The sequence below is a fragment of the Parafrankia colletiae genome, assembly GCF_001854655.1.
GTDB lineage: Bacteria > Actinomycetota > Actinomycetes > Frankiales > Frankiaceae > Parafrankia > Parafrankia colletiae.
In genome coordinates this window covers 1-57671 of sequence record NZ_MBLM01000147.1, presented here as the reverse complement: position 1 = coordinate 57671, position 57671 = coordinate 1, and the positions used below count along the sequence as shown (strand labels likewise).

Here is a 57671-nt window from a genome sequence, read left to right as displayed (position 1 = left end):
GCGACGTTCCGGCGGACCTGGCACTCCCAGACCCGGAGCACCTTCCAGCCCGCTTCGGCGAGTGCAGCGTCGTTGCGGTGATCCCGGTTGCGGTTCGCCTCCATCTTCTGCCGCCAGAGGTCGGCGTTCGGGCCCCGGTACTGCTTCATCCCGTGTGTGGGGCAGCCGTRCCAGAAGCAGCCATCCACAAAGACCGCGAGGTGCCAGCGGGGGAGCACGAAGTCGGGCGTGCAGCGCGGAACAACCTGCTGGTGAACACGGAATCGCAGGCCAAGCGCGTGTACCGCCCTGCGCAGCGCGATCTCGGGCTTGGTGTTCCGTGATCTGCGCCCCCGCAGGTGACTGCCTGCCCGGGTCACCGTCCACGTCGGCTTCATCGCGGGCTCCTGGCCGGTCGCTGCGACGGGTGCTTCCCTGCTCACGCCCCGGTTCTTCCCGTCGAGGACGAGGTCATGGGTGCCTCTGCTCCGGTGCCCGCACCGGTCGAGCGCTGACACGTGGTGGTGAGTGGGCATTCCGTGCATCTCGGGGCGTTCGGCCGGCACATGGAGCTGGCAAGCGCGACGAGTGCCAGATGCGCCTCGCGTGCGGTGCCGGGGCCGCCTATCAGACGGGCCACGGCGAGCCGACCGTCGGACATGCGGTTTCTGTGGTCGACATCGCTGCCGTCGTGYCGGGCCGCCAGGCGCAGCACGCCCCTGCCGACGAGGACCGGCTCCGGACTCGCGTCGATGTCCACCGACGGGACCGTCAGAACAGCGAGATCGAGGACGGATGCCGTGACATGGGGGATCTTTCCGGTGGGGTCCGGCGCGTCGAGCGCGTCCGGATTTTTCGTCAGCCAGTCCGCGGCGTCCAGCAGCTGCTCGGCGCGATGCTCACGGCCGATCCATCCGGAGGCCCGAAGAAAGTCGGCCTCGGCCTCGATGGTGGCGGCCGGATCCTGCCAGCGGGCGAAGAGTGGCCAGAGCAGGCGGATCCGGTCGGCGGCCACCCTGCCGAACAGGATCTCGCCCACCACCACCTGCCATCGCGTCGTGGCGGCCAGCCACGGCAGGGGCAGGCCAGCGGCTCCCTGACTGTCGAACCATGCCTTCAGGCGTCCTGCAAGCTCGATCGTCGTCGGCCGGGAAGCAACGGGCACGGTCATGCTCCTGACCAGCGCCTGCCCGAGGTGTTCGCCCAGTCGCGGCGGCACGGCGTTGCCGATCTGCCGGAAGGCGGCTGACGGTGGCCCAGCGAAGCGTACGTGGTCGGGGAAGGTCTGCAGGCGCGCCGCCTCACGGATGGTCAGGGTCCGACTCTGCCGCGGGTGGATGTACCAGTATCCGTCCTTCGCAATGTGCGCGGTGATGGTCCGTGAGAGGTCGTTCTCGCCGAGGCGCTTGTACTTGTCGTCGAAGATGTCGTCCCGGTACCGCTTCACGTTGTCGGGCAGGTCCGAGTAGAGGGTCCTCTCGTCCATCAGCTCGAAGGCCTGAAGGTCGTCCGGGCGGACAGGGCGGGTGATGTGGTCGTACACCCGACCGGCTTCGGCGGCCGGAACCCCCGTACGCATGTCCCGCTGGAAGGTCGTCTGGTGGACGGGGGAGTACTCCGACCAGCCGGCCGCCCCGCCTGCCGGCCGCCAGCCGCCGTCGACCTCGGGCAGGTCGCCGATCGCGTTCCAGACCGTGACCCGTCTGCCGGTGTCGTCGGGCCAGCGGAACCGCATCGGCGCCCGCATAGCCGCGATGACCAGCCGCTGTCGGGACTGCGGCACGCCGTAGCGGGAGGTTTCGACGAGCCGCGCCTCGACCGTGTAGCCGAGTTCCTCGAGTGTGTGGACGATGGTGCGGAAGATGAACATCTCCCGGTCCAGCGCCATGTCCGGCACGTTCTCCATGAGTACGCATCCCGGGCCGGCTTGGCGGACGATCGCGAGGAACGATTCCCACAGGTCGCGCCGCCGGTCGTGCGGTTCTGCAAGGCCGAGCCGCACCCTGTGCCGGATCTTCGAGCGGCCCGCGCGCGAGAATGGCTGGCAGGGCGGCCCGCCGACCACCACGTCCAGACGGAGCGAGCGGATCAGGCCTGCGATCTCGTCGACTTTGCTCTGGTCCGCCAGATCATCGTCGACGGTGAGCCCGGCGAAGTGATGCCGGTGTGTCTCGGTCGCCTCGGGGTCGTGGTCGACACCAAGCACGACCCGCAGCCCTGCCTGTTCCAGCCCGAGGCTCAGCCCGCCGGCACCGGAGAACAGGTCTGCCGCCAGCAGCCGCTGTGGGTCCTCGGTTCGCAGCCGCGCGACGAGCTCTTCCAGCTCCCGGACGTCGCCACAGCTGTCCACATGCGGTTCCAGCCGAACGAACGGCCCACGCACCAGTTTGACCCCGTATCCCCCGGCGGTCCCGCCCGCGTTACGGACCGGCCGCTCGCTGCCGGTCCTAGGCGGCATCGGAGGCCGGTACTGCCAGCTCGGCCACCAGGTCGGCAGGCGGGGCCCACCTGATCGTCTTCTGGGCCTCGAGCCAGCTGGCCTCCTTCTTGCACCACTCGGTGATGTTCCCGTTGCCGGGCGGACTGGTGATCGTCTCGCGCACCTGCGTCGCCAGCTCAGGCACGACGCGTTCGAGTGCCTCCGGCACGGCCTGCGCCCGCCAGATGCGGCCAAGATCGATCATTCCGCCGAAGCGATCCACGACCAGGGAGATCGTCACTGCAGTGATGTTGGCGAGGTATCCGCTGTAACCCTGCTGCTGGATGATCCTGCGGACCCGGTTGTACAGGATCGCCTTGGCGACCAGATCGCGGAACTCGATGTCGGTCGGGGTGTCGTTCGTGCTGGGCTCACCGTGCATGGACCATGCCTGGAAGCACTTCTGGCCACCCAGGCTGACCACGTGCGGCTGGCAGCGGTACGCGTACTCGTACTTCGCCGCGTCCGTCTTCGTGATCTTCTGGTTCTTCGGATTGTCCAGATCGAACTGTCGGCGCTTCGACTGCGTGGTGAACCGCGCCCGGTCGACGTCGTACTGTCCGCGGACCCGCTCGTAATACCAGCGGGTCTGCCGTTCCGCCAGTCCGGACACCGGCGCCCAGATCGCCCGCGAGTGCTTCTCCATCTCGACGTGGTAGGCGCTGTTGCCCTCGAAGTCGGCGGCGGTGACGGCGTTCTGGGAGTTGGCGTACATCGAGATCTTCGGGACGAGCTCGTCGAGGAGCTGGTCGCCGACGATCGTGAACTTGGTGGCCACGTGCACGTCGGACAGACTGTCGACGCCTGCCTTGAAGGCGACGTGCAGCGACGCCGTGGTCTGGCCACCGTTCACGATCTGGAGGTCCCGGATCCTGCTGATGATCCGGGTGCCATCTGCTCCCGAGCCGAACTCGACGGCCGTCGCCGTCGCGGAGATGCCGTTGTTGTACGCGAGGAACCTGCCCGGGTTGTTCCTGATGGTCTCGGCGATCCCCTTGTTGACCTTCGTGCGGGCCTGCAGGAAGGCACGCACGTTACGTTGCAGAAGACGGCTGTGGTGGCGGTCGTACAGCTCGGCGATCAGCTTCGCTGGCAGCACGGCCAGAACGCACTCGTACTCGTCCGGCTGCCGGGGCGCCTCCAGACAGCGGATCTCGTAGCCCATCTCCAGGAGGTCGATGACGATCTCCTCCTGGCGGCGGCCGGAGGTCATCAGACGGTGCAGCCGGGTGAGGTCCCAGAGCTGGGTCGTGACCGGCAGGTCGTCGACGCTGAGATCGGTGGCCCAGACCCCGGCCCTGCTGACGGCACCGTCGGTGAGCGCGATGACCTGGACCTGCTCGAAGTCCGCCCACGAGTCACGGATGCGCTCGGCCATGTCCCGTTGGGCCGACTTCTCGAGCCCGTCGGGCATGTCGGTCAGGCACGCGGCGGCAAAGTCGACGGCGGACCGGACCAGCTGTTCGATCCRACTCTTCCGCACGGTCTGCTCGCCGTGATGCACCGTCAGCAGCCGCAGCACCGAACCGTCCGTGCTGATGTCGAAGCCGGCYACCTCGAGGAGGCTTTTCTTCCACTGCTTGTGGAACGGGACGTACTCCGGGTTGTCGAGAGTTCCGTCCTCGGTCAGCGCCTCGCCGGCGACCTGGACGAAGGCGTTCTTCACCATGAGAGTGTCGGCCGACGCCTTCTCGTACACCCACTGCTGGAGCTCGACGACGAAGTCGGTGATCTCTGTGCTCATTGCCGTCCGATCTGGAGTCACGCGGGCGAGGCCTGGTGGCGCCGGAACACGTCGGCCGACAGCCCTCTGGTCATTTTCGCAAGCCTGGTCATGTCCCTCTGCAACGGAGCCGGGACGCGGACCTGCCGGCCACCGTCACCGCAGGTCCAGGCCTCGAGCTGGGACCGCTCGACCTCGACCTCGATGCGGGCGAGATCCGAGTCCTGGTCCGCGGCGAGGTCGGGCAGGCCCAGCCACCCGCCGAGCGACCAGAAACGGCCGTCCGACACGAGATACAGACCCTGCGACCGACGCCATGTGGAGGGCTCGCCGACCTCCTCGAAGTCCTCCTCCGCCAGCCGGGACGGATGCGGCAGGACATAGGGCCGGACGTGTGCCACCAGGTGGTCGACCCGCACCGTCTCCGTGCCGAGGTCCTGCGTAGCCAGATGGGCGAGCAGGAACGGGTCCCGCGAGGCCACGGGCACCGAGTCGGTTCTGCGGACGAGGGGCGGGCGCAGGGTGGCCCCGGACGGCTTCGGGACTGCTGGTCGAACGCGCCCGGAGAACGGAGACCCGTGTTTCTGTTTCCCCGGCCCTGGCCCGACGGCATTCTCCGAACGAACCTGCCGGAGCGACGTCCGCAGCTGGTCCAGCGCCTTCTTCTCGATCTGGCGGATGCGTTCCCTGGTCACGCCGAATACCTGGCCGACCTGCTCCAGGGTCCGCGGCTCGTCGTCCTCGAAACCGAAGCGCAGCCGCACGATCTCCGCACTTCTCGGATGAAGCTCCGCGAGACCACTGGCGACCGCCATGCGGAGCCACTCCCGGTCGAAGACCGCGTCCGGATCGGTGCCGGGAGGAGCGGGAAAGTCGATGAGCTCGCTCAGGACCGTGTCCCCGTGCTCGCCCACCGACTGGTCGAGCCCGATCACCCGCTGCTGGAGTGCGAGAAGGCACTGCTCGACCTCACGCTCGGACAGGCCTGCCGCAGCGGCGACGGTGGCGACCTCACCGGGGCGCTCCGCCGACATCTGCAGCTCGCGAAGCGTACGCCGGACCTTGTTCATCTTCTCGACGAAGTGCACGGGCAGGCGGATCAGTCGGCCCTCGTCGGCCACGGCCCGGGTCACCGCCTGGCGGATCCACCACGTGGCGTACGTGGAGAACTTGTGGCCCCTGGACGCGTCGAACTTCTGGACGGCACGCAGCAGCCCGATCATTCCGTGCTGGGAGAGATCCTCGAGGTCGAGGCCCTGCCCCTCGTACTTCTGCGAGATGGAGTGGACCAGCCTCTGGTTGTGCAGCACCAGCGCGTCGTGTGCGCGCGCCCGCACGTCCGTCGGTTCCAGCTGTCTCCGGAACGTCCTCTCCAGATCCTCGTGCAGGGAACGACCCTGGCGCATGAGCATCGCCAGGCCGATCTCCTCGGCCGCGGTCAGGATGTACCGGCTCGGGCGTCGGCGCAGTCTGTCGTCGTCCAGGACACGAAGCGCCGCCTCGACGGCGTCGGTCGGAAGCGCCACCGGGCCGTCGGCTGGCTGCACCGGGGCGAACTCCTCCGCGGACGGTTCATCCTCGAGCGGGTCGTCCGGATCGCTCTCGCCGTCGGTGTCGGTTATCGGGAGCTCGGCCTCGGCAGCGGCATCTGCCTTGCGCTTGCCTGTCGGTTCGCGTGGGAGAAGCTCGGCTCGCTGGTCGTCGAGGAGGAACAGCGGAAGATCGCGAACGAGCCGCGGGTCGCCTTCGCCCGAGTAGGCGAGAACGACCATCCGGCGCGCCCGGGTCACCAGGTACTCCAGCGTCGCCGTCAGCAGCGGGGCCGATGCCTCGAGGGTGACGTCCTGCAGTTCCGCGACGACGACGGTGTCGAACTCGACCCCTCGGGCGGCCGCCCAGGTCGTGATCTTCAGCCCGGGGCTGGCCAGGTCGATCGACTGGCCCGGCAACCTCGGGGTGCCGCCGTGCTGGAACTGCACGGGGCCCGTCCCGCTCCGGATGACCGCACGGTGGAGGGCCTCGACCTGCACACGCTGCTGAACCAGAACACCGATGCGCTCACGTGGGTGCTGGCGGCGGTACTCGTGCAGGTGCCCAGCCAGGCTGGCCAGATTCGGTGTGTGCCAGAGGGCCGGGAGGCCGCCGGCCCTGGTCGGCAGGGCGGACGCGGTGCAGCCGGCCAGGGTGCGGAAGTGGCCGGCCAGCCGTGCGATGGGCACGGTGTTCCTGCAGTTGACCGGCAGCTCGGCGGACGACGGATCCCCCATCGCTCTCCGGATCTGACGGACGGTGGTTTCGCCAAGCCCGGCGTCTGCCTCCACGAGGACCGTCGTCGACACGCCCAGAGCCCGCAGCAGGAGGTAGAACTCGCGGGGGAGCCGGGTGCCGTCAACGACAATGACATGCCGGCTGGCACGTGGTCCGGCAGCGATGTCGAACGCACGGTTGAGACAGGCTCGGAAGTCGAAGACATAGCGATCGTGAGTGGGCGGCGGCTCGCGGAAGAGCTCGTACCAGAACCTGCTGAGGAACGAGTGGAAGGTCCGGACCTCGATGCCACGTTCCGTGGGTGRCAGCAGGTGGCGCAGGTGGCCGACGAGCAGCGAGTTCTCGGCCACGATCGTCACCCGGTGCCGGGCGCAGGAGAGTGCCCTCGCCCCCCGGACGGCGGATGCCGCCATGCCCGAGCCCAGAGCCGCGGTGATCAGGTGACAGGCCGGCGAGAACTCTGAGTTCTCGCCGGGAGTGCGCGCCGTCGTCGTCACCGGAGTTCGGTGCCGTAGGCGTCCTCGATCGTGGTGAGCACGTCGCGGAAGAAGCCGAACTCCTCGTCGACGACCATACGACGGTCGAGCAGCCGGTTCGAGGCCACGCAACTGGTCTCCGGCGCCAGCGAGCACGCGTGGCAGGCTGCGAGGGACAGGCCGTGCAGTCCCTGGCCGGAGGACTCGCCGCACACCGGGTCGAACGAGCACCAGCGAGCGGCGGCCAGAGCTCCGGCGACCAGCGGGACGAGTCGTTCCGGCTCCCCGAGCCGGACGAGCCCGCCCATGGTGCCCTCGGAGTCGCCGGCCGCAGTGTAGATCATCACGCCAGCCATCCGCGGACCCGTCTCCGTGTCGGTCACGTACAGCCGCTCCCGCAGTGACGAGGTCGAGTAGCCGGCCTCGAAGGCCGTCTGGCGCAGCAGGAGGTGCGCGAACGTGTGCAGCAGCAGGTACCTGGGCGTCGGGTCAGCCAGCCAGCCGAGCTCGGGCCGGACCTTCTTCCGCAGCACAAGTCGCTGCGCACGGTCGGCCACCTCGGGGCGCTGCTCCCAGGCGGCCAGCGCCTCCTCGTTGAGGCGCAGGAAGAATCCTTCGCCCAGAACCTCGACTCCGGGCAGGAAGCCGGTGCGGGAGCGCAGGTTGGCTCGGATCTCCCTCGCCATCGTGTGCCGTTCGAAGCCGCGCAACACCCGAACCTCACGAAGACGTTCGACGGTGGTCACTCCGAGGAAGTGGAACTCGAGCTGCTTTGCCACGTCCGCGAGACGGCCCGTGATGCTGGTGGCGTCGATCGTCGTCGCCGTCGCCTGGAAGTAGTCGCGGGAGTCCGTGGTCGCCGGTGGTTCGGTGAGAGCCGTCCACTCCGCGGGCGTGATGTCGGCCTCCGTGCGGGCGACCGTGGTGACGTCCGCCTGCGCCTCCGCCGCACTCAGCTCCTGCCGGATCCGCTCCACGGGGATGTCGGTGTCCTCGTGCAGGAACTCGATGCGCTGCGCCCGGCGCGGGTGGTCGGGATGTTCCAGAAGCCAACGGAAGTCACTGTTCTCGCGCAGCAGGTGCGCGGGATCGCTCCGCGTGCTCCAGTCGGAATCCGGCGGAATGTCGATGGCCGAGATCGTGCGGGGGAAGTAGACGCTCGACGCGCCGCGCTGGACGGCACGCAGATGCTCCTCGCAACTCTCACTCTCGGAGGGGATCTGCCAGGGCTGGAGGCCAGAGCAGTGCTGCCCGACGCGCCTGAGCGCGTCCTTGGTCGGAAGATCCTCCAACGACCGGGCAGCGCTGCAGGTGAGGCAGCGTACCTGCGTCGAGCGCAGGCCTCCACCGATGCCGGCGCTTGTCTCGAAGGCCAGTCGGCTGCCCCGGCAGGGGGCACCCCCGGTACCGAACCTGCTGGAGTGCGCCCACCGCCACCAGTCGACATCGCTGAGATGGCCGTTTCCGCAGATGGCCACGAACCGCATGGGGACCAGCCGTCGCTTCGGGCAGTGCTCGCAGGCGGGAACGGTGTTCTTCTTCTCCCGCGAGGTGCTCCACTTCTCCATCCGGCGGCAGCTCGGGCAGAAGAGCCATCGGGGAAAGCGGTAGTAGGGGATCTTCCCGTCGGCCGGGGCGCCCCCGATCTCGTTGATGCCGAGGATCTCGGCCAGCCGGGGCATCGAGATGACGTCGTGCCACGGCCAACGGCCGGCGTCCTCGGCGACGAAGGACTCGCCGAGGACGTCGATGATCGCCCCGACGCCGAACGGACTGATGGTCTGGGAGCGACGGACCCTGCGAACTGTCACTTCTCCCCCCTGACAGTGAGATTCACCATGACATCGACGTTGCGCATGGAGTCGGGGGTCGGCCAGGCGTCGGCCTTCTGCTCGTGATGGCGCAGCAGGGCCGGCCCCGGGCTCCGGGAGCCTCTGGGGGCGTATGTCAGTCCGGGCTCGTCGTCCGCGGTGCGCAGGACTTTCGCCGTCCATTCGGCTGCCAGCCGCGAGAGGTCTTCCTGGACCTTCTCGTACTCGCTGGAATCCGCCTCCCGGGCCCGCCGGGCCAGCTGGTCGACGAGTCCCTTCATCACGGGATCGTCCTGGTCGAAGGCACCGGCGTCGATCTCGCCGCTCCAGCCGCGTGCGTGCCGCGCCAGAATGACCAGACCGGCGTGCAGTGCCCTGGTACGGGCCGGCAGTGAGAAGGGCGTCACGGAGGTCGGCTCGACGGACCGGTAGAGCGTCGTGTGGTCGGCCATGAAGGTCTCGTAGTGGGAGCGGTCTCGCGGCTTGGACGGCGAGTACAGCGTGACGACCAGTCCGGGGTGTGTGCGGCCGACCCGGCTGCTCGCCTGGATGTACTCGGCCGTCGTCTTGGGCTGCCCCACGATGACCATCAGACCGAGCCGGGGGACGTCCACACCGACGGACAGCATGTTCGTGCTCGCCGCGAGCGAGACCGGATCCTTCCCGTCGTACGACCTGCCGAGGCGCTCCARCACCTTCGGGATGTTCCGGCCCGGAACATTGCTGGTCAGTTCGACGACGTCGTCGTCGGTCAGCGGCCGGGTGCGTCCCTCGCCGGCGGCGATGACCTTCACCCGGGCGGGGATGTCGTCGTGGGCGAGGGTGATCGTCTTGCCCAGCTCGCGGAGGCTGTTGTGGTAGACGATCAGGGTCCGGTACGCATCCTGGCCGGTGGGTGTCAGCTCGATGTCGACCGGGCTCTGCAGGAGCACAGCAGCCAGGTGGACAAGCCCCGTCAGCGGGGTGTGCCCCTGCGGCATCACGCCGAGATACAGCCGGCCGGGTGCCCTGTCATCAGTGCTGACGAAGTACGAGTTGTCGGCCTCCAGGCCGGCGGGCGGGAACAGCGAGACCTCCCGGCCGAACACGCCGAAGGTCTGCTCCTCCGCGCGCCGGACGGTCGCGGTCGACGCGACGAACTTCGGTCGACTTCCGTTGTGGGCCAGCAGTACGTCGAAGGCGGCCTCGTAGATCCCGACCATTGTTCCGAGCGGCCCGGAGATCAGGTGGAACTCGTCCTGAATGATCAGCGACGGGCCGGGCTGGTCGCCAGAGCCGAAGAAGACCCCGGACCGCGGGTCCCACACGGTGCGGGCGAACTTGTCGACGGTGCCGACGAGGAACGTCGGCGGATGCTCGTACAGGTCCTCGTCCACGGATGACAACGGCAGCCGGTCGTGAAAGGGGCAGCGCAGGTTCGGGCAACGAACGAGAAAGGCGCTGTTGGTCGCCTCGACGCCCCACTGGTGGTTCACGGAGTGCTCGCCGGGGGTGATCCGTGTCCCGCACCAGGGACAGAGCTCGATCTGGAAGCTCGTGCTCGTGTCGACGGTCTCGGACTCCCTGAGCCGTTCCAGCAGCTGTCGTGCCTGCTGGTAGTCCCCGGGGGTGTTTTCGTTGCCGACCCAGAGACCGATCGAGATCGGTTCGCTGCCCAGAGCCGCCGGATCCGCCCGGCGAAGAAGCTCGCAGGCACAGATCAGTGTCGCCGCTCGCTGGAACTGCTGCGTTGTCAGCAGTCTCAGCGTGTAGCGGGTGATCACCGTGGTGCCGCCTGCGTCGTCCTCGCCCCGAAGCCGCCGGAGCATGATGACGAACGCCGTCAGACCGAGGTACGCCTCCGTCTTCCCACCGCCGGTGGGGAACCAGATCAGATCGACGATCTCCCGGTCCGGGCTGTCTGCCACAGCGGCGCCGTGCAGCGTGAGCAGCAGGAAGCCCAGCTGGAACGGGCGCCAGAAATGGGTGTTATCGGGGTAGTCCGGGTTGACCTCGGGTGGGTCGGAGGTCTCGTGCGGCTCGCCGGCGAGATCGTCGCCCCGGTGCACGATCTGCCAGTGCATCGCGCGGTTCGCGAGCGCGAACGCGAGACGGACGGTCCGGTCCGACTCGAGAAGCCGCACACCCGACCGCATCCGCAGGCGGGCCTTGTCCACGTCGTCGAGAACTCGGCCGGCCGCGGCGTGCAGGTGGGCCGGCACCGTGCCATCGACCAGCTGGGCGTGCAGGGATTCTGCCCATGCGTCGTAGCTGTCGACGAATGCGTCGAGTGCGCCGACCAGATCCACCGCCTCGGCGGTGTCGAACCGCGCGAGTGCGGCGAGATCAAGGATCCTCTCGTGACCCGGCACTTTGAACGAGATGCCGGGAACGACATGCGCCGGCACGTACGACGTGTGCACCCACTCCGGAGTCTCGCGACCGTCGCCCGTCCAGGCCGCGGCGACGCCGTGACCGACGGCGTAGGTCGGGGTCATGCGGTACAGGAGCTCGAGCTCCTCCGCCTCGTCGTCGCGGTACAGGTGCGGCGCGTTCGGGTACCGCTGGATCGTGCCGGTCTCCGGCCGCGCCCGCAGACTCACCTGGAGCATGCAACCTGCGGCCTCCTCGGCCTTGGTCCCCGTTCTGGCCCTGTTGACGAGCGACACCGTGACGATGGCGCCTCCGCTCCCCTGGGGCCGCCAGACCACGTCGAGGCTGGCCCTTCCGTCGGGGAGCGGCAGATGCCCGGTACGGCGTCGATCGGCCGGGCCGGGCGGGTCCAGCCGAAGGGCATCGTCGCCGACGAGCCGAACCGGCCGGCGCGTCCAGCGTTTCGGAGAGCCGCCGTCGGCGGTGTAGCGGGCGAACTCCGCCTCGACGACAATCGGTGCCCAGCCACTGGTCATGAAGGTCAGGCCGGCCGAGCTGGGCTTGTGCTGGCCGGCCAGCGCCAGGGGATCCTCGTCGACCTCGTCGCYGATCTGGCCGCCCTGCTCGTCGATCTCCTCCCCGACATCACCGGTCGCGCTGGAGTCGCCATCGTGGGCGTTCTCCTGCTCCTGGGGATACAGGATGGCAGTCAGATAGCGTCCCGCAGGCTCCTCCAGCAGCACCTCGTCGTCGCCACCGACCGGTCCGATGAGCTGACGCCCGAGATATTCAGTGATCTTCCGTCGATCGTCCGCGTTGGAACCCATCGACGCCCCCCGTGTCTCATCTGTTCTATAGCAGGACCGGATCAGGCCCGGGCGATCCCAACGGGATCCAAGAAGCCTCGTCCGTCAGATGGCCATGCGGAAACCGGGTGCCACGGTCACGAACGATCTTCTCCGGTTGCTGGTCATGCAGCGGGTCGGATATCGCCGCTGACCGTCCAMCCTAGTCATCGTCTGTGCATGAGGTGCTGCGGATCGCGACAGTATTGGGTTGAGGTGGTGCCAYGCCGTCGCGTGTTGCGTGGATGACGGTGGTGCTCCACGCCGGCGGTCGCCGGACAGATGCCGTCCGGGGTGGCGGGACTACCATGTGGTGCATCGCGCTGCGTGATCAGTGCAACGGTTTCCTCGGGGGGTATGCGACCTGTCCGCGTCCGCCTGAGGTGTCGGATCGAACACTCGGGGTGTCCATGGCCTCACTCGGCTTCGCGCAGAGCTTCTTCAGGCGCCTTCCGGATCTTCCGAAGGAGGTGCAGAAGAGGATCCCCGAGCTGCTCGGCAGATTCCAGGAGAGCACGATCGCAGGGCTTCACCTCGAGAAGCCCCACGCGCTCGCGGACGACCGTGGACGGACGATCCGGGTTACGAAGTTCTGGCGGGGCGTCGTAATGGCACCTGTGGAGGGAGATCACTACATACTGTTCGACGTTCTCGAGCATGACAGGGCGTACGTCTGGCTGGCGAACCACACGTTTGCGATCAACTCGGCGACGCGCGAGGTGGAGATCGTGGACGTCGAAGCAATGCGTAATGTATCGAAATCACTACCATCTGTAGCTGGCGATCTCCGGCCCGGAGCGTTCGACGCATACGGCAACACTGTTCTTCTGGAACTCGGCATCGAGGCCGTTCATCTGCCGCTTGTCCGCCGTGTTCGGGCGGACACTGACCTCGACCTGCTGTCCAGGGCGATGCCACACAGCCAGCACGAGGTGCTCGAGATGCTCGCCGCCGGCTACTCCGTCCGCGAGGTGCGGGCCGAGCTCGGCATCAGGAGCAGCGTGGTCAGCAGGGAGCCGGACCCCTCCGTCGCAGCCCTCGCCTCGCCGACGGTCTTCGTACCGCAGAGCGCCCGGGAGCTGCAGGAGGCGCTGGAGCACCCGCTGGAACTGTGGCGCATCTTCCTGCACCCGACACAGCGCAGGATCGCCTACCGAGAAAAGTTCGCAGGCCCGGTCCGGGTCACGGGCGGGGCGGGCACCGGCAAGACGGTCGTCGCGCTGCACCGTGCTCACCATCTCGCGCGCCGCCTGCCCGAGAAACACGGGCGGCCGGTTCTGGTCACGACGTTCGTACGAACCCTTGCCGAGGGCCTCCGAGCCGGCCTGGCCTCGCTCGACGCGGTCACCGGAGCCGACACCAGCTCCGCGGTCGAGGTAACCACCGTCGATGCTCTTGCACATCGCATTGTGACCGAGGTCGAGGGTGCGGCTCCGAAAATCGTTCTCGACGACGACTCCCTGACGAAAATCTGGACTGCCGCCACAGCTGCCACGGGCGCACCGTTCACCCCGGCCATGCTCCGCCAGGAATGGGAGAACGTTATCCTGGCCAGGGGTGTGCGGACGCCCATGGACTATCTGTCCGCACCACGAGCTGGACGAATACAGCCACTGACCAGGACGCAGCGTCTCCAGGTCTGGACCGCCGTCGAGTACTTCCTCGGTGTGCTCGGTGATTCGGGGGAGCGAACTTTCCATCAGCTCGCGGACGACGCGGCCCAGTACGTTCGAAGTGGGGCAGCTGGGGACCTGTTCCCCCACGTTGTCGTTGACGAGGCGCAGGATCTGCACCCCGTGCAGTGGCGGCTCCTGCGCGCAGTGGTCGCCGACGGCCCCGACGACCTGTTCGTCGTCGGCGACGCGCACCAGCGAATTTACGACCACCGTGTTGCTCTGACGGCCATGGGCATCAACGTTCGTGGTAGGTCACACCGCCTGCGGCTCAACTACCGAACCAGCGAGGAGATTCTTACCTGGGCCGTCGCGCTGCTGAACGGCCAGGTCGTCGACGACCTCGACGGCGGGCTTGACCACCTGGATGGCTACCGGTCGGCCTTTCGCGGCGTACAGGATCCAACCGCGCACGGCTACCTGACGGCAGCTGCCGAACTTGACGGACTTGTTTCGACGATCCGCGGCTGGCTCGACGGTGGCGTCGAGCCAGCCGCGATCGGCGTCGCAGCTCGTACCCGCAGAATGGCCGACGATGCCACCGACGCACTCCGCGCGGCCGGAATCGAACCAAGTCCGCTCGACCGGCGGAAACGCGGAGGCGTCGAGATCGGCACGATGCACCGGATGAAAGGCCTGGAATACCGTGCGGTGGCCGTCGTCGATGTCTCGGCCCGTTCGGTTCCGCTTCCGCAGGCTGTCACGTCGCAGACGGTGGAGGCAACCCTCCACGTGCAGGACCTACAGCGCGAGCTCTGTCTCCTTCACGTGGCGTGTACGCGAGCCCGTGAGTTCCTCGCAGTCTCCTGGTCGGGTGCGCCGAGTCCTTTCCTGAAAATGATTCTGGAGGCCTGACTCTCATTCGGTGGAAAGCTGCACTCCAGGCGGTCCGAGTATGATCGGAAATCATAGGGAGGAACCGGGCCTCACCGAGTGGTCCCGCTCGTCCCGGGTTCCGGGTGGCCGCGATCGGGGAGCTGGTGGAGACCCGCTCGCGCGGTATCACCTGCCCTTGCGACAGCTACGTACAGCTGTCGCCGTACCGGAGATCCCTGATCACATCGATGGTGGCCAGGCGGGTGCCCGTCACCGGTGCGGCGGCTGTCGGCGCCGTGGTCTCAGGCGGCGGCGGTGTCCATCTCTCGATGATCGGAACAGTGGTGCCGGAAAGGACCAGCGATGACCCGTCGGCGGACACGTCGCAGCCTCCTCACCTTGCGTTCCGGGTAGGAATAGGTCGGCAGACGGTTATTTGTCTGCGTTTGCGAAAGGCGGGCTCCCGTCGATGTCGTCAGGCGCCTTTGCTGTCAAAAGCGCTCGACGGTCTTGAAAATGTACTCGAGTGCGGATGCCGGTCGACCACGAGGAGTTCGTTTGCTCCAGAGACATCTACCGGTGGCGGGTACGCAAGGCGGGTGCCACGCGGGGCGGTCATGCTCGGGCGCCATCGATCTTCTACAAGCGAATAGAGGTTCTCTCTACTCTGCTGTCCTGTCCCGCGCCAGGTCGCGACATTCCTGGCGGCGCAGGGCGGCGTCATCCGCCGTCGCCGCCGGCGCACTCTGCGGGATTCTGGGTGGGACCGTGTTGCCGACGTTCGCGGGGACCCTGCGGCCCCAGGCGCTGGCTGAGACGGCGTTCTCGACCGACCCGGTCGGATCGCTGCCGCTGCTGACCGACCCGTTCCTGCAGGCGCCCTCGGAGCGCGACGTGCACGTCGTGTGGTTCACCGAGTTCGCCGGCAGCAGGCATGCAGCCCTGGTCGGGCGGGGTGTCGACCGACTGGATGCCAGAACGCTCGGCGCCGTTGCCACGGGCCGTGTCCGTCTCCCCGGGATCACCCGGGTGACGGCGTCGACGACGAAGCTGTCGAGGTCCGCCGAGGACTCCGCCTCGAATGTGCCGGCGGATCGCAGGCCCGCGGCCGATGCCGGCATCGTCGCGCGTGACGTGTGGCGGCATGAGGCGTCCGTCAACGGGCTGAGGGCAGGGGAGCGTGTGCCCTACCGGTCGTGAGCCTGGACGGCTCCGCTTCGGACGGTTCCGGTCCGGCTGGGGCCGGCCTGGTCGGTTCGGGTACCTTCCGGCTGCGGCCCCTGCCGCGCGCCGGCCAGCCGGCGAAGATCCTGCTGACCAGTGACTACCAGGCGATGGTGAACACACCGGTGAACCTGCAGATGCGCTGAGGACCATCGGATGGACGGACGCGGTGTTCGTCGCCGGTGACCTGGTCAACGTCCCGGGCCGGGCCTCGGAGTGGTTCGACGACACCCGCGGCAGCGCGTTCTTCCCCGTCCTGCAGGGCAACAGYGGCTGCAACGGCACCGTCCAGAGCAACGACCACGCCATGTTCTCGGTGTTCGACACCGGCCCGGGACAGGTCGTCAGCTACTCCTTCGACCTGAGGACACCGGACGTCGCCCCGGTCGTCCTCGACCGCTTCAATCTCGGTCGCCCCCGCCGCTGACCTTCTCGGCGGCAGCGCGGCCGTTGAAACAGCCACGGTGAAATTGAGTACTCGCACTCAGGACGTCCCGGGAGTCGATGGGAAGACTGGCCCGCATGCCGACCTCGCAGCCGACGTGGACGCCGACCTCCACCCATGCGGGTGTGCGAGTCCTCCACGGCGGTGCCGCCATCCTCCTGATCGCGGCCGTGCCGGTTGCGGTCGCAGGACTGCTGGGACAGGACGACGAACAGGGCGTCCCCCGGTCGGAACTCGACTACGCCATCCGGCCGCTGGACATCGCGCCCGGATGGATGACGGCCATCGGTGTCGCCGCGCTGCTCCTGGCGGCAGCCTCTGCGGCGTTTCTGGCGCGCAGGGGCCGCCGGGCCGCTGACCGGCACCGGTACCGCCACCAGTGGCAGACGATCTGCCCGCTGGTGGGGATCGGTGTGATCCTCGGCCTCGGGTACCACATCGCGACCGCCGGAGTGATCGGCGCCAACATCGGGTTCGGACTCGTCGTCCTCTTCGGCCCGCCTCTGGTGGTCGTGCTGCTGGTGGTCGCGGCGATCCGAAGACGGGCACTGCGCGTCGAGGCCAGGCGACACGCCCCCTGAAACGCTGTTCCGTGGAACCTCTTCCAGGCCGCGCGATCGTCGACATCCCGCGATCGTCGACGTCCCGCGGTCAGCCGACGGCCTGCGGCCTGCGGTCAGCGGAGATGGGTCAGGTGTGTGTCCCGTCGACGAAGACGTCGACCTTCTCGTCGTAGAAGCAGACCAGGCCGGCGATGCGGATGCTCTCGGGCAGCGGGGTGCGGTAGAGCCAGACGACGTCCTCGTGGATTTTGCCGTTGACCTGGACGGAGTAGTAGCCGGCGGTGCCCTTGTAGGGGCAGTGGGTCGCGGAGTCGGAAGGCACCAGCAGTTCTGTCCGCACGTYGGTCAGCGGGAGGTAGTAGCGCGGGCGGATGCCGGATTCGAACAGTGCGACGGGGCGGACGGAGTCGGCGACTGTCACGCCGTCGATCTCCACGCGTACGTGTCGGGAGCTGGAAAGGGCGTCGATGCGGTGGTAGGGGTTACGGGCGTGCCCGTAGATGATCTCGTCCTCCTCCAGCCAGACGTCCATCGCGTCCCAGTCGAGCCGGACGAGGTCGCGTAGCTGGGGGATGGGGGAGTCGGGGTAGGTGCCCGCGGCGTCCGGCGCTGTCTGGTCGGCGATGACCACGTTGTGGCGGACGGCGTCGCCCCGGCTTGGCGAGCGCGTGATCTTCCCGTTTGGTTCGAGGGCCGCGCGGACGTCTTCGGCGGGCAGGTAGTAGACGGGGTAGTGCGGGCCTTCCCAGACCAGTACGGGACGGATCGTGTCCACGACGACATGGCCGCCGAGGAGTGCTCGGACCCGCTTGTGCGCCTGCTCGGCGTGGACCCGCCCCCGGCCGGTGGTGGTCGCCGGCTTCACGGATCCGGCTGCCGGAAGGGCGGCCGCGGGTGCGGGCGTGGTGCTGGTAGGAGGAGGTGTTGTCATGGCGTCTCGTTCCTTCCGCCGCGTCCGCCCACGTCTGCCCGCGTGCGCGGTTCTCCGTCAGGCCATTTGATCGCGTGTCAGGCCCCGGGTCCAACGGAACGGCGCACCCGGGGGTGCGGGTGGCGGAGGCTCGCCATGCTGGCCGGGTTCACCGAGTCGGGTCCGAGTGGCCGTGGCCGTGGCCGGGGTCGGGGTCGGGGTTGGGGAGCTGACGAATCCCTGCCCACACGGTGTCGCGTGCCCGCGTGATCGCCACGTACAGTTGTCGGCGTTCCAATCGGGTGCGTTCATGGAAGGCATCGGCGGCCTCGGAAGGCCGCCGAGGGCCAGGGAAAAGATTACGGTCGGGTAGGCAGACATGGGCGAAGTCGAGGGCCTTGGCCCGGTGGTATGTCCCGACCTTGACGCCTTCACCGTTGGTTCCGTCGTAGTCCATCAGCGATATTGCCGGAATTCCGTGCCCAGCGAGCACCCGCAGCCAGTGGAACTCCGCCTCGTTCGTTGACACGAGCACGGCCATGTCGCCATACCGGATGTCTCTGTCGGTATGTAGTTCCGTGAGATGCGTGYACAGTGCCGTGTTCTGCGCGGCCGCGTCTGGCACGGTGACTTCCGTTATCTCACCTCCGGGGCGCTCGATGTCGACGTCGCGTCGCCCGCGTTCCGGGGTGCCGTCGAGATCGTCGAAGCTGTCGTCGGCGATCACTGTCTGGGCATGGCGAAGGATCTCCGCCCGGTTGCGGTAGTTTCGCGTCAACACCGTGGAACGTCCCACAACGGGGACACCTGCCTCGGCGAGGGTGAATCCGCCCGGGTAGATGGACTGCTGACCGTCGCCGACGACAAGCAGGCCGTCGGGCTTGTCTCCGACGAAGGCGTGCAGCAGTTGAAGGCCGACGCACGTCAGGTCCTGCACCTCATCGACGATCACCGCGTCGTAGCGGGTTTCGGAACTTTCGCGGACCATGTCACGAGCAAGAAGCAGCACATCGTCACGGTCGAGGACACCGCGTTCCGTCCGGAGCTGCTCGTACCGTTCGTAGAGATCCCAGACCGCGCGTCGGTGGGCCGGTTGCAGCGGCGTACTGCGCCCTACTCGCGCCAGTCCGGCGTACTGCGAGTACGAGGTAAGGCCCCTGCCCTTGATGACGATCGCGATCTCGTCCTGCCAGTACTGGGGGCCGAGACCGAGCCCGAGGCCGGGCAGGACCGAGTGCTGTCCAATCTGCGCCCAGGCCCGTGAGAAGCAGGTGTCGGCGGCGTCCTGCAGGTGCCGGCCCGCCAGGCCGTGATCGCGAAGACAGCGGGCGGCGACGGCATGGACGTTGACGAACTCGATGYGCTCCACATGGTCAGGCGCCATCCGGGTCAGCAGGGCGCGGTAGACCGGACCCAGGGTGCGCACCTTCGACGTGAACAACACCCGGTCCCCGCGGGTGGCCAGGAACTTGGCGCGATGCAGCGCGACGACCGTCTTGCCGGTGCCCGCCGCGCCCCGGACACGTGCCGGACCAGACCACTTCCGGCCGGCAAAGCGCGCCTGCGTTGGATGCAGCCAGGTCATCCACGTCTCGATCGGTTCACGGTCGGCGGCGTCGAGCAGCTCCTGCCACAGTTCGTCGCGACTCAGCAACGAGCCCTGACCGGTCAACGGACCTTCACCTGGTTCGCCGGCCTCCGGGAGCTCGAGCCGGGCCGACAACCCTGGGGCGGATGTCCGTCCGCTGGCGGGGGGTGGATCTTCCCTACGTGCCGGCGGGCGTCCCACCGGCTGGGAGGTCAGCACTACCTGGTGCGCGGCGCGGGGCATCGGAGGGCATCCACGCTCCAGCTCGTCCAGTAGCCGTTCAACGAGGTCAGGGGTCAGACGGGCGCCCCGGCGCGCCAGCTCCCTGGCGAGGTCGTGCTCCCCGAGGACGGTCACCGCGTCGATCGGTTCCCTGATGTTCCTGCGCCCGGCCAGGACCAGCAGCGCCACCACCTCGGTCGGCGGCAGGCCCGCATCCGCCAGCACCTCTGCCACTGCGGCGGCCTGATCCACAAGCTTGCGGATGTCGTCGTCCGCATCGGCGTCGCCGCGCCACAACCGGCCGCGCTCGACGGAGGCCTCCCGCCAGTTCTTCACGTCCACGACGAAGACCCCGCCGGGCCCCACCAGGATCACGTCGATGTTGGCTCTGCGGGTGCCCGGCCACTGCCTGTCCGGCAGCACATGCCACCCGGCGTCCTCCATGGCTATCAGCGTCCGGGTCACGTTCTGCTCGGCCCGGCCACCGGCTTCCCACCGCCGGCGATGACGGTTCAGCTGGTGCTGGGTGTCGTTCAGATGCTGGATCTGCCGCTCGACACCGGCGATCTCCATGCCGAGCAGAACGGCCTGACCGAGGGCGGACGGCTCCGGCAGCGGGCGGATGCCCGTCGCTGGTCTGGCGCCCGGGAGCGCCGCGGTGGTGCGGGGCCGCGGCCTCTCTGCGTAGATGGTCGGAACAGCAGTGTCGGGGAGCATCGGCGGTGACTCGTGGGCACGCACGTAGCGATCTCCTCACCTGGTGTCACAGATGAGGATAGGTCAGTAATCTGACGTTTGCCTCTGTTTGGCTCGAATGAGGTCGCTCGAAGCGTGGCGAGAGACTTTTAATGTCGAAAGCACCGATTCGCATCAAACAAATGTTCGAGTGTGCCGCTGGAACGCGCGCTTCGTGTCGCGTCTCAGAGTGCGGGGGAATCGAGAGGGGATCCGCCCCGCTGGCGACCGTGCGCCGGTTTGCTGGCCCGGTGGACGCCTCGCGCCAGGCGGGGCTGGCGCAGCTGCCGAGGCAGGCAGGGTCAAAGCGTGATCACAATCTTGCCGTGGACGTGGCGTCCGGCCTGTAGTGTCACGGCCTCGCGGGTCTGCTCGATCGGGAAGGTCGCGGCGATCGGCACGGTGATCCTGCCGGCGAGGATCGCGTCGGTGATCTTCGTCAGGGCGTCCGGGCTCGCGTCGGCGCCGCCGGTCGCGCGCACGCCACCGGGGGGATTGGGCCCGGCCGCGATGGTGGAGATCCGCTCGGGTGGAACGCCGAGCGTGAGCGCGGCCTCGGCCGTTTCGGTGCCGAACAGGTCGGTCGCCGCAGTCACGCCCTCGGGGGCCAGTGTCCGTACCCGCTCTGCCAGGCCGGGGCCGTAGGCCACGGGTTCGGCGCCGAACTGCCGCAGGAACTCGAACGTGCCCTCCGACGCGGTCCCGATGACTCTGGCGCCGGCGAGCTTCGCGAGCTGCAGGGCGAACACACCCACACCGCCGGCGGCGCCGCCTACCAGGACGGTGTCACCGTGCCGCAGATCGATGGCAGCCAGGGCGGCGGCGGCGGTCATGCCGGCCACGGGAAGGGTGGCAGCCACCTCGTCGGTGATGCCCTCCGGTGTGTGCCGGAGCGCCTCGGGCGCATCGGACGTCTCGGTGGACGTCCTGACCACCACGAAGTCGGCGGCGGCGCGGCCCAGCGCGCCGCCGTACACACGGGCGCCAGCAGCAAAACCCGTGGCGCCGCGGCCCACCTCGTCGACGACCCCGGCGAAGTCGTAGCCGAAGCCGGACGGCACGGTGACGCCGAACTGCTCCGCGGCCTCCGGTAGTGAGGCAAGTATCCAGTCCATGGGATTCAGTCCGGCGGCCGTCACCCGGACTCGGACCTCGCCCGGCCCGGCGTGCGGTTCCGGGACCTCCCGCAGCTCCAGTACCTCGGGACCTCCGAACGTCTCGTAGATGACAGCTCGGCTCACGGGAACCTCCAGCAGGCAAGGTGATGGGACCTGGTCTCATCACTGTACAGCCTACGGGACCGAGTCCCGTAGGCTGGTTCCGTGGCTCGCTGGCAACCCAACGCATCAGAGCGACTCGTGATCGCAGCCCTCTCCCTGTTTGCGGAACGGGGCTACRAGAGCACGACGGTGATCGAGATCGCGGAGCGCGCCGGGCTCACGAAGAGCACCTTCTTTCGTCATTTCCCGGACAAGCGGGAGGTGCTCTTCGGCGGTGACACGATGGCCGGACTGCTCGTCGACGGGATCGCCGCGGCGCCGGCCGCGGCAACCCCGCTCGAAGCGGTGGCTCATGCCCTGGACGCGATCGGGAGGGAAGCCTTCACACCCGACCGTCGCGAGTTCAGCGCCCGGCGGCGGGAAGTGATCGCAGCCAACCCGGAACTGCGGGAACGCGAGGCGCTGAAGGGGCTGAATCTCACCGCATCGATGACCGACGCGCTCAGGCGCCGTGGTGTTCCCGACCTGGTTTCGCGGGTGGCCGCGGAGCTGGGTGCACTCACCCTGGCGATCGCCTATGAGCGCTGGAGCGACACGGCTGACGGCGACGACTTCAGTGAGGTCGCGCGACGAACACTCGGCGAAGTGCAGGCGGCCAGGGCCTCGTGTTGAGAGCCCTTCCGACTACGACGGCGGAGGCCTTCCGGGGTCTTCAGGGTGCATGGGAAACCGTTCTTACAGTTCACGGGCTTCATACCATGCGGGTGCCTCGGTAGGAACCAGATGGGCAACCTCACCGGACTCGTCGCGGCGGTTGGCCGGATCCGGAATAACCCCGTCAGGAAGGCGATAGCGGGGAGGGGGTCCGGGTCGGATGTGTTCCAATGCGTGGGAAGTCGGGGCGACGGTTACCACCGTCGGTGTTTCTGATCGGAGCTCTGTGCCATGGCATCCTCGGTCGCGTCGGAATCTGATTGTCGCCAGATGGCGGGGTTTTCCTGGTCCGCGACGCCTGACCTCGTCCGGAACCGTGAGGTGGTCGGCGCGAATGCGGATCAGCGTCGCTGCTGACCGCTGTGCATTCCTCCACGGATCCGCCCGGTGCGGCACTGTTTGATCGCGTCGAGCTGGGCGCATCCTTCCGCGTCGCGCTGGCCGTCGTGGCGGTCGCGCTGGCGCTGGTGTGCGTCTGGCTCCTGGTTCGTCTGCTGCTCTTCCCGCTGCGCAGGCTGCGCGGGCTGCGGGGGCGCGGGGTGGCCTCGTCCCGCACCGAACTGATGGGCCGGGTGTGCGTCATCCGCACCGGCCGGGTGGGCCCTGAGTTCGGCCAGGCGGAGGTCAGGGCGGCTGACGGGTCGTCCGCGCTGGTCCAGGTGCGACATCCGGACCTCAACCCGTTGTTACAGGCGGGCAGCTCTGCCGTGATCTACAGCTATGASCCTGCCGGCGAGTTCTTCTGGGTGAGCCCGCTGGACTTCACCCGTGAACTGGACCGCGACCTCCCCGCGGCCGACTGAGAGCGTAGGAAAGCAGATGAGCCTCGTTGCGATAGTCCTGGGCGTGTTGTTCGGCGTCATCATTCTCGTCGCGCTGGGCGCACTCGTCGCGGTCAGCCGGCTGTCCCGCCGGGTGGAGCAGGGAAAAGCCCTGATCATCTCGCGGTCCAAGAAGGTCGACGTCACCTTCACCGGAGGGATCGTGTTACCGATCCTGAACCGCGCGGAGGTGATGGACATCTCCGTCAAGACGATCGAGATCCGGCGGACCGGCCGGGAGGGGCTGATCTGTCGCGACAACATGCGGGCGGACATCCGCATCACGTTCTTCGTCCGGGTCAACAAGACCGTCGAGGACGTCATCAAGGTGGCGCAGGCGATCGGCACCGCGCGGGCCAGTGACCAGACGACACTTCAGGAGCTCTTCAACGCCAAGTTCTCGGAGGCGCTGAAGACCGTCGGCAAGCAGTTCGACTTCGTCGACCTCTACACGAAGCGTGAGGATTTCCGCGACCAGATCATCCAGGCCATCGGCCGCGATCTGAACGGCTACAGCCTGGAGGACGCCGCCATCGACTTCCTCGAGCAGACCCCGATGTCCCARCTCGACCCGGCCAACATCCTCGACGCCCAGGGCATCCGGAAGATCACCGAACTCACCGCGATCGAGCATGTCCGTACCAACGAGTTCCAGCGCCAGGAGGAGAAGGAGGTCACCCGCCAGGACGTCGAGGCGCGGGAGACGATTCTCGAGCTCGAGCGGCGGCAGGCCGACGCCGAGACCAGGCAGGAGCAGGAGATCGCGACGTTGCGGGCTCGGGAGGAGGCCGAGACCGCCCGGGTGCAGGCCGAGGAACGGCTGAAGGCCACCTCCGCGGCGCTGCGCGCCGACGAGCAGCTCGGCATCCAGCGGGAGAACCAGGCCCGGGAGATCGCCGTCGCGGAGAAGAACCGGGAGCGGGTCATCGCCATCGAGACCGAGCGGATCGAGAAGGACCGCCAGCTCGAGGTCATTGCCCGCGAGCGGGAGACCGAGCTTTCCCGGGCTGCCAAGGACAAGGAACTGGAAGTGCAGAAGCAGGCGGTCGCCGAGGTGCTCCGTGACCGGATCGCGGTGGAGCTGACGGTCGCCGAGCAGGAGGAGGGCATCAAGCGGCTGCGGGCCGTCGAGGATGCGGAGCGGTTGCGGCAGGCTCTGGTGATCGAGGCGGAGGCCGAGGCCCAGCAGGCTCTCGTCAAGGACATCAAGGCGGCCGAGGCCGCCGAGGAGGCCGCCGGCCACCGGGCGCGGGAGACGGTGGTCCTCGCCGAGGCCCGGCAGCGGGCTGCCGATCTGGACACCCGCGCCAAGATCCAGCTGGCCCAGGGCCTGCAGGCCGAGGCCGCCGCCAAGGGACTGGCCGCGGCCACGGTGCGGGAACGGGAGGCGGAGGCGATCGAGAAGGTCGGTCGGGCCGAGGCCGTGGTCGACCGGGAGAAGGCACTGGTCGCCGCGGCGGCGATCCGGGAGCGGCTGCGGGGCGAGGCCGACGGCCTCACCGAGAAGGCGGCGGCGATGGCGGCGTTGGACGAGGCGAGCCGGGGCCACGAGGAGTACCGGCTGCGGCTGGAAGCCGAGAAGGAGATCCGGCTCGCCGGCCTCGACAGCCAGCGTCGGATCGCCGAATCCCAGGCCGTGGTGCTGGCTGCCGGACTGGAGAACGCCGACATCGACATCGTCGGCGGCGAGAGCATGTTCTTCGACCGGCTGCTGAGCTCGATCACCATGGGCCGGGCGGTGGACGGCTTCGTCGGCCACTCCGACGTCGTCGGAGGCCTGGCGGGCAACTGGCTGGACGGCTCGGCGGACTTCACCGCGGATCTGACGCGGGTGCTCGGTTCGCTGGGCTCCGGTGATGTCCAGAACCTCACGGTGTCGGCGCTGCTCCTGCAGATACTCAAGGGGGGTGGGCTGGACGCCGCCAAGCTGCGGGAACTGGCGGATGTGGTCGCCGGCACGGCGCAGCCGGAGACCACGTCCGCCGCGGTGACGCGGGCCGACGCCACTGCGAAGCCCACGGCCACCGGTCCTGCCACCGGCCGCGGCACCACCCGCTGAGGCCGGCAGCGTGGCCCCCGTCCCGACCGAACGGAGCGCTACCGAACGGGACAGCTACGAGGTGCTGCGGGCCCGGTTGGCCGAGCAGGCAACGGAGCTGACCCGCCGGGCCGACACCCTCAACGCCCACCGGCTGGCGGTGTTCGGCGGCATCGGGCTCCGCCTGCTCGGCACCGAACAGGTCAGCACCCGACATCCCTGTGTGCCGCAGGACATCGTTGCGCTCGGTGAGCATCTGCTGCTCGGCTGCAACATGCCCACCGCCCTCCCCGCGGGTTCCACGCCCGACGGGGAGGAACCCGCGGCAGTCACCGACGCCCTGTCACTGCACCGCCTGGTCCGGGCCGCCGCCGGCGGGGCTGCGGGGGCCGCCGGCTCCCGGTTTCGGTTCGACGGCGTGGGCCCGGACGGGAGCGCAGGTCCCGACGCCGACGCCGGCTCGGACGTCGGCTCGGACGTCGACGCAGGCCCGGGCGGGGACGTCCTGCCCGGTGTCCTGCATGACCCGACGCTCCACCGTGACTTCCGCGAGCTCTACCGGTACTACCGTGACACCCGGCTGCTCCGGCTCCGGCGCCTCGACGACAGAATGCTCGCCGTCTTCCAGACCGGCCGCCGGCCGGAGGACATCCGGGTGCTGCGGTGGCGGACCGGCACCCGCGGCACCGCCGACTACCTGGACAATCTCGGCGAGCGGGACCACGTCCTCCCGCCGGCGCACGACCTCGACTGGATCGCCGCCAGCCGCGACGATCACGTTCTGGGACGGCACCCGCACGTCTCGGTGCAGGGGGCTGTGTTCGTCTCCACCGTCGGCGGGACCCTCACTGTCAAGACCGAGAACGACACCGAAAGCGCCGACGGGATCTACCGCGAGCCTGTCGACGAGCCGCTGCAGAGCCTGGCCGACGCCGAGATCCAGCATGCCCGGGTTGGACCGCTGGTCCTGCTGCGGATCCGGCCGTACAAGGAGGCCGGGTGGCGGTACCTGGTGTTCAACACCCGCAACGACCGGGTGGTGCGCCTCGACGGGATCGGGCGGGGGTGCCGACGGCTGCCCGCGGAGCAGGGGATCATCTTCGCCGACGGCTACCACCTGACCACCGGTACCGTCCGCGCCTTCGGCACCGACTCGTCCGATCTGGAGTTCGACCGGGTCATCCACGCGCCCGGCGGGGAGGACGTGCTCTACGTCTTCCACGCCCGGACCACAGGCCGGTTTCTCCTGCTGCCCTACAACCTGATCCGTCAGGATGTCGCAACGCCGCTCGCCTGCCACGGCTACGCCCTGTTCGGCGACGGCACCCTGGTCCTGCTGCGGACCCCGCCTGCCGCGCCCGCCCGCACCCACGCCGTGCAGAYCTGGCAGACGCCGTACGGGCACACAGCCGAGTCCGCCACCGTGACCGGCAGCGGGCCGCTGGAGCGGATCGGTAACGCGGACCTGGTGCAGGGGATCTCGGACTGCATCTCGGTGRCACGCCTGGTGGCGGAGATGACGCCGTCCCACGCTGTGCTCGAGGCGCTGATCGGGGCCTGTGGCCGGGCGTTCGACCGGTACCACTGGCTGGGCGACGCGGATCTCGCCGATCTGGGCGCGCCGCTCGCCGAGGTCCGGGCCACCGCCGAGCGGGTGCTCGAGGAGTTCGAGACGGTCCAGGCACTCACCGAGGCGGCCCGGGCAACGTTGGCCGACGCCGCCGCCGAGGTCGACACCCTGCTCCGGCGCGTCCGCGACGAGACGCCGCAGACCGCCGGCGCAGCCGTGACGGCGCTCGCCGACCTGCGCCGGGCCCAGGGCCGCCTGGTCGCGCTGCGCGACGTCCGCCACATCGACCTGGCACGGATCGACGTGCACGCGGCCGAGCTTGACGCCGGGATCACGGCCGCCGGCCGGCGCGCGGTGGAGTTCCTGCAGGGCGATGACGCCTTCGCCGACTACCGCGCGGAAACCGACCAGCTGGCCGCGCGGGCGGCAGCCATCGGCAGCGCTGCGGCCGCGGCACCGATCGCCGAGCGGCTCGCCGAACAGAACGCCGGTCTGGAGACCGTCGTCGAGATCGTCACCGGCCTCGACATCGTCGACACCGCCGCGCGTACCCACCTCCTGGACCGGATCGGGGAGGTCTTCGCCGAGGCCAACCGGGCGCGGGCCATCCTGGACGCCCGCCGCGGGCAGCTGTTCGACATCGAGAGCCGGGCCGTGTTCGCGGCCGAGTTCGCGCTGCTCGGCCAGGCGGTCACCGCCGCGCTGGCGATCGCCGACACCCCCGAGCGCTGCGACGAGCAGCTGGGCCGGCTGCTCGTCTCGCTGGAACGCCTGGAATCGCGCTTCGGCGACTCCGACGACGCCAGCACCGAGCTCGCGGCCCGGCGGGCCGACCTCTACGACACGTTCTCCGCCCGCCGCCAGGAGCTGGTGCAGGCGCGGACGCGGCGGTCCGGCCGGCGAGCCGACTCCGCCGACCGGATCCTGGCCAGCATCCGTCGCCGCTGCGTGGACCTGCGCTCCCTCGACGAGATCAACACCTACTTCGCGACCGACCCGATGGTGACCACGCTGCACGGCATCGTCACCGAGCTGCGTTCCCTCGGTGAGCAGATCCGCGCGGACGAGATCGCCGGTCGGGTCGAGGCAGCGCGCCTGGACGCCCGCCGGGCCCTGCGCGACCGGGCCGACCTCTACGAGGACGACGCGCTCATCCGCCTCGGGCGTCACCTGTTCACGGTCAACACCCAGCCGGTCGACCTCGCTCTCGTCCCAGACGGGGACCACCTGGTGTTCGTGGTCACCGGGACGGACTACCGCCGTCCGGTCCGCGCCGCATCCTTCGCGCAGACCAGGCCGTTCTGGGATCAGCCGCTGCCGTCGGAGTCACCACAGGTGTACCGGGCCGAGTACCTGGCCACCCGGATCCTCGCCGACGCGGTGGCAGGTGCCGGTGGGTTGTCCGTCGCCACACTGGTCGAGGCGGCGGACATCGGGAACGATCTGCTTGAGCTGGTGCGCCGGGCGGCCGGGAGCCGCCACGACGAAGGGTACGAGCGCGGCGTCCACGACCGGGACGCCGCCACGATCCTCGCCGCGCTGGCCCGGTCCTACCAGCAGGCGGGGCTGCTGCGTTACCCGTCGGCCGTGCGGGCCGCCGCACAGCTGTTCTGGGCCTGTGGCACCGACGACGCCGGCCGCGTGGCCTGGGGCCGCCGGGCCGCGTCGCTGGCACGGGCGCGGGCCGTGTTCCGCCCCGCCCAGCATGCCGGTGTCGCGCAGCATGTCGCTCCCGGGCAGATGGCGGCCCCGCTGAACCCGCGCCAGGACGGGCCGAAACAGATCGGTGACCTGCGCGCCGAGCTCGCCGTTGCCGTGGCACAGTTCCTCACCGGCACCGGCACCGGCACCGGCCGCGAACGCCCGTCCGCCCTCGCCGATCTGACGGCCCTCGTCGAGCAGTTCGGCGGCGTCGACATCGTGGGGGAGTACCTGTTCGAGGAGCTCGCCGGCGAGCCCGCCGGGTTCGTGACCAGCGCCGCCGCGCGCGAGCTGCACGCCCGCTTCCGGCGGGCGCTCGGGGAGCTGGGCGTCAGCGACAGCTTCGACCACGATCTGCGGACCTTCGACGACGACCTGGCGGCCCGCTATCAGCTCGCGGCAGCCTGGCTGGGCGCCTTCCACCCGGCCAGCGGACCTGACGCCGGAAACACCGCGGACGTCGAGGAGTCCGCGGGCGCCACGAACGCCGCGGACCCTCGGGATGCCGCGGGCGGCGCGGCCGACGTCCCGGAGGCGGTCGCCGTGGTGGTCTGCGGCTCGCGGCTGCCCCGGCACGACTCGTCGGCCCGCCTGGTAGCCAGCGTCGACGGCCTGCTCGGCAGCCACCCGCGCATCGATGACGGACGGCTTGAGCTACGCCTCGACGAGACACTGGCGCGCACCCGCCGGTTCCACACCGAACGGGTCCCCGCCTACCGCGCCTACCGGCGGGCGCGGGACGAACTGATCTCCCAGGAGCGTGAGCGGCTGCGGTTGGACGAGTACCAGGCGACGGTGCCGGCCAGCTTCGTCCGCAACCGTCTCGTCGACGAGGTCTACCTGCCGCTCGTCGGCGCGAACCTGGCCCGCCAGCTCGGCGCCGCGGGCGACGGCACCCATCCCGACCGGATGGGCCTGCTGCTGCTCGTCTCGCCGCCCGGCTACGGCAAGACCATGCTGATGGAGTACGTGGCGAGCCGCCTCGGCCTGGTGTTCGTGAAGGTCGACGGCCCGGCGCTCGGCGGCGCCGTCAGCTCGCTCGACCCCGCCGCCGCACCCGACGCGGCCGCCCGGCGGGAGATCGAGAAGATCGCCTTCGCGCTCGAGCTGGGCAGCAACGTGCTGCTCTACCTGGACGACATCCAGCACACCGCCCCCGGACTGCTGGAGAAGTTCATCCCGCTGTGCGACACCCAGCGTCGGATGGACGGCGTCTGGGACGGCCAGACCCGCACCTACGACCTGCGTGGCAAACGCTTCGCCGTGTGCATGGCGGGCAACCCCTACACCGAGTCCGGGGGACGGTTCCGCGTGCCGGACATGCTCGCCAACCGCGCCGACGTGTGGAACCTCGGCGACGTCCTCTCCGGCCGGGACCAGCTGTTCGCCCGCAGTTATCTGGAGAACGCGGTCACGTCCAACCCGGTGCTGGCTCCGCTGGCTGGCCGCGAGCACGCCGACCTCGAACTTCTGATCCGGATGGCGGAGGGTGACCCGTCGGTGCGGCCTGATCGGCTCAGCCATCCGTATCCGCAGGCCGAGCTGGACCAGATTCTGGCTGTGCTGCGGAAGCTGGTGCGTGTCCAGCAGGTCGTGCTCGCCGTCAACCGCGCCTACATAGCCTCGGCCGGGCAGGACGACACGACCCGGACCGAACCGCCTTTCCTGCTGCAGGGCTCCTACCGGAACATGAACAGGCTGGCGGAGCGCATCGTCCCGGTGATGAACGACGAGGAGCTGGACGCCCTGCTTCACGACCACTACCTCGCCGAAGCGCAGACCCTCACCTCCGGCGCGGAGGCGAACCTGCTCCGGTTCGCCGAGCTGCGGGGCTCCCTGACCGCGGATCAGGCCGCCCGGTGGGCCGAGGTGAAGGCCCGCTACCAGCGGAGCCGGGAGACCCGCGGATCTCCCAACTCGACCGGCACCGGTAGGCCCAGCCGCGGCTAGGGGGCCGGGGCCGGGGTGGGGAGGAGGGCGGCGAGGGCAGCGGGGGCGTGGAGGGGGAGCAGGTGGTTCTCGCCGGGGATGATGGTGGTGCGGGTGTCGGGGAGCATCGTGGCGAGGTGGTCGACGAGCCGGTGGGTGAAGAGTGGGCTGTCGCCACCGGCGACGAGGTGGACCGGCTGCTCGATCCGGCGCGCCAGCTCCTCGTCGAAGTGCCACGTGGCGAGCGCGGGCACCTCGCCGGCGAAGGTGTAGCCGCAGTCGCGTTCGGCGCGTTCCAGGCCGGCTCGCCCGAGTGCGGACTCGATCACGGACCGGTGTTCCGGTCCGCACACCGCCGCCAGGAAGGTGTCGAAGGCGGTGCGCAGGTCGCCCTGGGCGGCGGCGCCCATCGCCGCGCCGAGGGCGGGGCCGATCGCGGCCGCGGCCGTCGCCCGGTCCTGCGGCGGCAGGAGCGGGTCGATCAGCGGCGGCTCGATCAGGACGAGCTCGCCGACCAGTTCCGGGTGGTCGAGCGCGAGCTGTAGCGCGAACACGCAGCCGGAGGAGTGCGCGAGGACCCGGGCCCGCTCGATCCCGAGGCGGCGCAACAGATCCGCGGACTCGGCGGCGTGGTCGGCCACCGACAGCGGCTCGGCGGGCGCGGGGTCGGAGTACCCGGTGCGGGTGACGCGGATCCGGCGCAGGTCGGCAACGGCCGGTTCGTGCTCGAACGGCACGAACCAGTCGGCGAAGACTGCTGCGTGGATCAGGACGAGCGGCTTGCCGTCGCCGCCGGAGTCGGTGTGTCGCATGATGAATCTCCTTCTCGGTCTGTGGTCGGTCGGTCAGTCAGTCGGTTGGTCAGGCGGCGTAGAGACGGATCTCGATGCCGTCGGGGTCGTGGAGGCCGACGAGGACGGTGCCGCCGTGGTGGCCGGTGACGAGGCCGCCGTGCTTCTGGCCGAGGGCGGCCAGGTGGTCGGCCCAGGCGTGGACGCCGTCGCGGGTCGGCACGCCGAGCGCGACGAGGTCGAAGCCGGCGAGGGCGGCGGCGCGTTCGGGGTCGTGCCGGAGCGCGATCTGGGTGGTGCCGTCCGGGGCCTTGAGGGCGACGCCGCGGAGCTCGCCGTCCTCGGTGAACTCGATCGCCACCTCGAGCCCGAGTACCTGCCGGTACCAGTCGCTGCTGGCGCGGACGTCGCTGACCGGGATCTTCACGTGGTGGATCGGTGCGAGGTCGGGCATGGTCTCCCCTTTGGCTAGAGTCAACTCTAGTGGCTCATTGGAGTAGTCTCTAGCGAGTGGGTGATGTCGTCAAGGACGAGCCGAGTCGGGTCAAGGACAAGCTGAGCCGGGCCGAGAAGACCAGGCTGACCAGGCGGCGGATCATCGCCGCGGCGGCGGACCTGTTCCTCGACCAGGGCTACGGCGCGACGACGCTCGACCAGGTCGCGGCGCGCGCGGGCGTCGCCGTGCAGACCGTCTACTTCCACTTCGGGAACAAGGCGACCCTGCTCAAGGAGGCGCTCGACGTGGCCGCCGTCGGCGACGACGAGCCGGTCGCACTCCTCGACCGCCCGTGGCTCGAGGAGATGGCCGCCGAACCCGACCCGGTCCGTGTGATCGAGCTCTGGACGGCCGGTGGCCGCGAGATCATGGAACGGGTGGCGCCGCTGCTCGCCGTCGTCCGCGGCACCGTCGGCACCGACCCCGACCTCGCGGCGCAGTGGGACGTGAACGAGGCTCAGCGCCGCACCGCGTTCCGCGCCCTCGCCGGCCTGCTCGCCGATCGCGCGGCACTCCGCCCCGGACTCACCGTCGAGGACGCCGCCGATCTCGCCTTCCTGATCACCAGCGCCGAGAACTACATCGTCGCCACCGGTCCCCTCGGCTGGTCACCCGAACGCTGGCAGCACACCACGGCGACGCTGCTCACTCAGGCGCTACTCGACGGGACGGACGAATCGGCTGGCTGAAGCGCGCAACCAGCACTGATGCGAACCTGCACCCCAACGTCATCGGGCCGGCATGAGGCCGGCGCGGCCCGGCGCGCCCCCCGATGGCAGGCTTGCGCCGAGAGGGCGGGTGGTCGTGGACGGGGCTTCGCCGGGCGAGAGCGGTCGTGAGCGCGGTGAACGCGGTGAGCGCGGTGAGCGCGGTCGCGATGGCGCACCGGACCGCTTTCCGCCTCACGCGACCGGGGAAAGCGGCGGAGACGGGGGCGAGGCGTCGCTGACCCGGCCGGAACGGCGTGCCCGGCGGCGTACCCGTCGGCTGCATCAGATTGCCGTTCGGCTGGGTCATCCCGTGAAGCTTGTCGTACTCGGATTCCTGGCGACGGTATCCGCCGCGACCGTCCTCCTCCTGCTGCCGGTCGCCGCGGAACCCGGCGTGGACACCACTTTCCGGGAGGCGCTGTTCACTGCTACCGGCGCTTCCAGCGGGGCGCTGGCCGTCGTCGACACACCGACCCACTGGTCGACCTTCGGCGAGGTCGTGGTGATGACCGCCGTCGCGCTCGGCGGCCTCGGGTTCATGACGTCGGCATCCCTGCTCGGGCTGCTGGTCTCGCGCCGGCTCGGGCTGCGGATCCAGGTGCTCACCGCGACCGAAACCCAGTCTCTGGGGCTGGGCGATGTCCGGCGGGTGCTGCGCGGGGTCGCCGCGACCACCTTCGCCATCGAGGYGGTGACCGCGCTCGTCCTGTTCGGACGCCTGTGGTCAGGGTATGACGAGCCGGTCGGCCGGGCCGCCTATCTCGGGCTGTTCCACTCGATCACGGCGTTCAACAACGCCGGCTACGCGCTCTACCCGGACAACCTCATGGGGTTCGCGACCGACCCGGTCATCATCCTCACGATCGGTCTCGCGGCGATCCTCGGTGGTCTCGGCTTCCCGGTGCTCTTCGAGCTGCGCCACGAACTACGCACTCCCAGGACCTGGTCGATGCACACCAGGATGACTTTGCTCGGCTACGGGATCCTGCTGGTCGGCGGAGCGGTTGCCGTCGCGGCGCTGGAATGGCGAAACCCGGCGACACTCGGCCCGCTGGGCTACCCCGGGAAAATGCTGAACGGCTTCTTCGGGAGTGTCACGGCGCGTACCGCCGGCTTCAACGCGATCGACTACGGCCAGGCCGACCCGGCCACCCTGGTCGTCACCGACGTGCTGATGTTCATCGGTGGCGGCAGTGCCAGCACGGCCGGCGGGATCAAGGTCACCACGTTCATGATCCTCTTTTTTGCGATCATCGCGGAGGCGCGCGGCGACGACACCGTCGACGCGTTCGGCCGGCAGGTCCCCCACACGGCGCTGCGCCAGGCCATCGCGGTGGCCCTGCTCGGGATCGCGATCGTCGTCATCGGGACGCTGAGCATCCTGACCGTCAGCGACCACTCTCTCGATCAGGTCCTCTTCGAGGTCACGTCGGCCTTCGGCACGGTCGGGCTCAGCACCGGGATCACCGCGCAGCTGCCGGCGTTCGGCCAGTACGTGCTCGTCATCCTCATGCTCGTCGGCCGCATCGGTCCCATTACCCTGGCCTCGGCGCTGGCCCTGAGGGAACGGCGCCGGCTCTACCGGCTGCCCGAGGAACGCCCGATCGTCGGGTGACGGTCGGGCCCTGATCGACCCGACCGGGCCCATCAGGGCTGATGCCTGCGGCCCATCCGAACCGGGTGGGTCGGATCGGTTCGCCCTCCGGCAACAGACCGCTACGAGCAGGAGTGGGGTGACGACGGGTGGGACGGGACAGGCATTCGAACGCCGTGCTGATCATCGGGCTGGGGCGGTTCGGTGGCACGCTCGCCGAGTCACTGCAACGCCAGGGTCAGCACGTGGTGGCCGTCGACGAGAACCGTGAGCTCGTCCAGGAGTGGTCGGGAACGCTGACGCACGTCGTCGAGGCAGACGCGACGAACGAGGCGGCGCTCCGCCAGCTCGGTGCCGACGGTTTCGAACGGGCGGTCGTCGCCATCGGCACCGGCATCGAGGCGAGCCTGCTGGCCACCGGTGTGCTGCTCGACCTGGGCGTGACCGAGGTCTGGGCGAAGGCGATCACCCGTCAGCACGGCCGGATCCTGGAGCGGATCGGCGCGTCGCACGTCGTCTACCCCGAACGCGACGCAGGTGAGCGGGTCGCCCACCTGCTCTCCGGCCGGCTCACCGACTTCGTCGAGTTCGACCAGGGGTTCGCGATCGCCAAGCTGCGCGCCCCGCGGTCGATCTGCGGCAGCACACTGCAGGACCTGGCACTGCGCAGCCGCTTCGGCGTGACGGTCGTCGCGGTGAAACGATCTGGCGGCGAGTTCGGCCCGACCGAACCGACCACCGTCCTCAACCTCGACGACATGATCGTCGTCACCGGCCGCACCGAGCACATCGAACGCTTCGCCACCGAGACCGGGACTCGCGCTCACTGACCCGTTCGCAGGGCTGCGGCGACACGTCAGCGGGCGAGCGCGACTCGTTCCTCGGCTTCCACGTTGCGGTTCCATTCGCCCTTGGACTCCTGCCAGCCGTCCTCGTCCGCGCCGAGACGCCAGTAGCCGGAGATGGACAGCTGCCGCGGTGCCAGCCCGCGCTCGACCCGCAGAATGCGCCGCAGCTGTTTCACCATGTTGGCTTCGCCGTGCACGAACGCCTGGCCGGTGCCGGACGGCAGGTCGAGAGCGGCGACGGCCCTGACCGCCAGCTTGCCGACCTGATGCTGGCCGCGGTGGAGCCAGGTGATGATGGCGCCGGGCGGCGCGTCGAGCGGGATCTCCTCGTCGCTGCCGCCGACCTCGACGAACACGTGGACCGGTACGCCGGTCGGGGTCCGCTCCAGCGACGCGGCGATCGCCGGCAGGGCGCTCTCGTCGCCTACGAACAGATGCCAGGCCGCGGCCGGGTCCGGCGCGTAGCCCCCACCTGGTCCGAAGATCAGGAGGTCGTCACCGGGCTGCGCGGCCGCCGCCCACGGTCCGGCGAGACCGCGGGTGCCGTGTTCGACGAAGTCGATCGTCAGTTCGCCCTTGTCGGCATCCCAGGCGCGCACCGTGTAGGTCCTGGTGGTGGGCCAGCTCTCAGGCGGCATATCGCGCCGCACCTGCTCCAGGTCCAGCGGCAACGGGTAGGTCACACCAGGGAGCGGGAACGCCAGCTTGACATAGTGGTCGGTGTACTCGCCGGCGGCGAACCTGGACAGCCCGGCGCCGCCGAACACCACCCGAATCATGTGTGGGCCGATCCGCTCAGTCCGTTGGACCTTCGCACGGTGTGGTTCTGGCCTGGCCATCGACGCCGTGTCTCCTCTCGGTCGGAGTGGAAGAGCAGGTGCCGGCCGACGTGAGCCGGCCACTTAGGTAAGGGTAACCTACCCTGCCGGCGGGCTGGTCTGAAGAGTCTTCGAGTCGCCGCGACGGATCCTGCTCCACGGGCCGCTGCGGCCGGCTGCCGCCACGGTGTTTCATCCGTCATCGCTCCCGATGGCGAGCAGCCGCTCGGTGGGATCGAACACGACGTCGGTGACTGCGGCGTCGTCGTTACTGGCCATGGCGTGGCGGGTCAGGTCGGGGTTGGTTCGACGGGTGAATGCGTTGCGGTAGGCGCTGGGGGTGAGCCCGTTGCGGCGCAGGAGGTGGAGGCGCAGCGACTCGGGGGTTCCCAGGCCGCTTTGCCGGGCGATGGCGGCGATCGGCAGATCCGTCGCCTCGAGGAGTTCACGGGCCCGGTCGATCCGCTGGTGCAGCAACCACTGCAAGGGGCTCAGACCAGTCTCCTGGCGAAACCGGCGGGTGAGAGTGCGGGTACTGGTGTGGGCGTGGGCGGCGAGGCGCCCGAGGGTCAGCGGCTCAGCGAGATGCTCTGACGCCCAGGCGCGGGTGTCGGCCAGTGATGTCCCGTTTTCCGGCGGCAGCGGTGTTTCGATGAACTGGGCCTGGCCGCCGGGACGGATCGGCGCGATGACCGCGGCTCGGGCGACGGCGTTGGCGACCACCGCCCCGTAGTCGCGCCGGATCATGTGGATGCACAGGTCGAGACCGGCGGCGAGGCCGGCGGAGGTCAGGATCGTCCCGTCGTCGACGTACAGGACGTCGGGCCGCAGGTCGACGGCGGGGAAGCTGCGACGCATCTCGTCGGAGTACTGCCAGTACGTGGTGGCCGGGCGACCGTCGAGCAACCCGGCCTGGGCCAGCACGAAGGCGCCCGTGCAGATCGAGGCGACCCGACGGCCATCGTCGGCGGCCCGCCGTAGTGCCTCCAGGACCCGCTGGCCCGCGTGGGCGCGAGCTCCGGTCCCCGTGACGATCACCGTGTCGGCGCTGTCGATGACGTCGAGGCCGTGCTCCACCACAACACTGGGCCCGATGTACCCGGGCACGATCCCGGGCTCGGGCGTACAGATCACGACCTCATAGCCCGGCTGGCCGTCGACCATCGCGGCCGGGAACATCGCCGACGGGATGGACAGATCAAGGGTGGTGACTGGCGGGACGGCGACGACGACGATCCGAAGCATGGCCTGATCCTTGGGCTATGTGGCATTCGGGCCACTACCGTATGTTTCTGGCAGGCAGCAGGGTGAGACAGGCACCCACGAACCCGCGTGGGCCCTCCGGAGCGGAAGACGAACACCATGCCGCTGCACGTGCTCACCGATGCCGGTGCCGGTGTCACCCCCACCGCCGCCTGCTGGCCCGACACGGTGCGCGCGTCCGCCTGGCCAGCCGGCGCGGGGGGACCCGAGCACCCATTGATCGAGCGGATCGCCGCCGATGCGACCGATGCCGACGCGCTGCCCCGACTCGCCGAGGCGCGAGGACGCTGATCAACGCCGCGAGGCCGCCGTGCGACCGGTCGGACGGTCAGGTCGGCGACATTACCGCGGTCAGGGCGTAACCCGGTTCGGAGTAAACCGCGCATCGCCCAGCAGGCGTGCGGCTCGTAGAGAAGATCCCCGTACGGAACATGGAGGAGAAAAGGTGAAGGTCGGAGTATTCGGGGCAACCGGAACCATCGGCCGGTGCGTTGTCTCCGAGGCGCTCGCCCGAGGCCATCAGGTGACGGGGTGGACTCGCGATGTCTCCCGCCTCCCTCCACAACCGGCCCCGGCCCGGTGGACCCAGGCCGACGTCATCGACCCGACGGACGTGGCACGGGTCATCGCGGGGCATGACGTCATCGTCAACGCGATCAATACCGGAAACAGCATTCCGGAGAGCATCGCCAACGCAGGGGTTCTGCCCGCCGCCGCCCGCGCTGTGCTCACAGCAATGGAACGGCATCCGGCCACGAGGCTCATCGTCGTCGGTGGCGCTGGCAGTCTGGAGGTGGAGCCAGGCCGGCAGCTCGTTGACCTGGAGGGCTTTGCGGAAGGCCTGCCCGCGGCCCTCGGAGTCCCCACTGACTATGTGAAGGTCGTACTGGCCCACCGGGAGGCCCTGAACCTGTACCGCCTGTCGAACAGAAAATGGACGTATCTCAGCCCGTCGGCCGGACTGATCACCTCCGGTGAGCGCACCGGCCGCTTCCGGACCGGTACCAACCAGATTCTGGTCACAGCGGCGGGCGCGAGCGATATATCCGCCGAGGACCTCGCAGTAGCCATCGTCGATGAGGTCGAGACTCCACGCCATATCCAGCAGCGATTCACCGTCGGCTACTGAAAGCCTGAGGTGGCAGTGCGGCCGAATCGTGTCGGCGGCCACGAGATCCTGCCCGGTGACGACCATGACGGGTCCCACCGGTGGCCAGTGGAGAACAGAGGGGATCCGCGCAGAGCGCAACAGCCTGGCGCGCGCCGGTGACGGCTCGCCTGACGTCTCGTGCCTGGGCGCGGGGGAGGCGGGGGAGATGGTGAGGCCGCCCGGTGGTCTGGCGCGTGGAGGCTGCGAGCTCCACCGATGAGTTCCGCGGGCCCGCCTGGTCTACCAGGACGTACCCCGTCGCACTACGGATCTGGAGACCCGCCGTGACCACCCCCGCACACCCTGGCCGCATGCTGTTCGTGAACATCCCCGTAGCGGACCTCGAGCGCAGCAAGGCGTTCTTCGCGAAGCTCGGGTTCAGTTTCAACCCGAGCTTCACCGACGAGACCGCCGCCTGCATGCTGGTCGGCGAGCAGGCCAGCGTCATGCTGCTCAGCCACCAGAAGTTCGCGGAGTTCTCGAAGCTGCCGATGGCCGATCCCGCCACGCACGCGCTGGCGCTCTACTGCTTCAGCGTGTCGTCCCGAGAGGAGGTCAACACGGTCACCGAGGCCGCGCTGGCCGCGGGCGGCGTCGAGGCGGACGGCCTGGAGGACTACGGCTTCATGTGCTCACGCAGCTTCTTCGACCTCGACGGCCACGGCTGGCAGGTCATGTGGATGGATCCGGCGGCGGCGCAGAACGGCCCCGAGGAGTTCGCGACCTCGACGCAGGGTGCCGACGCCCCTGCCTGACCTGACACCAGGCGCGGGGCCGGCGCCGCCGGCCCCCACGGGCTGACATGCTCGCCCGGTACGCGGGCTTCCCGACTCCGGCGGCGGTCAGGCCGCAGATCCGCCGGTGGCACCGGCAAGCCGCCAGCAGGACAGGGCGAGCCAGGCGACGGCGCCCCCGACGAGCACGTGCAGCAGGCTGGTCACCGGAGTGTCCGGCAGCCGCGCGGCGATCGCGAACGGCGGAAACCCCAGCAGGTAGAGCCAGACCGGCGTGCGTGGATAGGCGCCGGCGCGCAGCAGGGCGATCCCGAACAGCACCACGCCGACGACGAAGACGGCGGCGCTGGCCAGCAGTGCGACGCGGCTCGCCGTGGCGAGGTCGGTGTCGTCGCCGAGCGGGTAGACGACGACGTTCAGGGCGTAGGCGGCTCCGCCGAACAGCCCGAGCCCGAGGAGGTTCACGGCGAACGCGGTGTCGGCGAAGGCCCCCTCGGAGCCGCCTCTGCCCGCGGAGACGGCCGGGTCGGCCGGGTCGGCCGTGCCCAGCCGGCCCGTGCGGCCCGTGCGGCGGCGGTCGCCCGCGGTCGGCAGGACGAGGCGCAGCGCCGGCAGCAGGGGAACCGCCAGTGCCGGTGAGACACCGAGCGCCAGACTGGTGGCGAGGGTCTCACCGGTGAACGCCTCGATCATCCCGGGCACCGCGATGAAGATGCCGGCCAGCAGACCACTGACAGCTCCGAAACGCAGAAGAAAGTACATGCCCGGACCGTAGGAAGCGGTGAGCTGCGCCGGAAGTGCCCGTTGGCCGCCTGCCCATCGGTACCCGGTGCGCAACCATGCCTTCCGGCATGTGCCTTCGGGTACGTGCCTTTCGGATATACCAGCGAGTGCGCCCGTCGACGTACCCTGACGCCGTGTCGCCGTCGGTTCCGTGGGTCGCACCCGTCCTGTACGCCGGCGTGCTGGTCGCCGGCGAGTACGCCGGCCTCGCCGGCCTGGGTGACACGAGGCAGCTGCCGTTTGTCGGCGGGCTGGCCGCGGCAGCCGTCCTGGACCTCGCCGAGCGACGGCGGTTCCCAGCCGGCGCCCCGCGCCCCGCGGCCCTCGGGTTGCTGGCCGCGCGCGCCGCGCTGTTCGTCCTGATCGCAGCCGGGGACGGAGCCGGGCTCGCCCGGGTGCTGTTCCTGCTGCTGCCGTTCACCGCGTACTTCGCGTTCGGCCGCGCGGTGAGCATCGGTGTCGGCGCCGGGTGCGCCGCGGCCGTCGTCATGGCGTTCCAGCTGACCGAACCCCGCTGGTACCGCTCGCCGGAACACATCTCGGACCTGCTGATGTTCGTCCTCGGGCTGGTGTTGACGATCACGACGGCCGCTGTCGCCGCCGAGGAACGGCGGGCCAGAACACGTGCCCAGGAGGCGAACGAACGGTTGCGGGCGTCGTCGGAGCGGGTGGCCGAGCTGTCCGCCGCCGCGGAACGCAACCGGGTCGCCCGCGACATCCACGACGGGCTCGGCCACCATCTGACCGCCATCTCGGTCCTGCTGGAGAAGGCGGCCGCCTTCCGTGACCGCGACCCGGTGGCCGCGGACACCGCGATCGAGGACGCGCACCGGTCGGCGCGGCTCGCGCTCGACGACGTCCGCCGCTCCGTCGGCACGCTGCGCGAGGCTCCCTTCCGGCTTTCCGCGGCCCTGGACGAGCTGGCGAGACAGGCCCGGCGGACGGACGACGGCCAGCTGGCCGTGACGGTGGACTGGTCCGGCGACGAGCACCGGTACCGGCCCGCGGTGTTGATGACGCTCTACCGGGCGGCGCAGGAAGGCATCACCAATGTCCGCCGACACGCGCGCGCCACCCGCGTGTCGGTGACCGTCCACTGCGCGCCGACCGAGGCCCGTCTCGTCGTCGCCGACGACGGCCACGGGTTCGATCCCGGCCGCGAGGGCTTCGGCCTACGTGGTATGCGCGAGCGGGTGACTCTGGTCGGCGGCTCGGTCACGGTCGACAACGAGCCAGGTCGGGGCACCCGCCTGGCCATCACGATCCCCCACCAGCCCGAGCCGGCCCCATGACCGAGCCGGCCCCATGACCGAAGCTGCCGCTCCCGGACCCGGGTCCCGCGCGGGCCTCCCCACGCCATCCTCGCGCCCGCCTGTACGGGTGCTGGTTGTCGACGACCAGCGACTGATCCGGGAGAGCATCGCCGCCCTGCTCGACATCCAGCCGGGCATCGAGGTCGTCGGCATGGCGGCAGACGGCCGGGAGGCGGTCGAGCGGACGCTGGCCCTCGGCCCGGACGTGGTCCTCATGGACGTGCGGATGCCGGTGCTGGACGGTGTGGCAGCGGCAGCCGAACTGGCCGAACAGGTGCCGGCCTGCCGGGTGGTGATGCTCACGACGTTCGATGACGAGGACTACGTGGTGCGCGCGCTCCGCGCAGGCGCGGCCGGCTACCTGCTCAAGGACCGTCCGGCCGCGGAACTCGCCGCCGCCGTCCGGCTGGCCCAGGCCGGCGTGGTCCAGTTCGACCCGGCCGCCGCAGCCCGCCTCACCACGGTTCTGGACCGCGCAGCCCCCTTCCCCGCCCGCACCCCCACCGACGCGCTCGCGGATCCGTCAGCCGCGGCACTGTCAGCCGCGGCTTCGCCAGCCGCGACACCGCCCCCAGCCGGCTGGTCGGTCGACAGGCCCACAGCCGCCGGTCTGACCGCACGGGAGATCGACGTCCTGCGCCAGGTCGCGGCCGGGCTGAACAACCGGGAGATCGCCGCCCGGCTCTACCTGAGTGAGGGGACCGTGAAGAACCACATCTCCCGCATCCTCGACCGCCTCGGCCTGCGCGACCGCACCCAGGCCGCCCTCTTCGCCCGTGACCACGACCTGCTCTGAGTCCGTGTCGCCAGCAGTCCGGCATCGGAGAGTGCGGGGTGGCGTTCCGCCGACGACGCTGTCGGTATGGAAGGTGCCCCGACAGGAGCCGCCCGGCAGGTCGTGGCGCTGGGCCGGGATGTCGTCGACGGCCTGCGCGGCCACGATCTCGCGCTGATGTCCGCCGGAGTCACCTACTACGCCGCGATCGCGCTGGTCCCGGGCGTGCTGGTCGCGATCAGCCTGATCGACCTGCTACTCGGCGAAGCGCGTACCCACGAGCTCGGCAGCTCGCTGGCCGAGGCCCTGCCCGGCGGCCTGGGCGCGCCCGCGGTCGTCGACACGGCGTTCCAGGCCGCGACGACGATGTCGCCGCTGGTCGTGGCGGGTGCGGCGGTTCCGGCCACGTTCTACGGCGAAGGGCTGCGCCGGGCGTTCGTGCGGCTCGCCGGACAGCGCGAGGATCTGGTCGGATGGCGCGGACGACTCAGCGTGCTGCCGCTTCTGGCCGCCGCGCCGGTGCTGCTGCTTCCGGTGCTGCTCGTGACGCCGGTGCTGGCGCGCCTGTTCGCCGACAGCGGCCTGTCGGCGGCCCTCGGTGTGGTCGTCGCGTTCACGGTCGACTGGCTGGTACTGACCGCGACCCTGACCTTCGTCTACCGGGTGGTCGGCCCCGGCCGGCCGGCCTGGCCGGCGACGCTGTGCGCGGCGGGAACGACCGGATCCTTCGTCGCGGGGTTCGTGCAGGGTTTCGTGCTCTTCCTGTCGTTCACCCTGGATCTCGGTCTGCCGTTCGGTGGTTTCTATCCGGTGGGCGCCGCCGTCGCGGTCGGCTTCTGGCTTTTCCTTCTCCACCTCATCGTCCTGGTCGGGTACGGACTCGCGCTGCGACTCGGCGAGAACGGCAGCGGATCGGTGCGCCTGCGCCGACGCGCCACTGACCGGGTTCGATGAGCACGACGCCTTGCTCCTCGTCGCGAACAGGGGTTCCTCGCGGGGGATGCTGTGAGGATGCGTCTGCTTGTCGCCGCGGGGCTGGAACAGGAGTTGGTCCATTGTCAGGACGCTGAGCTGACCTACCCCGAGCGTGGGGCGACCGCGACCGATCTACCCGACGGTTATCGGCATCTGCGCCGTCGTGTGTTGCTGGGGCAGGGGCAGCCGGCGTTCTCGGTGGCGGCTGCGGTGGTCATGAGCTGGGGGATGCACCGGCGTGCCGGACTCAGGCTGGCTGCGTCGTCCGCCGGGGCGGATGTCGGGGCGACCGTGGTGATGTGCGCGGGTTGGGGAGGGGTCGGTGTGCTGGCCGCCTGCCGGGTCGTGTGGGTGCTCGACGAGCCCGACCGGCGTGGTTTCGCCTACGGGACCTTGCCTGATCATCCTGAGGTCGGTGAGGAGGCCTTCGTCGTCGAGCGCGACGCCGACGACGCGGTCTGGCTGGGCATCACAGCCTTCAGCCGGCCGAACGGATTCCTGCCGCGACTCGCCGGCCCCGCAGGTCTACGGGCGCAGACCATGATGACCACTCGGTACGCCCGAGTGGTGCGGGACGCGGTGGGTTACAGGGAAGTCTGAGTCGAGCGGGCCGATCGCCCGGGCCCGCGCGTCCGACCACCCGACCTCGCAAGGTCAGCGCGATCGGTGGCCGCGGCCGGGGCGTCCGTCGAGTGTTCTGCCTTCGGTCGGCAGCAGCTGTTCGAGGAGACGGGATTGCGGGTTCGTCAGCCGCCTGCCCACGACGGCGTGGAGCCGATGGCGATGGGCGTCCCGGATCGGGGCTGTTGGCGAGGGTGTCTAACTCCCGGTGTTGCCCGGAGGAGGGAGCATCGCGAGACCTCTCGCGCCGAACGAACCACCCCTGCGGGCCCACCGGGCAGGACTGAGGTGGCCTGTGCGGACCAGGAGCGCCATGATCGCGGGCGTCCCCGGTGGCCGGCGATCCGGCCCGAGAAAGACGCCAAAGAGACAGAGAAACGCCGAAAGTCGCGTTCCTGCTCTCGTCAGGCCTGTTCACTCGCCGGGCGGGGATCGGCTCCGGACTGACATGTCGGCTCCTCGACAGACGTGTTAGGCCGTGTCAGGCGACCGTTCTCGAGGCGGCGCGTAAGGTCATTCACGTAGTCCCGTCATCAAACGGAAACCGGATGGCTGTGGCGCAGGTGGTCACCGCTACCCCGGTCAGCCGACAGGCGGTTGCGGAAACCTGCTGGCCAGTGGCGTGGCCACGGTTCCGACGCATTCCTCGCCGCTCTCCGAAGAGGATTGCGAAGCGGTGTCGATGTGCCTTGTGCGGGATATCCCGGCCTGCATTGCCGGATGYCGGCGCAGGTGCGATCGATCCAGAAGACCGTGTGACCGCCGGGACTGTCAGAGGAGAAGGCGCCGGATCTCTCCTGCGCGGGAGTGCCGGGCCAGAGCGCTGAAGGAGTCACTGTGCGGGGAGCTGAGAACAACGTCGACGACGGTTCTGCGCCTGGCCGGTCGGCTGCCCGTCCGACAGGCCGGCATGGAGGTGTCGAATGTCAAGTCTGAAATTTGTCAACGCCGATGAAACGGTCGAATTCGATGGTTCCGTCGAACTGACCGAGATGGACGACATCATCACGTTCGGCTGCAGATCCGGCAGGTGCGGGATCTGTGTCGTGCGGATCGTGAGCGGTGGGGAGAACCTGTCGCCGCGAACCGCGCGGGAGGAGCGGCTCTTCGAGCTCCTCGGCGAGGACAGCCCGGCGATGCGCCTGGCCTGTCAGAGCCGGGCGTACGGCGACGCCGTCCTGGACGAAGTCAACTGAGCACGATTCCCCGAAACCAGCATCCACCAGCATCTACCAGCACGGGAGTACTGGCATGCAGACCTCGAACCGCCTCACCCACAGCGCCCTGCTGCGCCGCAAGCCGTTCCTCTCCTCCGGCGACAGCGCCCGGGCCAAGCAGGACATCGACACCTTCCTGGACGCAAAGATCGAGGAGTGGAACGCGACCGTGCCGTTCGCCCGGCACCTCGAGGGCACCGAGATCCACCTGCAGTACTACCGGCAGACCCTGATCGAGCATGCCTGGCGTATCCGGTTGATGCGCACCGCGCAGTCCTACGCACTCCACAAGATCACCCGCGTAAACGCCGAGGCGGCCAAGCTCTACGCCGCCTATCAGGACGAGGAGATGCTRCACGACGTCCTGTTCATGAAGGACGCCGAGAAGGTGGGTCTGTCGGCCCAGGACATCTTCGCGACCGAGCCGAATCTCTACACCCGTCTGCTGGCCGGCTACCTGTATTTTGTCGCGGAGCACGAAAAGGTTCTCGGCGTGATCTGCTACAGCTATCTGGTGGAGTACACCACACAGAAGATCACCCCGAAGYAGATCAGAGCCATGTCCACGTCGCTGGGTAAGGACATGATCGTCGGTCAGGCCGCACACCTGAACACGGATCTCGTCGAGGACCACACCCAGGACATGTGGAACATACTCAGTCTCTTCGTTGAGAGCGAACAGGACATCGTCGACATCAAGCGATACTTCGACGAGATCCAGGAGCTGCTCAGGCAGTTCTTCGTGGACATGTACGAGCGTTTCGGCACCACCGAGCTGCAGTCGGCCTGATCCCGCCGGGTCGGTGGCGGCCCATCACGCATGCCGCCGACCCGGCCCGGTCCTTGAGAACGGATTATCGACATGGCTGGGAATCCTGGATTTCTCATTCTCGCGCACCAGCTCAAAACCATGGTGCCACCGCTGGTCGATGCCCTGCGCCAGCGTGGGATCACCCCCTACGTCCTGTCGTCGCGTCCCGCGCAGGATGCCGGGACGCCGGACTGGGGCTCGCAGGTCGCGGCGCTGCACGTCACCGACGGCCACGCCCTGCGGCCCGCCGACGTCGACGCCGTGCTCGCGCGGCTGTCGGCGACCGGCGTCCGGCTGCTGGGCTGTATCACCGTCTGGGATGCCTACCGGGAGCTGATGGCGTCCGCGAACCGGTCGCTCGGCGTCGGCGACCTGACCGAACAGACCGTCCGCGGGCTGCGGGACAAGCTGAGGATGCGCGAGCGGCTGCGCGAGCACGGTCTGTCGCAGGTGGCGGCCTGGCCGTTCGACGCCGAGCGCTACGCGGGCCTGACCGACCCGTCCCGGTACTTCGTCAAGCCGCGCACCGGGTTCGCCTCGCTGGGCGCGCTGCGTGCGGACCGGCTCGGGGACGCCGCCGAGCTGGAGAGGCTCTGGGAACGCGCGGCGCGCGACGTCGCCTATGCCGGTGCCTTCGAGGGCACCCCGTCGTTCCTGATCGAGGAGTTCATCGACGGCGTGGAGTGCAGCTTCGAGGTCAGCGTCGAGCACGGCTCGGTGAGCGTGCACGCGGTGCACGAGAAGGTCGACCTGCGCGAGTCCGGGCGGACGGTGCTCGAGAACGCCTGCGCCTGCCCACCCGTCTCGCTTGACGCCGCGGTGGTCGGGCACGGCGTCGACCAGGTCACGCTCGCGCTGAAGGCGCTGGGTGTGGACACCGGCGTGCACCACGTCGAGGCCCGGTACACCAGCGGGGACGCCTGGGAGATCGTCGAGGTCAATCCGCGGATCGGTGGTGCGTACATCGTCCCCAGCACGCGGCTCCACAGCGGTGTGGACCTGCTGGGCCGGTGGGTCGACCTGCTGGTGGGCGACCCCAGCCAGCTACCGGCCGCCGAGTCGCCGGCCGCCGAGCCGCCGGGCGACGGTGTGCGCAGGACCTTCTTCCGGGTGTTCTTCGGCGAGCCGGGGCGCCACGTCGCACGGCTGAGCCGGCGGCCGGGCCGGATCGAGGTCCTGGAGGACAAGGTCTTCGTCCACGAGGGCGACACGCTGCCACACGTCGATCGGGAGATCTTCGTCGGCCAGGCGCTGTGGGACGTCACCGCGCTCGGCCCCGACCTGCCGGCCGACTTCGTCGTCGAGACGGAGTCCTATCTGGAGATCGGCTACCGCCCATGAACATCGTCATCCTGCATCGCATCCCGTTCGCCAAGATCCGCTACGACCTGGCCGTCGACCACGGCCGCCACGTCGTGCGCTACCTCAGCTCGACGGGCACGACCGACGGTCTGCCGGCCGGTGCGGGCCGGCGGGTCCTGACCACACCGACCGCGGACGTCGACGCGCTGGCCGCACAGCACGCCGACTGGCTGGGCACGGCCGATCGGCTGATCGCCCGCTCCGAGTACGACCTGCTGCCGGCGGCACACCTGCGCGCGAGGTTCGGCATCCCCGGTGACCTGCCGGCCGACATCGCGCCGCTGCGGGACAAGTGGCTGATGCGCACCCGCGCCGCGGACGCCGGTATCCCTCAGCCGGCGTTCTGGAGCGTCGCGGACTTCCGCCGCGACCCGCCCGCCACCGGTACGTATCTGATCAAGCCTCGCCTGGAGGCGTCCAGCACCGGCATCGAGACCGGCGATGCCCGGCAGATCCTCGACCGTCTCGCCGGGCGCGGGGCGGCGTCCGACGTGTTCGTCGAGGAGTTCGTGCCCGGCGAGATCTGGCACCTCGACGGCTACCTGCGCCGCGGTGCCGTCCGCACGGTGACGAGCAGCGTCTACGTCGGGGACTGCCTGAACTTCGCCCACGGCAGCCCGCTGGGTTCGGCGCAGACACCGGACGAGCCGGGCGCGCTCGCGCTTCTGCGCCGCACGCTGCCCGTGCTCGGCCAGCGCGACGGCGCCTTCCACTTCGAGCTGATCCGGGCCAGCGACGGCCGGTTCCTGTTCCTGGAGACGGCGAGCCGGGTCGGCGGCGCCGGCGTCGCGGAGACGTTCGAGCTGCGCACCGGCGTCAACCTCTACCAGTTGGACCTCGCACACCAACTGTTCGGAGACATCGAGGAGCCCTCCATGCGGCCCTCGGCGCACTGGTACGGCTGGTTCGTCTTCCCGGCGCACCACCGTGCCCAGGGCACCAGCGTCGATTTCGACCCGGACCGCTTCGCCGGGCGCCTGGTCTCCTACGTGCACAACGATCGCCCTGCGGCCAGGGCGGGCGAGATCAGCTACGCGGCGGCGGCGACACCGCTGTCCGGGGTGGTCCGCGGCACCGCCCGGGAGCTGCGGGACACCCTCGCCGAGATCTGCACGCAGACGGCTGTCCTGGAACCGGCATGAGCCGTCCTGGAACCAGCAGCCGTCCTGGAACAGGCATGAACGCCGCGTGCTTCGTCCTCACCGGTTACAACAACACCCGCATCTACGACGTCGCGAAGCTGCGCGACCTGTGCCATCAGGAGTACCGGGCGCGGCTCGTCCTGGTCACGGACCAGCCGAGGCCGCAGGACGCCGCCGCCGCCGACGTCGTGATCGCCGTCCCGCTCGGCCTGCTCGGTCAACTCGCCCCGGACGACGCACCGGATGCAGCTGCCGTGGCCGGGCAGGTCGCCGCGCAGCTGGGCCACCACGGCCTGCGGCCGATCGGCGTGCTGCCGTTCTCCGACCGCGGCGTTGTGCTGGGGGCACACCTGGCGGCGCGGTTCGGGCTGCCCGGCGCCGAGCCGACCCGGGCGGCGATCGGCCTCGACAAACACCGGTTCCGCGCGGTCGAGGCCGCGTCTGACGACCATCCGACCGGCTACACGCCGCTGCGCAGCCTGGTCGTCCACTCGTTCGCCGAGTTCGAGGCCGCCGTCGCGCGCTTCGGCGGCACGGCGTTCGTCAAACCGACCAGCGAGGGCAACAGCCGCGGCTGCCAGCTCGTGCCCGACCTCGCCGCCTGCCCGGCGCTGTGGACGGCCCTGGAGCCGTACCACGACCGCGGCGTGATGGTGGAGACGCTGGTGACCGGCGCCCGCGAATACAGCTGGGACTTCGTCGGCGGTGCGCGCTGGCTGACGGAGAAGCGCACCACCCCGGGCCGGTTCCGCGCCGAGTTCCAGCAGGTCGTGCCGGCGCCGCTGGACGAGGTGCAGACCGCCCTGCTCGATCAGGCCGGCGCCCACGTCCGGGCGCTGGTGTCCCCGGCCAACGGGGCGTTCCACACCGAGCTGTTCCTGCTGGAGCAGGGGGTCGCGGCGGTCGAGACCAACATGCGCCCCGGCGGCATGCACATCTGGGATCTGGCCAGGCTCGCCTTCCCCGGCTTCGATCCATGGCGGGAATGGCTGCGCTGGTCGACCGGCGGTGCGATGCGGCCCAGCCGGCCGGAGGCCCAGGCGGTGAGCGGCATCCGGATGCTGCGCGCGCCGCGGGACGGCGTCGTCGTCTCGACCCCGGACGTCGCGGCCGTGGCGGACGAGCTCGGCATCCCGCTGCATGACGCGGAGCTCTGCACGTCGCCCGGGCAGCAGGTGCGCGCCGAGGTCGCGGACAACGCCGGCTTCGTCGGGCAGATCATCCTGGTCGCCGACGACGTCGTGACGCTGCTGGACCGCCTCGACGAGCTCAGCGCGGCCATCGAGGAACGGATCGACGTCGATGTCCGCGCCCGCTGATCGGGGCCTGGGCAGCTGGCGGCTGCGGGTGTTCCTCGGCGCCCGCGTCCTGTCAACACTGGGTGACCAGGTGCTCCAGTTCGCCGTGCCTCTGATCATCTACACCGTGACGGGCAGTGTGTCGCTGGCGGGCCTCGCGTTCCTGATCGAATGGCTGCCGCGGCTGAGTTCCCTTCCGTTGGCCGGAGTGCTGTCCGACCGGTTCGGCGGACGCCGGGTCTACGCCACCAGCGACAGCGTCCGGGCGGCGGCGTGCCTGCTCACCGTGCTGGCGCTGGCCAGGTGGCCGGGGCATACCTTCGGGCTGACCGCGGCGCTCATGGCGCTGTGCGCGTTCTGCTACGCCCAGACGTTCATCGCGCTCGAATCGACCATCCCGCAGCTGGTGCCGAAGGAGGACCTGGCAAAGGCACAGAGCGTGCTGCAGATCATCAACAGCGGATCGKGGGTCTTCGGACCGGCCCTGGGCGGTCTGATGCTGCTCTGGGTGTCCCCGACGCAGCTGCTCTGGGTGAGCGGGGTGGCGTTCGCGATGGGCGCGTGCGGTGTTTCCGCGTTGCGCGGCCTCGGCGCCCGGACCGCGGATACCGCAGACGTTGTGAATGCCGCAGGTCGTGCAGGTCGTGCAGGTGGTGCGGGAGCCGCGGATGTCTCGACTGACATGCGGTGCAGTGTGGTCGGTGACCTTCGGGTCGGCATCCGCAGCCTTGCCGGGACGCCGATCCTGCTGTCCCTGGTCGGGCTGACGATGGTCGCCAACCTGATGGTGGGTCTCGCCATGGCCACCGGCGCACCCCTGACCATCGGGCACTTCCACCAGCGCGACACGGTCTTCGCGACGTTGCAGATCACGGTCGGCGTGTTCTCGATCGTCACCCTGCTGTCGATGACGTGGTTGTTGCGCCGCGTGTCCATCTACCGGGTCGGCGTACTGTCATTCCTGGTCAGCGCCGCCGGTGCGGCCCTCATCGGGGTCGCGCAGCTGTTCCCGCTGTATGTGCTCGGCTATGGCCTGTGCATTGGCATGACCGGACTGTTCAACGTCTTCATCCGCGTCGAACGGCTGCACTGGATCGCCGCGGCCGAACGGGGCCGCGTCATCAGCCTGATCGTGCTGCTGAACCAGAGCACCCTGCCCCTGGCCGGCGGGCTGGTCGCGTTGGTCGGTGGAAGGCTGCCCGTACAGCTGCTGTTCCTCGCCGTCGCGGTGCTGGCCTGGCCCGCCTATGCGCTGCTGCTGCGCCCGCTGCGCGCACAGGCCATGACGGCCCGCCCGGCCGAACCCGCCGTGCCGGTGGCGGTGGCGAGGTAGGTCGCTTCTCGTGGATCTTCGAGCCAGGTGACGTCCTCGTCGGCGTTTGGCGAGACGGGCCTCGAGCTCTGAATGCTCGGACGCGGGCGGGCCGTAGGCGAGACTCTGCGCGGCCCGCAGGTTGCCGGTGTCGGTGGTGTCAGCGGTCGGGATCTCCGCCAGTCAGGTTGGTCGGCGGGGTGCGGACCCAGGTCGCCTCCCGGTCGTGTCAAGCGGGTGTGGCCGTGTCGAAGGCGTGGTTCTCGGCCAGTTTCCGGACCGGGYCGTGGCGGAGGCCGGCCGCCGCTTCAAGCGCGCCCAGCTCGGCCTCGACGAGTTCCGGCAGCCGCGTCCCGTCCCGCACCGATTTATCCATCGTGAAACCGATGCACGCCTGGCCGTCCAGCCCGCCGAGCAGGACCGCCAGGCGTTGGCCTGCGGGGAGCGGAGGGGTGGGCAGGGCGGCGATGACCGGTCGACCGAGGATCTCCATCGGGCCGGTCAGGCCACCCGGGTTGGACGCGGTCAGCGCGAAGACGTGGGACATGATCCCGGTGGACAGCGCGGCCGGTCGCAACGGCGCGGGAATCGTCCAGAGGAAGAGACGTTCGGCGACGCCCGGAGTCCCGCCCCGCTTGTGTCGGACGGTCTGCCGGTGGATCGCCTCCACGCGCCGGTGGACCGACGCCTCATCATGAGGCAGCGCGATCCGTACGGTGGCCAGGTGGTTGCTCACGTGGTCCCGCTCGGCCGCCCGGCGGGTACTGACCGGCATCGCGGCGTGCATCCGGCCCCGGCGTCGGCCGGGGTGGCCGGGCTGGCTGGAGCCGGGGCGTGGCCAGGCACGCAGAGCGCCGGCGAGCGCGGCCAGGAACACGTCGTTCAYGGTCACCCCGTAGGCGCGGTTGATCGCCCGTAGCCTGGCCAGGTCCACCTCCAGCCAGGAGTGGTGCGGGTATCCCGTGGGTGCCGCCGAGAGYGGGCCGATCGTGGCCGTCCGGGCGAGCCATCCGAGTGAGTGAGCGGTGRCCCGGCAGACAGCTCGAGGGCCGGGCCGACGGTCCGGCGACATCCGTGGAGGTTCGCGCTCCGATCCCGGGCCGGACAGGCCGAACAGCTTTCCCAGCACYAGGTTCAGCGCCGTCCCGTCCATCCACACGTGGCTGGCGCGGTACAGCAGGGTGAATCCGTCGCGGTGGGGGCCGTGGAGCAGCCAGAGCTGCCACGGCGGTGCATCCAACGAGATCTCGACCGCTGACAGCCGTCCCACTGCCTCGCGTAGTCCGGTGAGCCCCGGCTCCACGGGGAGCCGGTACTCGTGGACGTGCCGGGCCGGGGCGAAACCGGCGTCCGTCATCCAGACCAGCCGGCCCCGTCCTGTCGAGGCGATCCGGTGGGTCAGCGGAGGAAAGTCGCGTGCCCGGTCCGCGACAAGCTCGCGCAACGCCTGGACTTCGGGCGCGGGGCCGTCGGCGACCAGCAGGTAACCGACCGAGAGCGGCGTTCTCGGAAATGCTCGCTGGTATCCGAGTACAAGCGCGTCCGTCGGAGTAAGTGGCCGGGCGGGAACGTCAGCGCCGTAACCGCGGCGTGTCGCATTCCGTTCCTGTGCATGCGCTGCTCCGTCGCTTCCCTCGCAGGGGTGATGCGCCTGGTCCACGCGCGAGGCATTCCACCAGAAACCCGGGCGCGTCATGGCATGCCGCCTTGATTGACATCGATGAGTCGTCGCGCAGTTGTCACAATCGGCTCCCTGGATGGATGGGAAAAGTGGTTACGTCCGAAACGCTGTGCCGTGGTACGGTAAATTTGGCACGAGGTGGACCGTAAACTGAACGGCAGGGCCGAACATACGCGCGGGTCGCCGCCGGAATGCCAGGGAAACACCAGGGCATGGGCCCGGTTTTTCTGGCTGGCATCCGCTCGGATGCCTGATGGCGCCGGGAGCGGCCGAGGAGCGGACAGCGGGCCGGCGCCGATCTCCGGCATCAGATCTACCACCCGCGGCAACGCATGGTTGCCATGTGGGCACGTTTTGCGACGTCCTGGTCGTAGCGCGACCCTGTAGGGGTAGGAGGCGCAGACCGGGCCCACCCGATGGACACCGGCGAGCACAAGGGGAGGAGCGCTCATGTCGGCACAGGTGCTCACACTGGGAGGCCAGCGGCAGACACTCTCGGACGAGACGGTCGAGGAGATCCGTACGATCTTCCACGGGCAGGTTCTGACCTCGGACGACGTCGGGTACGACGACGTGCGAGTCATCCAGAACGCGATGCTCGACCGCAGACCAGGTCTGATCATCCGGTGTACCGGGGCCGCCGACGTCGTCGACGCCGTCCGTCTCGCCGCAACGCGAGACCTGCTCGTCGCTGTCCGCGGCGGCGGCCACARCATCGCCGGGGCCTCCACGGCCGACGACAGTCTGATGATCGATCTGTCGGGGATGCGGGGTGTCTGGGTCGACCCGGAACAGCGGCGTGTGCGGGTGGCAGGTGGTGCGACCTGGGGCGACGTCGACCGTGAGACGCAACTGCACGGGCTCGCGGTACCCGGGGGAATAGTGTCGACCACGGGTGTGGCTGGTCTGACGCTCGGTGGCGGAATCGGCTGGTTGCACCGCAAGTACGGGCTGGCCTGCGATGCGCTGCGTGCGGCCGAGGTCGTCACGGCCAGCGGCGAGGTCGTGCGGTGTAGCACGTCCGAGCACGAGGACCTGTTCTGGGCGCTGCGCGGCGGGGGCGGCAACTTCGGCGTGGTGGTGTCCTTCGAGTTCGAGGCGTACCCGCTCGGTCCGGTGGTCTGGAACAGCGTGGTCGTCTACCCGATCGACGCCGCTGCCGAGGTGCTTCCCCGCTGGCAGGACTGGACGTCCACCGTCCCCGAGGAGGTCACCGGCCGTGCCCTGCTGTGGTCGCTGCCGGCGGTGCCGGCACTCCCGCCCGCTGTACACGACCGCGACGTGTTCATCGCGGCCGCCCTGTACGCGGGCGACCCGGATGAGGGCCGGCGGGCGTGTCGGGCGCTTGCCGAGTTCGGCTCGCCGCTCGCTGACATGAGCCAGGCCCTGCCGTACCGGACAGCGCAGTCCTCCTTCGACCCCTTCTTCCCGAAGGGCGGGCTGCAGAGCTACTGGAAGTCCGTCTACCTGGACCGACTCGACGAGGAGGTGACCGCGTTCGTGGTCCGCGTCGGTCAGGACCGCCCGCACCCGATGACCATGGTGCACATGCCTCTCCTGGGAGGCGCCATGTCGCGGGTCGGGGCGACGGAAACCGCGTTCGGCGATCGCAGCGCTCGACACATGCTGAGYCTCGACGGAAACTGGCTGGACCCGGCCGACAACGCCGCGAACATCCGTTGGGTGCGCGATGCCTACGACGAGGCCGTCACGCTGCCCGCCGCGTCGGGCACCTACCTCAACTTCGGCGGCGACGCCGATCTCGACGACGCCGACCGGGCACGGGCCTGGGGACGCAACGTCGAGCGCCTTCGACAGGTCAAGCGCAGCTACGACCCGGGAAACCGCTTCCGGCTCAACCCCAACATCCCTCCCGCCAAGAGCTGAGTCGACGCATTGTGGCTGACGATGGCCCCGGTCATACGACGTCCGCCGCCACTTCTCCAGTGAAAAGCCCGGACGAATCCACCCTCTCCGTACACCACGCCCCCGGACGTGACCAACGGACGCGGCGTCGTGACCGCACGCGGCCGACACCGCGACGGTACGGTCTGTGCGCCAGCGTGAGATGTCGAAGAACAGGACGGGGCACGCGGGTGGCCGCCGGCGGCATGGTCGGCGGATCGGTTTCCGCCGGTCAGATCGAGGAGTAGCCGTGGACCCGTTGTCGCTGCAGGAGCTGATCGACTCCGAGGAGTTCGCACTTGATCACGCCGGCCTCGCCGTGCTGCCGTTCGATGTATGCATCCGGCTGCTGGGGACGGTGCCGGTGGGTCGGGTGGCCTTCGTGTCGGACGGCGAGGTGGTCCTGCTGACCGTCAACCACGCGATGGACGGGAACAGTGTGGTCTTCCGGTCGGCCGTCGGCTCCAAGCTGTCGGCGGCGGTGAACCATGACCTGGTCTCCTTCCATGCCGACTGCTTCGACCCGGTGACCAAGGCGGGGTGGAGCGTCCTGGTCACCGGTGTGGCCAGGGCCGTCGTCGAAGGTGCCCAGACCGCGGCGCTGGAGCGCCTGGGCCTGGAGCCCTGGGCGGACGTCGTCGAGCGGCCCTACTGGATCCGGATCGTCCCGCGGTCGGTGACCGGGCGGGCGGTCGTGCGCTCGGAAAGCTGACCTTCGACCCGGCCGCACCGGCGAGCCGGCCGCGGGCCTCGAACGACTGCGAGCATCAGGGAGTCGCCGCCTACCAACTGCACAGCCTTGGTGGTTTTGGCACCCGGCCCCGGCCCCGGCTCGACGGCGGCCGGCTTGGCGTGGTGGCATTGCGGGTCGATCGCGCTGGCGACCTACCCGTACTCGTCATCGCCGTTGGCCGGTCGCCGGCATGAAACCTACCCGTGCGTATCGGCGTGGGGGTCACTGGTCGGCGGCCCCACGACGTCGTGGGAAGGCCTGTCGTCGGGGCTCCCGGGACTGGGCCGGGTGGTGCCGGCAGCGGCAAGGACACCCAGCGCGGCCAGGGTAACCACGACGACCACGAGGACGAGGGCGACCGAGGACGGGGTCGGAGAGTTCCACAGCGCCAGGGCCAGCGCCCCGGCCCCGATGACGATCCCGCTGGTGAGACGGCGATGCCTGTGCAACCAGCGGCCGGCGCCGCCGGTACGCACACCCACCCGGGCCGCGAGCTGACCGATGGCCCCGATGGCGTGGGCGGCGCCGGAGCGGACGGCCCGAGCGCCGCGTCCCGGCCCGTAGAGATATCCAGCGACCACGATGATGGCGGCTATGGTCAGCCAGGTCAGCGCGCTGTCGCGCAGGAAACGGACGAGAGTGTCGTAGATGGCCGCTGCCGCGTCCCGCGGCTGGATGTCGGCCGGGACGGAGTCCAGATAGATCTGGCGCATGACGGCCAGTCCCACGAGCAGCACGATCATCGTCACGCCGATTCCGATGCCCGTGGCCATGAGCCCGGCGCGGTGCGAGGGCGCCAGCCATACGCCCAGCGCGGCGAGTGCCACAACGGCGACCGGCAGCCAGAGGCCGAGGATCGCGAGTAGACGCAAGGCGCCCTGAGCCCTGGTCAGTTTGTCTGTCTGTAGCAGCACGATCTGTCGGTCGACGTCGGGAATCTTGCCGGCCTTCTCGAAGCCGGCGTCGGCCAGCCGCTTCTGCACACTGTCGACGACCGGGCCAATGTCCAACACGATCGTGTTGTCCTTGGCCTGCACGGCACTGCCGCCCTCGCCGGTGAGAACCTTCACCACGGCGGCATGTGCCCGACGGTTCGCGTTCTCCCATACCAGGGGGAACTGGTCGCTGGTGACCACTCCCTGAACCACCTGATGTACCGCGCTGGTCAGGGCGGTCTTCAGCGCGCCGGCCAGTGCGTCGGCATGGTCCACGACAACGGGGGGAGCACCGTTGCTCGCGAGGAGACCGCCGAGCGACGCGGCGACCTGATCAACGTTGACGTTACTGACGACCCGGTCGGTCAGACGGTCGATCACCATGTTCTGCACCGCGGGGTCGGTGGCGAGCGGGGCGACGGTATCAACGTAGCGGCCCGTGTCGGAGATCGTCGTGTCCGCCCAGGCGGCAATCACGCCGAACGGCGCCAGCACGACGGCCAGAAGGACCAGGAGGGATGCCCCGACGGTTCGTACCCGGTCGTGCCGCACCGCCGCCGCGCTGCGCAGCCGCTCGTACTCCGCCCGCTCCCCGATGGACAGGGGACCCTTGTCGTCCGAACGTGCCGGGCTGTCGGAGCTGCCGCCAGCACTGGAAACCATGGCGCAGTCCCTCCTGCTTTCTACATGGGAGGCCGTCAGCACGGTCTCGCGGCCGCGTCTTTCCCTGGGAGGAGCAGCCGAAAACTGGCGGCCGGCGAGGCGGGAACACGGCGCCGCGAAATTCCGGAAATATCGAGATCTGCTTTCTCTGTCTCGATCTGTTGGCGTCATTTGTTTGCGGACCGCAGTTCTTGGGAATCCGATACCAGGAAAATGTTCTCGGAATGAAAGCGGTCGCGACGAGGGGAGATTAATGACGACGAGAGTAATGGTGACACAGGCTCCTGAGTAGACACTCGGCGCGATCGTGCACGGCAAAACGCTGGTCTTCGAAGAGATCGTGCAGATGCACCTGAAAACGCTCGAGCAGTCGGGCCTGGAGGTGGCGTCAGAGCCGTAGCGGATTTCCCCTTCGCTCDCCGTCAGGGCTGCGAACCGTGTGGTGACGCGCAGTTCGGGTAGCTGTCTGTCAAAGAGGCTTTCTGGGATTGTCTTGAGATTCGATGTAGGCCTGCGCAAGGGGGATTTTCATGGATTACCCACTTCTGTCCGCCTTCTGGACGATVCTGATGGCATTCGGGCTTATCCTGTGGCTGTACATGCTCTTCGTTGTTATATCGGATATTTTTCGCAGTCGTGACCTCTCCGGTTGGGGGAAGGCTGGATGGTTGACTGCCGTTATCATCCYCCCGCTTCTGGGTGTTCTGGCGTACACCATATGCCGTGGCGATTCGATGGGCGAGCGGGCAGCTGAGGGCCGACAGCGGCAGCAGGCCTTGTACCAGGCGTTCCAGCCGTCCGCGGTGCAGTCTCAGGGGGTTGGTAATGAAATGGCGAAACTGGTAGACCTCCGGAGGACAGGAGAGATCAGTGCGGAGGAATTCGAGCGGGCGAAGTCCCGCGTTCTGACCTGAGTCTCGAAGTGAGATCAGTCAGTCGTGCGGGCGGCTGACATCGGGCCGGCTGCCATCGGGCGTGTCGGCCCTGGAGGCGGTCCGGGACATCAACGCGGCGGCGACCAGGCCGACAGTGGCCGCGGTGAAGATGAGGCCGGTCTTGATGGCGTCGTAGCCGCGTACCACCTGGAGTAACGCGGCGACGGTGAAAGACGGGCAGGAGGGAGCCGCGTGGTCGCCAAGAGCCGGGGCACGGCCGGCCCTACGGCCCGCAGCCTCGCATCTTGGCCGATAGCGCTGAATCTCGATCTTCGAGTCGATCCAACGCGGGTGCTGCGATCAAGAAGCTGTCCGGGCTCCGGACCCAACAGGGCTCGAACCCAAACCAGCAGGTCGGAGCGCTGCAGCCTTCGACCCCGTTGGTGTCCGACTCCACGGAACTCTCCGAGAGTTGCAGGTCGTGATGTATGTCGATGTTCATCGACAAGGTCGAGTGCACCCAACCAGCACTAATGCGAACCTGAACCTGCAGGTCAACGGCCCGACCGTGTCCGTCAACCCACCCACCCACGCCTGGCTACRCAGGCAACAGGAACGCTGGGCGCTCCTGAGCCTCGTGTCCACCCAGCGTCCTGTCGGCGTGGCGGCTGGCGGAGGGCACCCGGCGACATCGCGTCATGGGAAGCAGTAGGAGTCGGACGAGGCGTCGCCGCCTTCCAGTCGGATCTGGTGCACGCGTAGCC

45 protein-coding genes (1 of these 45 running past the window's edge) are annotated in these 57671 nt (G+C 69.4%); 28 read left to right on the top strand and 17 right to left on the bottom strand.

Annotated features, from left to right (window positions below; genetic code table 11):
- The 6 genes in view from CC117_RS26300 to CC117_RS26275 are tightly spaced (at most 41 nt apart) and all read right to left on the bottom strand, a layout consistent with a single transcriptional unit that may run on beyond the window.
- Positions 1-377, bottom strand: the 5' portion of a protein-coding gene (locus CC117_RS26300; protein WP_071088774.1) for a very short patch repair endonuclease. It extends 109 nt beyond the left edge of the window; only the first 377 of its 486 coding nucleotides appear in the window; its start codon is at positions 375-377; the stop codon falls past the left edge of the window.
- A 41-nt stretch (positions 378-418) separates the two neighbouring features.
- Positions 419-2437, bottom strand: a complete 2019-nt coding sequence (locus CC117_RS26295; protein WP_084132817.1) for a DNA cytosine methyltransferase — start codon at positions 2435-2437, stop codon at positions 419-421.
- Positions 2427-4202, bottom strand: coding sequence for an AIPR family protein (locus CC117_RS26290; protein ID WP_071088770.1), 1776 nt, complete (start codon positions 4200-4202; stop codon positions 2427-2429). The genes CC117_RS26295 and CC117_RS26290 overlap by 11 nt, the downstream gene beginning before the upstream one ends.
- Positions 4203-4219: 17 nt before the next feature.
- A complete protein-coding gene (locus CC117_RS26285) occupies positions 4220-6946 on the bottom strand; it encodes a sigma-70 family RNA polymerase sigma factor (protein WP_071088768.1) in 2727 nt (908 codons plus the stop codon).
- Positions 6943-8736: a DrmB family protein gene (gene drmB, locus CC117_RS26280; RefSeq protein ID WP_071088766.1), complete on the bottom strand. Its 1794-nt coding sequence runs from the start codon at positions 8734-8736 to the stop codon at positions 6943-6945. Before drmB ends, CC117_RS26285 begins: the two co-directional genes overlap by 4 nt.
- Positions 8733-11915 (bottom strand): helicase-related protein, encoded by a 3183-nt coding sequence (locus CC117_RS26275; protein ID WP_071088764.1) that lies wholly within the window; start codon positions 11913-11915, stop codon positions 8733-8735. Before CC117_RS26275 ends, drmB begins: the two co-directional genes overlap by 4 nt.
- Positions 11916-12178: 263 nt before the next feature.
- Here CC117_RS26275 and CC117_RS26270 point away from each other — a divergent pair, with 263 nt between their 5' ends.
- From CC117_RS26270 to CC117_RS26255, 5 genes are all read left to right on the top strand, one after another.
- Complete coding sequence (locus CC117_RS26270) at positions 12179-14461, top strand: UvrD-helicase domain-containing protein (protein ID WP_241830439.1); 2283 nt, start codon at positions 12179-12181, stop codon at positions 14459-14461.
- A 729-nt stretch (positions 14462-15190) separates the two neighbouring features.
- Positions 15191-15622, top strand: coding sequence for a hypothetical protein (locus tag CC117_RS26265; RefSeq protein WP_071088760.1), 432 nt, complete (start codon positions 15191-15193; stop codon positions 15620-15622).
- Positions 15619-15792, top strand: a complete 174-nt coding sequence (locus CC117_RS37605) for a hypothetical protein (RefSeq protein WP_157905457.1) — start codon at positions 15619-15621, stop codon at positions 15790-15792. The genes CC117_RS26265 and CC117_RS37605 overlap by 4 nt, the downstream gene beginning before the upstream one ends.
- 23 nt (positions 15793-15815) lie before the next feature.
- Entirely contained in the window at positions 15816-16073 is a 258-nt protein-coding gene (locus tag CC117_RS26260) for a hypothetical protein (RefSeq protein WP_071088758.1), read from the top strand.
- 95 nt (positions 16074-16168) lie between these two features.
- Positions 16169-16672 (top strand): hypothetical protein, encoded by a 504-nt coding sequence (locus CC117_RS26255; protein ID WP_071088756.1) that lies wholly within the window; start codon positions 16169-16171, stop codon positions 16670-16672.
- A 109-nt stretch (positions 16673-16781) separates the two neighbouring features.
- Here the strand turns inward: CC117_RS26255 and CC117_RS26250 are convergent, their stop codons facing one another.
- The 3 genes from CC117_RS26250 to CC117_RS26240 all read right to left on the bottom strand — a co-directional run bounded on the left by CC117_RS26250 (position 16782) and on the right by CC117_RS26240 (position 21350).
- Complete coding sequence (locus CC117_RS26250; protein ID WP_071088754.1) at positions 16782-17585, bottom strand: DUF427 domain-containing protein; 804 nt, start codon at positions 17583-17585, stop codon at positions 16782-16784.
- Positions 17586-17733: 148 nt separating this feature from the next.
- The gene (locus CC117_RS26245) at positions 17734-20115 is read right to left on the bottom strand and encodes a nuclease-related domain-containing DEAD/DEAH box helicase (protein ID WP_407673586.1); all 2382 of its coding nucleotides are present in this window, start codon (positions 20113-20115) and stop codon (positions 17734-17736) included.
- Between the two features lie 296 nt (positions 20116-20411).
- Positions 20412-21350 carry an NADP-dependent oxidoreductase gene (locus CC117_RS26240; RefSeq protein ID WP_071088750.1) on the bottom strand — a complete coding sequence of 313 codons (939 nt, stop codon included), beginning with the start codon at positions 21348-21350 and terminating at the stop codon, positions 20412-20414.
- 81 nt (positions 21351-21431) lie between these two features.
- Between CC117_RS26240 and CC117_RS26235 the strand changes: the two genes are divergently transcribed.
- The 4 genes from CC117_RS26235 (at position 21432) to CC117_RS26220 (ending at position 30123) form a co-directional block, all read left to right on the top strand.
- Positions 21432-22001 (top strand): TetR/AcrR family transcriptional regulator, encoded by a 570-nt coding sequence (locus tag CC117_RS26235; protein ID WP_071088748.1) that lies wholly within the window; start codon positions 21432-21434, stop codon positions 21999-22001.
- Between the two features lie 404 nt (positions 22002-22405).
- Positions 22406-22846 (top strand): hypothetical protein, encoded by a 441-nt coding sequence (locus tag CC117_RS26230; protein ID WP_071088746.1) that lies wholly within the window; start codon positions 22406-22408, stop codon positions 22844-22846.
- Between the two features lie 16 nt (positions 22847-22862).
- Complete coding sequence (locus CC117_RS26225) at positions 22863-24923, top strand: SPFH domain-containing protein (protein ID WP_071088743.1); 2061 nt, start codon at positions 22863-22865, stop codon at positions 24921-24923.
- 10 nt (positions 24924-24933) lie between these two features.
- Positions 24934-30123: a DNA repair ATPase gene (locus CC117_RS26220; RefSeq protein WP_241830437.1), complete on the top strand. Its 5190-nt coding sequence runs from the start codon at positions 24934-24936 to the stop codon at positions 30121-30123.
- Here CC117_RS26220 and CC117_RS26215 read toward each other — a convergent pair.
- Complete coding sequence (locus CC117_RS26215) at positions 30120-30914, bottom strand: alpha/beta fold hydrolase (protein WP_071088739.1); 795 nt, start codon at positions 30912-30914, stop codon at positions 30120-30122. The two genes, CC117_RS26220 and CC117_RS26215, sit on opposite strands and share 4 nt — an antisense overlap.
- A gap of 49 nt (positions 30915-30963) precedes the next feature.
- Positions 30964-31347 (bottom strand): VOC family protein, encoded by a 384-nt coding sequence (locus tag CC117_RS26210; RefSeq protein ID WP_071088737.1) that lies wholly within the window; start codon positions 31345-31347, stop codon positions 30964-30966.
- A 56-nt stretch (positions 31348-31403) separates the two neighbouring features.
- Here CC117_RS26210 and CC117_RS26205 point away from each other — a divergent pair, with 56 nt between their 5' ends.
- From CC117_RS26205 to CC117_RS26195, 3 genes are all read left to right on the top strand, one after another.
- Positions 31404-32078, top strand: a complete 675-nt coding sequence (locus CC117_RS26205; RefSeq protein ID WP_071088735.1) for a TetR/AcrR family transcriptional regulator — start codon at positions 31404-31406, stop codon at positions 32076-32078.
- 331 nt (positions 32079-32409) lie between these two features.
- Positions 32410-33714, top strand: coding sequence for a TrkH family potassium uptake protein (locus CC117_RS26200; RefSeq protein ID WP_084132821.1), 1305 nt, complete (start codon positions 32410-32412; stop codon positions 33712-33714).
- Positions 33715-33842: 128 nt separating this feature from the next.
- A complete protein-coding gene (locus CC117_RS26195; RefSeq protein WP_071088733.1) occupies positions 33843-34523 on the top strand; it encodes a potassium channel family protein in 681 nt (226 codons plus the stop codon).
- A gap of 26 nt (positions 34524-34549) precedes the next feature.
- Here the strand turns inward: CC117_RS26195 and CC117_RS26190 are convergent, their stop codons facing one another.
- Positions 34550-35380 (bottom strand): siderophore-interacting protein, encoded by an 831-nt coding sequence (locus CC117_RS26190; protein ID WP_071088731.1) that lies wholly within the window; start codon positions 35378-35380, stop codon positions 34550-34552.
- A gap of 171 nt (positions 35381-35551) precedes the next feature.
- Entirely contained in the window at positions 35552-36604 is a 1053-nt protein-coding gene (locus CC117_RS26185; protein WP_241830435.1) for a GlxA family transcriptional regulator, read from the bottom strand.
- A gap of 117 nt (positions 36605-36721) precedes the next feature.
- On the opposite strand from CC117_RS26185, the gene CC117_RS26180 reads away from it, so the two are divergent.
- The 3 genes from CC117_RS26180 to CC117_RS26170 all read left to right on the top strand — a co-directional run bounded on the left by CC117_RS26180 (position 36722) and on the right by CC117_RS26170 (position 38527).
- A complete protein-coding gene (locus CC117_RS26180) occupies positions 36722-36913 on the top strand; it encodes a hypothetical protein (protein WP_131803138.1) in 192 nt (63 codons plus the stop codon).
- 154 nt (positions 36914-37067) lie between these two features.
- Entirely contained in the window at positions 37068-37751 is a 684-nt protein-coding gene (locus CC117_RS26175) for an NAD(P)-dependent oxidoreductase (RefSeq protein WP_071088728.1), read from the top strand.
- 332 nt (positions 37752-38083) lie between these two features.
- A complete protein-coding gene (locus tag CC117_RS26170; protein WP_071088726.1) occupies positions 38084-38527 on the top strand; it encodes a VOC family protein in 444 nt (147 codons plus the stop codon).
- 87 nt (positions 38528-38614) lie between these two features.
- Here CC117_RS26170 and CC117_RS26165 read toward each other — a convergent pair whose 3' ends face one another.
- A complete protein-coding gene (locus CC117_RS26165; RefSeq protein WP_071088724.1) occupies positions 38615-39268 on the bottom strand; it encodes a hypothetical protein in 654 nt (217 codons plus the stop codon).
- Positions 39269-39423: 155 nt separating this feature from the next.
- Here CC117_RS26165 and CC117_RS26160 point away from each other — a divergent pair, with 155 nt between their 5' ends.
- The 10 genes from CC117_RS26160 (at position 39424) to CC117_RS26115 (ending at position 50136) form a co-directional block, all read left to right on the top strand.
- Positions 39424-40581 carry a sensor histidine kinase gene (locus CC117_RS26160; protein WP_071088788.1) on the top strand — a complete coding sequence of 386 codons (1158 nt, stop codon included), beginning with the start codon at positions 39424-39426 and terminating at the stop codon, positions 40579-40581.
- Positions 40582-40594: 13 nt separating this feature from the next.
- The gene (locus CC117_RS26155) at positions 40595-41398 is read left to right on the top strand and encodes a response regulator transcription factor (RefSeq protein WP_084132815.1); all 804 of its coding nucleotides are present in this window, start codon (positions 40595-40597) and stop codon (positions 41396-41398) included.
- A 66-nt stretch (positions 41399-41464) separates the two neighbouring features.
- Positions 41465-42331, top strand: a complete 867-nt coding sequence (locus CC117_RS26150; protein ID WP_241830433.1) for a YihY/virulence factor BrkB family protein — start codon at positions 41465-41467, stop codon at positions 42329-42331.
- A 57-nt stretch (positions 42332-42388) separates the two neighbouring features.
- A complete protein-coding gene (locus CC117_RS26145) occupies positions 42389-42952 on the top strand; it encodes a DUF1990 family protein (protein ID WP_071088720.1) in 564 nt (187 codons plus the stop codon).
- Positions 42953-43896: 944 nt separating this feature from the next.
- Positions 43897-44169, top strand: coding sequence for a 2Fe-2S iron-sulfur cluster-binding protein (locus CC117_RS26140; RefSeq protein WP_071088718.1), 273 nt, complete (start codon positions 43897-43899; stop codon positions 44167-44169).
- Between the two features lie 55 nt (positions 44170-44224).
- Entirely contained in the window at positions 44225-44980 is a 756-nt protein-coding gene (locus CC117_RS26135; RefSeq protein WP_071088716.1) for a hypothetical protein, read from the top strand.
- A 72-nt stretch (positions 44981-45052) separates the two neighbouring features.
- Positions 45053-46342: an ATP-grasp domain-containing protein gene (locus CC117_RS26130; RefSeq protein ID WP_071088713.1), complete on the top strand. Its 1290-nt coding sequence runs from the start codon at positions 45053-45055 to the stop codon at positions 46340-46342.
- Positions 46339-47505 carry an ATP-grasp domain-containing protein gene (locus tag CC117_RS26125; RefSeq protein ID WP_071088711.1) on the top strand — a complete coding sequence of 389 codons (1167 nt, stop codon included), beginning with the start codon at positions 46339-46341 and terminating at the stop codon, positions 47503-47505. Before CC117_RS26130 ends, CC117_RS26125 begins: the two co-directional genes overlap by 4 nt.
- 35 nt (positions 47506-47540) lie before the next feature.
- A complete protein-coding gene (locus tag CC117_RS26120) occupies positions 47541-48824 on the top strand; it encodes an ATP-grasp domain-containing protein (protein WP_071088709.1) in 1284 nt (427 codons plus the stop codon).
- A complete protein-coding gene (locus tag CC117_RS26115; RefSeq protein ID WP_241830432.1) occupies positions 48808-50136 on the top strand; it encodes an MFS transporter in 1329 nt (442 codons plus the stop codon). The genes CC117_RS26120 and CC117_RS26115 overlap by 17 nt, the downstream gene beginning before the upstream one ends.
- Positions 50137-50344: 208 nt before the next feature.
- Here the strand turns inward: CC117_RS26115 and CC117_RS26110 are convergent, their stop codons facing one another.
- Positions 50345-51811 (bottom strand): wax ester/triacylglycerol synthase domain-containing protein, encoded by a 1467-nt coding sequence (locus CC117_RS26110; RefSeq protein ID WP_071088707.1) that lies wholly within the window; start codon positions 51809-51811, stop codon positions 50345-50347.
- Positions 51812-52246: 435 nt separating this feature from the next.
- Between CC117_RS26110 and CC117_RS26105 the strand changes: the two genes are divergently transcribed.
- Positions 52247-53683 carry an FAD-binding oxidoreductase gene (locus CC117_RS26105; RefSeq protein WP_071088705.1) on the top strand — a complete coding sequence of 479 codons (1437 nt, stop codon included), beginning with the start codon at positions 52247-52249 and terminating at the stop codon, positions 53681-53683.
- Positions 53684-53951: 268 nt separating this feature from the next.
- Positions 53952-54413 carry a pyridoxamine 5'-phosphate oxidase family protein gene (locus tag CC117_RS26100; RefSeq protein ID WP_071088703.1) on the top strand — a complete coding sequence of 154 codons (462 nt, stop codon included), beginning with the start codon at positions 53952-53954 and terminating at the stop codon, positions 54411-54413.
- Between the two features lie 218 nt (positions 54414-54631).
- On the opposite strand, the gene CC117_RS26095 is transcribed toward CC117_RS26100, so the two are convergent.
- Positions 54632-56032 (bottom strand): hypothetical protein, encoded by a 1401-nt coding sequence (locus CC117_RS26095; RefSeq protein ID WP_071088701.1) that lies wholly within the window; start codon positions 56030-56032, stop codon positions 54632-54634.
- Between the two features lie 530 nt (positions 56033-56562).
- On the opposite strand from CC117_RS26095, the gene CC117_RS26090 reads away from it, so the two are divergent.
- Entirely contained in the window at positions 56563-56946 is a 384-nt protein-coding gene (locus CC117_RS26090) for an SHOCT domain-containing protein (RefSeq protein ID WP_071088699.1), read from the top strand.
- 18 nt (positions 56947-56964) lie between these two features.
- On the opposite strand, the gene CC117_RS37600 is transcribed toward CC117_RS26090, so the two are convergent.
- Positions 56965-57114, bottom strand: coding sequence for a hypothetical protein (locus CC117_RS37600; protein WP_157905456.1), 150 nt, complete (start codon positions 57112-57114; stop codon positions 56965-56967).
- Positions 57115-57671 lie beyond the last annotated feature (557 nt).

Bases quoted from the DNA above. Each gene is read 5' to 3' on its own strand.
- CC117_RS26270 (WP_241830439.1), top strand. From the start codon at position 12,179: ATGACGGTGGTGCTCCACGCCGGCGGTCGCCGGACAGATGCCGTCCGG.
- CC117_RS26255 (WP_071088756.1), top strand. From the start codon at position 16,169: ATGCCGACCTCGCAGCCGACGTGGACGCCGACCTCCACCCATGCGGGT.
- CC117_RS26215 (WP_071088739.1), bottom strand. From the start codon at position 30,914: ATGCGACACACCGACTCCGGCGGCGACGGCAAGCCGCTCGTCCTGATC.
- CC117_RS26210 (WP_071088737.1), bottom strand. From the start codon at position 31,347: ATGCCCGACCTCGCACCGATCCACCACGTGAAGATCCCGGTCAGCGAC.
- CC117_RS26190 (WP_071088731.1), bottom strand. From the start codon at position 35,380: ATGGCCAGGCCAGAACCACACCGTGCGAAGGTCCAACGGACTGAGCGG.
- CC117_RS26185 (WP_241830435.1), bottom strand. From the start codon at position 36,604: ATGCTTCGGATCGTCGTCGTCGCCGTCCCGCCAGTCACCACCCTTGAT.
- CC117_RS26180 (WP_131803138.1), top strand. From the start codon at position 36,722: ATGCCGCTGCACGTGCTCACCGATGCCGGTGCCGGTGTCACCCCCACC.
- CC117_RS26170 (WP_071088726.1), top strand. From the start codon at position 38,084: ATGCTGTTCGTGAACATCCCCGTAGCGGACCTCGAGCGCAGCAAGGCG.
- CC117_RS26165 (WP_071088724.1), bottom strand. From the start codon at position 39,268: ATGTACTTTCTTCTGCGTTTCGGAGCTGTCAGTGGTCTGCTGGCCGGC.
- CC117_RS26155 (WP_084132815.1), top strand. From the start codon at position 40,595: ATGACCGAAGCTGCCGCTCCCGGACCCGGGTCCCGCGCGGGCCTCCCC.
- CC117_RS26150 (WP_241830433.1), top strand. From the start codon at position 41,465: ATGGAAGGTGCCCCGACAGGAGCCGCCCGGCAGGTCGTGGCGCTGGGC.
- CC117_RS26145 (WP_071088720.1), top strand. From the start codon at position 42,389: ATGCGTCTGCTTGTCGCCGCGGGGCTGGAACAGGAGTTGGTCCATTGT.
- CC117_RS26140 (WP_071088718.1), top strand. From the start codon at position 43,897: ATGTCAAGTCTGAAATTTGTCAACGCCGATGAAACGGTCGAATTCGAT.
- CC117_RS26130 (WP_071088713.1), top strand. From the start codon at position 45,053: ATGGCTGGGAATCCTGGATTTCTCATTCTCGCGCACCAGCTCAAAACC.
- CC117_RS26125 (WP_071088711.1), top strand. From the start codon at position 46,339: ATGAACATCGTCATCCTGCATCGCATCCCGTTCGCCAAGATCCGCTAC.
- CC117_RS26120 (WP_071088709.1), top strand. From the start codon at position 47,541: ATGAACGCCGCGTGCTTCGTCCTCACCGGTTACAACAACACCCGCATC.
- CC117_RS26095 (WP_071088701.1), bottom strand. From the start codon at position 56,032: ATGGTTTCCAGTGCTGGCGGCAGCTCCGACAGCCCGGCACGTTCGGAC.